This window comes from Streptomyces sp. NPDC004732, from assembly GCF_040609235.1.
GTDB lineage: Bacteria > Actinomycetota > Actinomycetes > Streptomycetales > Streptomycetaceae > Streptomyces.
Genome location: NZ_JBEXJR010000002.1, coordinates 328396 through 385548, shown reverse-complemented (window position 1 = coordinate 385548; position 57153 = coordinate 328396). Strand labels below are relative to the sequence as shown.

The window sequence follows — 57153 nt, the reverse complement described above, 5'->3', positions numbered from 1 at the left end:
TGCGGTCAGGATGGCATGCCGGGGGCGGTGACCACCCGGGGTTTTTCCGCCTGCCCCTACGCCTCGGACTACGCCTCGGACGGCCCCGCGAACCCGCTCGTCAGCATGTCCAGCGTCCGGTCGACCAGCGTGGGCAGGTCGTCCTTGTGGCCGCGCTCCGCCCAGTACGCCGTCGTCTCGGTGAGCGCGCCGATCAGGCCCATGGAGAAGGCCCGCACCTCAAGGTCGCCGGGGTCGCGGCCGGTGCGCTCCGCGATGCTCCGGCACAGGATGCCGCCGGTGACCGACATGCTCTCCAGCATCCGGGAGCGCACGGCGGGCACCTCGATCATCAGCTGCGTCCGCAACCTGGTGACCTCGGGCTCCTCCGCGAAGTCGAAGGAGAGGGCCCGGCGCAGCACGACCCGCAGCGACTCCACGACCGGCTCGTCGGCGGGCCGCTCCCGCAACTGCCGCTCCAGGAACGGGTCGAACTCATCCGTGAGGACGATGTCCTCCTTGGTCGGGAAGTAGCGGAAGACGGTGGACGGGGAGACCTCCGCCGCCTCCGCGATCTGCTCGACGGTCGTCGCCTCGTACCCCTGCTCCCGGATCAGCCGGTACGTCGCGTCCCGGATCGCGATGCGGGTCTTGAGCTTCTTGCGCTCGCGAAGGCCCGGCTGGGGGGCGCTCGCGGGGGCGGAGATACGTGCGGCCGTCATGACGTCATTGTCGGCCATCGTCCCGCCCCGGCAGGAGCGCCGCGACGCACAGCGCGGTCACCAGCGCGGCGACACCGCTGACCAGCAGGACCAGGCCCATGCCGTCGACGTACGCGGAGTTCGCGGACGCCGCGAGCTGCGGCGCGCCGAGCCGTTCGGCGACCCCGTGCGCGGCGACCACCGAGTCGCCCGCCGCGTCGGCCGCGGGGCCCGGCAGGCCCCCGGTGTCGAGGCGGTCGGTGTACACCCCGGCGAGGAGCGAGCCGAGGAGCGCGATCCCGATGGCGCTGCCCACCTGTCGTACCGTCATGAGCAGTCCCGAGCCGGAGCCCGCGCGGTCCACGGGCAGTGCGCCGAGCGCCGAGTCCATGGACGGCACGACCGCGAAGCCGAAGCCGAGACCGGCCACCGAGAGCCACAGCGCGGTGAAGCCGTAGCCGCTGTCGACGTCCGTGCGGCTGCCGAGGATCGCGGCGAAGGCGAGGACCACGAGCCCGCCGCTGATCACCGCTCGCGCCCCGAACCGGCGCACGACGGGTTCCGCCCCCTTCGCGGCGACCAGGAGACCGCCCATCATCGGGAGCATCCGCACGCCGGTGCCGAACGCGTCGTTGCCGAGGACCGCCTGGAGGTACTGCGGCAGCACGAACATCAGGCCCGAGAGCACGAACATCACCAGCGTCGCCGCCAGCGTGTTCAGGAAGAAGGCGCGGTTGCGCAGCAGCGACATGTCGAGCATCGGGCGCGTCATCCGGCGCTCGCGCAGGACGAGTGCGGTGAGCAGCAGGGCGGCGCCGGTGAACATGGAGAGGACCAGGGGGTCGCTCCAGCCGCGTCCGGGCGCCTCGATGATGCCGTAGATGAGCGCGCCGAGCCCGGCGGCGGTCAGGGCGGTGGAGACGGTGTCGACCTTGGGAGACGCGGGGTCGCGGGTCTCCGGCAGCAGGAGCAGGCAGGCGGTGAGGCCGATCGCGACCATCGGGATGTTGATCAGGAAGATCGAGCCCCACCAGAAGTGGTCGAGCAGCCAGCCGCCGATGATCGGTCCGAGCGGCATGCCGAGCGCGGAGGCGGCGGAGACGACACCGACGGCCTTGGTCCGCTCGCCGGGTCCGAACAGCGCGGGCAGCACGGCCATCGCGAGCGGCATCACGAGGGCGCCGCCGATGCCCATGACGGCGCGTGCCACGACGACGAGGGAGACGTCGTCGGCGAGCGTGCCGATGAGGGATCCCGCGAGGAAGATCCCCAGGCCGGTCATCAGCATCCGGCGCCGCCCGAACCGGTCGCCGAGCAGCCCGGCAGGGAGCATCAGCGCGGCGAAGACGACGACGTACGCGTCGGCCATCCACTGCTGCTCGCCCGTGCTCGCGCCGAGCTGCGCGGCCATCGTCGGCAGCGCGACATTGAGGATCGTCATGTCGAAACCGAGCACGAGCATGCTCGCGACCAGGGCGCCGAGCGCCCACCAGCGGCGGGGGTCCTGCCGCACAACAGTCGGGATAGTGACAGTGGCCATGAAATGAGAGTAGCTCTCAAAAGAAGGTTACTGTCAATACTGGGCGGGTGCGGGCATGAAAAAAGTGGCCACGGTCGGACCGCGGCCACTGGAGTGGAAAGGGGGGATCAGCCGTGCTGGTAGGCCACCAGGGAGATGCCGACGTAGTGGATGACGAAGGCGGCCAGCGTCAGCGAGTGGAAGACCTCGTGGAAGCCGAAGAACCGGGGGGAGGGGTTCGGGCGCTTGATTCCGTAGATCACGCCGCCCACGCTGTAGAGCACTCCGCCGACGATGACCAGGACGAGGACGGCGATGCCGCCCGTCCGCATGAAGTCCGGCAGGAAGAAGACGGCGGCCCAGCCCATCGCGATGTAGCACGGCGTGTAGAGCCAGCGCGGGGCGCCGACCCAGAAGACGCGGAAGGCGATCCCGGCCAGGGCCGCCCCCCAGATGCCCCACATCAGCCACTGCCCCTTGGCCTCGGGCAGGAGCAGCAGCGTCAGCGGGGTGTACGTGCCCGCGATGATCAGGAAGATGTTGGAGTGGTCGAGGCGGCGCAGGATGGCGTCGGCTCTGGGGCTCCAGTTGCCCCGGTGGTACAGCGCGCTGATGCCGAACAGCAGGCAGGCGCTCAGCGCGAAGATGCCGCAGGCCAGCCTGCCGCGGGGGGAGTCCGCGAGGGCGGTGAGCACCAGGCCCGCGACCACTACCGCGGGGAACATGCCCGCATGCAGCCAGCCGCGCATCTTCGGCTTCACGGGGAGCGGCACGGAGTCCGGAGAAGGGACGAGCGAGGGGGAGTCCGCGGAGTGCGGCATCGCTTCAGGGACATGGGCGGTCATGTCGGCATCGTACCTACGGCCCCGTAAGCCGAACGTCAAACGGACGGAACGTCGCCCAGGCACCCGTACCCGTACAAGTGGCGATGCTCACGCCGCTCAAGTGTGAGGCCCTCTGGACAGATGCGCGAACGCGTCGGATGATCAAATGAGTGCGGTCGGCACCGGATGAGCGCCAAAGTAAGTACACGTGAAGCGTCCGGGTCGCAGCCCCCACGGGGCATACATTCCAAAAACCCCTCGATTAGGAGCAATCGTGGCGCGCGACATCGCGGCTCCCCTTCTCGCAGAGCCCCTGGGCACTGCCCCGACCAACCACCAGGACCTCGTCTCCTGGGTCAACGAGATCGCCGAACTGACGCAGCCGGACCGTGTGGTCTGGTGCGACGGGTCCGAGGTCGAGTACGAGCGCCTGTGCGAGGAGCTCGTCTCCAAGGGCACCTTCAAGAAGCTCGACCCGATCAAGCGCCCGAACTCGTTCTACGCGGCCTCCGACCCGACCGACGTCGCGCGCGTCGAGGACCGCACCTTCATCTGCTCCGAGAAGGAAGAGGACGCGGGTCCGACGAACCACTGGAAGGCTCCCGCAGAGATGCGGGAGATCTTCGCGGGGGAGAAGGGCGTCTTCCGCGGCTCCATGCGCGGCCGCACCATGTACGTCGTGCCCTTCTGCATGGGCCCGGTCGGCTCGCCGCTCTCCGCCATCGGCGTCGAGATCACCGACTCCGCGTACGTCGCCGTCTCGATGCGCACCATGACCCGCATGGGCCAGGCCGTCCTGGACGAGCTCGGCGACGACGGCTTCTTCGTGAAGGCCGTCCACACGCTCGGCGCCCCGCTCGAAGAGGGCCAGGCGGACGTGCCGTGGCCCTGCAACTCCACGAAGTACATCTCGCACTTCCCCGAGGACCGCGAGATCTGGTCGTTCGGCTCGGGCTACGGCGGCAACGCCCTGCTCGGCAAGAAGTGCTACGCCCTGCGCATCGCCTCCGTCATGGCGCGCGACGAGGGCTGGCTCGCCGAGCACATGCTGATCCTCAAGCTCACGCCCCCGCAGGGCGAGTCGAAGTACGTCGCTGCCGCGTTCCCTAGCGCATGCGGCAAGACCAACCTCGCCATGCTGGAGCCCACGATCTCCGGCTGGACCGTCGAGACCATCGGTGACGACATCGCCTGGATGCGGTTCGGCGAGGACGGCCGCCTCTACGCGATCAACCCCGAGGCGGGCTTCTTCGGCGTCGCGCCCGGCACCGGCGAGCACACCAACGCCAACGCCATGAAGACGCTGTGGGGCAACTCCGTCTTCACGAACGTCGCGCTCACCGACGACGGCGACGTCTGGTGGGAGGGCATGACGGAGGAGACTCCGGCGCACCTCACCGACTGGAAGGGCAACGACTGGACCCCCGAGTCCGGCGTGCCCGCCGCGCACCCGAACGCCCGCTTCACCACGCCCGCCTCGCAGTGCCCGATCATCGCGCCCGAGTGGGAGGACCCCAAGGGCGTGCCGATCTCCGCGATCCTCTTCGGCGGCCGCCGCGCCAGCGCGGTGCCGCTGGTGACGGAGTCCTTCAACTGGCAGCACGGCGTCTTCCTCGGCGCCAACGTCGCCTCCGAGAAGACCGCCGCCGCCGAGGGCAAGGTCGGCGAGCTGCGCCGCGACCCGTTCGCCATGCTGCCGTTCTGCGGCTACAACATGGGCGACTACATGAACCACTGGGTCAAGGTCGGCGCGGACAAGCCGGACCAGTCCAAGCTGCCGAAGATCTACTACGTCAACTGGTTCCGGAAGAACGCGGACGGCAAGTTCGTGTGGCCCGGCTTCGGTGAGAACTCCCGCGTCCTGAAGTGGATCGTGGAGCGCCTCGACGGCAGGGCCGAGGGCGTCGAGACCCCCATCGGCATCCTGCCGACGGTCGACTCACTGGACACCGACGGCCTCGACCTGGCCAAGGACGACCTTGAGTTCCTGCTCACGGTCGACAAGGAGGTCTGGCGCGACGAGGCCTCGCTGGTCCCCGAGCACCTGAACACCTTCGGCGACCACACGCCCAAGGAGCTGTGGGACGAGTACCGCGCCTTGGTGCAGCGGCTCGGCTGACCCCAGTCGTTCCGCTTTCGGCCGGGCCCCCGCACAACGGCGTGCGGGGGCCCGGCCGTGTGACACACCCGCATCTTGAACACCTTGCCTTCACACTCCTCTCACATGTTTCATGGGTCCGCATGACGGCCCGCTGATCCACGGCGGACCGTCGATCGATCCTGTGGGGGGACGAGTTGAAGAGTTCGCGAGGCTTACGACGGGTCACGGGCGCCGCGGTCGCGGTGGTCCTCGGCTCCGCCGGTCTGGTCGCCCTGGGGGCGCCCGCCGCGTCCGCGGCGACACCTTCCGACGAGGCGGCGAAGCTGCCCGTCTCGTCGTTCGGGGCGATGGTGGTCGACGACGCGCACGAGCGGGTCTACGTCACCGACGGGCGCAAGAGCGGCTCGGGGGCGAGCGAGGTCCTGGTCTACAACTTCCAGGGCCAGCGGGTCGGTTCGCTCGCCACCGACCAGCCCGCGTCCGGCATGGCGCTCAGCGCGGACGGCGCGACCCTGCACGTCTCGCAGTCCAACCGCATCCTGGCGTTCGACACGGCGACGCAGACCAGGACCGGCGCCGCGAGCACGCCCTACGACGTGACCTGCGGCCGGGAGGTGGCGTTCGCGGGCGGCAAGACGTACTACACGGAGACGCCGTACTCCGGCTCCTCGTACTGCGACCGGCCCGACAACATGGCCCTGCTGTACGGCGTCGACGGCTCGTCCTGGGCCAACACCGGGTGGAACAGCCAGGGGAGGCTGCGCCTTGAGGCCGGGCCCGGGGCGCCCGACCGGCTGGTGATGGGGCAGTCGGGTGCGGGTCCCACGGCCGACCCGTTCCTCACTACGTTCGATGCGAGCGGCGACACCCTCGTGCGGGGCCCCTCGCGGCGGTTCGCCGACGCCGAGGGCAAGGGCGCGCTCGACCTGAAGGACATCGCGCAGAGCGCCGACGGCAAGCGCATCGCCGTGGCGGACGCCGCGTACGGCACGCGGCTGCTCGACGCCGGTGATCTGGCGGACGCCCCTGCGGGCTATCAGCCGCTGCCCGCGGGCGCGAAGGCGTCGGCGGTGGCGTTCAGCGGCGACGGGAAGTACGTGGCGCGGGGCGCGGCCGTCACCGGCAGCGCGGCGGACCTGCTGATCCAGCCCGCCGACCCGAAGGACGGCACCACGCCGCTGGAGTTCGCCTTCGAAGGGGACCTCGACGGGACGCGGGTCGTGCCGCAGGGGCTCGGCTGGGCCAAGGACGGTTCGCGGCTCTTCGCGGTGACCTCGGACGGCGGCAGCGGCCACTGGCTGCACGTCATCAAGCCGCCCGCCGCCCAGTACGACTCCCGCTTCACCGGCGCCCTCACCACCACGCCCTCGAAGCCCGTCGTCGGTGAACCCCTCGGCATCCGCGGCAAGTTGGAGCTCGACGGGCCCGCGCCCGCCGAACCCGTGAAGGTCGCCGCGGTCCGCAAGGACGCCGACGGCACGCAGGAAGTGGCGGCCGCCAAGGTCGCGGCCGACGGCAGCTTCACCGTCCTGGACGTGCCGGACCGGCTCGGCGAGGCGACGTACACGCTGCGGTTCCTCGGCGACGTCACGCACCGCCCGGCCGAGGACGTCACGGTCACGGTGGACGTGGCCAAGGCCCCGACGGCGATCGAACTGACCGCGCCCGCCGAGGCCACCCGCGCGGGTGGCGTCCAGATCACCGGCACGCTGACCGGGCAGGGGCGCGCGCTGCCGTCCGGGATCAGCCTCAAGGTGACGCGGACCGACCGGCTCGGCACGACGGGCGAGCTGACGTCGGCGCAGGTCGCGGCCGACGGCACGTTCAAGATCAAGGACCTGCCCAACAAGCGGGGCAGGACGCTCTACACGGTGAGCTACGAGGGGGACGCCCTGCACCAGGGCTCGTCCGCCGAGGCCACCGTCAAGATCACCGGCTAGGCGGCCGGCACCCCCAGCTGTCGCCGGGTTGGTGGCACCCGGTCCGTGGCCTCCCCGGCCGCGGACCGGGGCCGATCAGGGGGCGCCGACCAGGCGCGAGGCGTCCGCGTGGGCGTCCATGCGCCCGGCGGCCAGGATCGCCGCCGCGGTGTCGGCACGGGAGGCCGCCACCACCAGGGCGCGGCCCGCGAGGGCGTGGGCGCGCTGGTGCAGGGCGGCGAGGTGGGGCTCGTGGATCGCGGCCGCGACGGCGGACCGGGGCGGGCGGACGCCAGCGCGCAGGCGCGCCACCTGGTACGCCAGCTGCTCGGCGGCGTCGTCGAGCGCGGCGGCCGGGGACAGGGCGCGCAGCTCGTCGGTGAGGGCGAGCAGCGCCGCGAGGTGCCCGGCGAGCTGGATGTCCAGCTCCTCCTCGCGGGTGCGGTGCGGATAGCTCGTGTCGTCGGCCATCGTGTGGACCGACTTCGTGCGGATCGGCTCGTACATGGGATGGCCTCCAACCATTGCTTGAAAACCATCCTAGCTTAGATTCTGTCTAAAGTTGAGCCGGAGCCAATTTCGGGCGGTGGGGGCTGGTCAGGGCTGGCTGTAGCCGTCCAGGAACGTGCCGATCCGGGTGACCGCCTCGGCGAGGTCCGTCGCGGTCGGCAGCGTGACGACGCGGAAGTGATCGGGCTCGGGCCAGTTGAAGCCCGTGCCGTGCACGACCATGATCTTCTCGGCGCGCAGCAGGTCGAGGACCATCTGCCGGTCGTCCTTGATCCTGAAGACCTTCGGGTCGAGCCGCGGGAAGAGGTAGAGCGACCCCTTCGGCTTCACACAGGTCACGCCGGGGATCTGGGTCAGCAGGTCGTACGCCGTGTCGCGCTGCTCCAGGAGCCGGCCGCCCGGCAGTACGAGGTCGTTGATCGTCTGCCGTCCGCTCAGCGCGGCGACGACGCCGTGCTGGCCCGGCATGTTCGCGCACAGGCGCATGTTGGCGAGGATCGTGAGGCCCTCGATGTACGAGGACGCGTGCGCCTTCGGGCCCGAGATCGCCATCCAGCCGACGCGGTAGCCCGCCACGCGGTACGCCTTCGACATGCCGTTGAAGGTGAGGGTCAGCAGGTCGGGGGCGATGGCGGCGGTCGGCGTGTGCGTCGCGCCGTCGTAGAGGATCTTGTCGTAGATCTCGTCCGAGCAGACCAGCAGGTTGTGGCGGCGCGCGATGTCGGTGAGGCCGCGCACCATCGCTTCGTCGTAGACGGCGCCGGTCGGGTTGTTCGGGTTGATGATCACCAGCGCCTTGGTGCGGTCGGTGACCTTGCGCTCGATGTCGGCGAGGTCCGGCATCCAGTCCGACTGCTCGTCGCAGCGGTAGTGCACGGCGGTGCCGCCGGACAGGGAGACGGCCGCGGTCCACAGGGGATAGTCCGGCGCCGGTACGAGGACCTCGTCGCCGTCGTCCAGCAGGGCCTGCATGGCCATCACGATGAGCTCGGAGACGCCGTTGCCGATGAAGACGTGCTCGACGTCGGTCTCGATGCCCAGGGTCTGGTTGTGCATGACGACCGCGCGGCGGGCGGCCAGGAGGCCCTTCGCGTCGCCGTAGCCATGGGCGTCGCCGACGTTGCGGAGGACGTCCTCGAGGATCTCGGGCGGGCACTCGAAGCCGAAGGCCGCGGGGTTGCCGGTGTTGAGCTTGAGGATGCGGTGTCCGGCCGCCTCCAGCCGCATCGCCTCCTCGAGCACCGGGCCCCGGATCTCGTAACAGACGTTGGAGAGCTTCGTCGACTGGATGACCTGCATGTCCGCGAGCTTACGGGCGGGTATCGCGCGCCGCCTCGTGTTTTCGGACACAAGGGGTGTCCCGTTATGCCTGGCGGAGCGTCTCGTTCCGCTCTCTGGCGTCCTGTCAGCGGTCAGTTGTGTCCGTTTGTGGTCTTGTCCTGACGGCGCGGCACCCCAACAATGCGCATGACAACACCGAAGAAACTTCGGTCACTTAGTCATCAGAGGGGACCCCCACATGAACAAGCCTCTCGTCGGTGCGTGCTTCGCCGCCCTGCTCATCGGAGCAGCCGCGGCGCCCGCGACAGCCGTCGGCGACCAACCGCCCGCCAAGCCGAAGACCAAGGCCGTCGACCTCGCGGGGACGGTGGCGCTCAGCAACTGTTCCGGCTCCGTGGTCCGCGTGCCCGACTCGAAGCCCGGCGACCCGGCCCTGGTCCTGTCCAACGGCCACTGCCTGGAGGACGGCTTCCCCGCGCCGGGCGAAGTCATCGTCGACCAGCCCTCGTCCCGCAGCTTCAAGCTGCTCGACGGCGCGGGCGGCGAACTCGGGAGCATCAAGGCCAGCAAGATCGCGTACGGCACGATGACCGACACGGACATGTCGATCTATCAGACCACCAGCACCTACAGCGACATCGAGAGCAAGTACGGGATCAAGGCGCTGGAGCTGAACTCGGCGAAGCCCGAGCAGGGACGGGCGATCACCGTCGCGTCCGGCTACTGGAAGAAGACCTACAGCTGCAACATCGACGGGTTCGCGTACCGCCTGAAGGAGGGGAACTGGACCTGGAAGGACTCGGTCCGCTACACCCCCGACTGCAAGACGATCGGCGGCACCTCGGGCTCCCCGGTGATCGACGACGAGACCGGCAAGGTCGTCGCCGTCAACAACACCGGCAACGAGAGCGGTGAGGAGTGCACGGACAACAACCCGTGCGAGGTCGACGAGAACGGCAAGGTCACCGTGCGCGAGGGCATCAACTACGCGCAGCAGACCTACTGGATCGTGCCGTGCGTCGGCGAGGGCAACAAGATCGACCTGAGCCGCGAGGGCTGTGAGCTGCCCAAGCCTTCCGGCGTCCGGGCCCGGTAGCCGTCCACACGGTTCACGCAGTCCGTACGAGTGCCGCCCGGACCCGGTCCGGGCGGCACTCGCGTGTCCGGGTCGGTGTCAGTGGTCGGAGTAGCTGAGGTCCCCCACGGTCCAGGCGCTCACGTCCTGGAGGGCGATGCGGTACATCCCGCCGGTCTCCGGGAGCCCCAGGCTGCCCTGGAGGATCCGGGCCAGGTGGAAGTGGAGATGGGCGGGCGGCGCGGTGTCCCGGGGCGGGCCGGAGTCCGCCTCGGGCGCCGCGAACGCGGCGGCGAAGGGACCGAGGCGGGAGGAGTCCTTCAGGACTTCGGCGACGCGCCGCCGCCACAGGGCCTCGGGGGCCAGCCGTCCGGTGATGACGGCACCGCCGACGACCACGGTGAGAGACATCTGATTGCTGTGCTCGGACTCCACCAGGGCGGCGATGTCAACGAGCAGCTCGTCAGGCTTCGACATGACCGGTCAGCCTACCGAGGGACGGGTGGGCACAGGGTGTCGGATCCCCCTTCCCTCGCCATCGAAAATCTATCGCGGCTGAAGTAGACATGCGTGACTCCCGTTGTTAGAGTTCGTGGTATAGCCAACGGCGCCGGCATGCGAGGTCGGCGGATGGTGTGAAACCCCTCGGGGCCTGGTGCCGCACGCGCCAGGCCCTTCGACGCGTTCCGGAAAAGGTGCAGATGCCCCCAGAGAGCCCCTCGCGCGGCCAGGACAGGTTCGACGACGACGACTACCCCGCCTACACGATGGGCCGGGCCGCCGCGATGATCGGCGCGACGCCCGGCTTCCTCCGGGCGGTCGGCGAGGCCCGTCTGATCACGCCCCTGCGGTCGGAGGGCGGCCACCGCCGCTACTCCCGGTACCAGCTGCGTGTCGCGGCGCGGGCCCGTGAGCTCGTCGACCAGGGCACGCCGATCGACTCGGCCTGCCGCATCGTCATCCTCGAGGACCAGCTGGAGGACGCGCTGCGCATCAACGAAGAGCTGCGCCGCACCACCGCCGGGTCCGAGGGGGCGTCAGCGTCCTGACGTCCTGAGGCCGCCCGCGTCCCGGGGCTGCCGCCCGCGAAACGCTGTGCCTGGCGCCGTCGGATATCTGTGACGGCAAATGCAGAATTTCGCGTGATGCGCGCTGAGGGTTTATCTGTCGACTGGCGGAGTGATATCGAAACCCCTGCACCGAGGGCCGTCGCGTGCTACTGTCGTTATCAGTTGCAGTTGTGGTTTCCAAAGACTCCAAGTGCTCGGCCGACTTTATGTGTCGGCAGGGCACTTTGTTTTGCCGGTCATTTCCGGACAGGGTAATCATCGCGGCGACGTGGAGTCCGCACAGTGTGGGCTTCCGGGCAATGCCCCGAAGGAGATATGACATGGCTACTGGCACCGTGAAGTGGTTCAACGCGGAAAAGGGCTTCGGCTTCATCGAGCAGGAGGGTGGCGGCGCTGACGTCTTCGCCCACTACTCGAACATCGCCACCCAGGGCTTCCGTGAGCTGCAGGAGGGCCAGAAGGTGACCTTCGACGTCACGCAGGGCCAGAAGGGCCCGCAGGCCGAGAACATCGTTCCCGCCTGACGCTGACGCGTACTTCGTAGCTGGGGCCCGCACCTTGGGTGCGGGCCCCAGCTCGTTGTGTTTTCCGGGGAGGAAATCCCCTTTTGTATTACCGGCCGGAATCGGAATTCTTTCCCGGCGGCCGGAATTGTTTTTCATTTTTCCCCGGCCGTTCCTGCGGTTCTCGGCACCGGACGGTGCTCGGCGAGAATTCCTCGATACGCGCCGCATCGAGGAAGGTTCGAGGTTTACATGAACCGCTCAACTCGCACAAACGGCCGATACAGCAAGAGCCAGAGCCGCCGCCCCGCCGCGCCCCAGGGGGAGTTCACGCTGCCGGTGACGGTCACCCCGGCCCTGCCCCCCGTCGAGGACTTCGCCGCGCTCGGCCTGCCGGACGGCATGCTCAAGACCCTCACCGGACTCGGCGTCACCACGCCCTTCCCGATCCAGGCGGCCACGCTGCCCAACACCCTCGCGGGCCGGGACGTCCTGGGACGCGGGCGCACCGGATCCGGCAAGACCCTCGCCTTCGGGCTCGCGGCGCTCACCCGCACCGCCGGGCAGCGGGCCGAGCCGCGCCGCCCGCTCGCCCTGATCCTCGTCCCCACCCGCGAGCTCGCCCAGCAGGTGACGGACGCCCTCACCCCGTACGCCAGGTCGGTGCGGCTGCGCATGGCCACCGTGGTCGGCGGCATGTCCATCGGGCGGCAGGCCGGGGCCCTGCGCGCCGGTGCCGAGGTCGTCGTCGCGACGCCGGGTCGGCTCAAGGACCTCATCGAGCGGCGCGACTGCCGTCTCGACCAGGTCGCCGTCACCGTGCTCGACGAGGCCGACCAGATGACCGACATGGGCTTCCTGCCCCAGGTCACCGAGCTCCTCGACCAGGTGCGGCCCGACGGCCAGCGGATGCTGTTCTCGGCCACCCTGGACCGCAACGTCGACCTCTTGGTCCGCCGCTACCTCAACGACCCCGTCGTCCACTCGGTCGACCCGTCCGCGGGCGCGGTCACCACGATGGAACACCACGTGCTGCAGGTGCACGGCGCCGACAAGTACGCCACCACGACGGAGATCGCCGCCCGCGACGGCCGGGTGATCCTCTTCCTCGACACCAAGCACGCGGTCGACCGCCTCACCACGCACCTGCTGAACAGCGGGGTGCGCGCGGCCGCGCTGCACGGCGGCAAGTCCCAGCCGCAGCGCACCCGCACCCTCGCCCAGTTCAAGTCCGGCCAGGTCACCGCGCTCGTCGCCACGAACGTCGCGGCCCGCGGCATCCACGTGGACGACCTCGACCTCGTGGTCAACGTGGATCCGCCCGCCGACCACAAGGACTACCTGCACCGGGGCGGCCGTACCGCACGCGCGGGCGGCTCCGGCAGCGTCGTCACCCTGGTCACCTCGGCGCAGCGGCGCTCCATGTCGCGGCTGATGATGGCGGCGGGCATCAGCCCGAACACCGCGCAAGTACGCTCCGGCGAGGCCGAGTTGGCGCGCATCACCGGCGCGCAGGCCCCCTCGGGCGTCCCGGTGACCATCCCGGCACCGCCGAAGTCGGCCTCCCCGCGGGGCGAACGGGGCGGTGCCCGCGGCCGACGCCCCCGTGACGGCCGTGCGCGCTGCGCCTACGCCGTCCGCACCCGAACCGACGCGGCCGCCTGAACCAGGGTTCCAAGTCCCCCGCTCCCTTCCCCTCTGTGAGGCACCATGCGCTGTGTGATCGCCCGCTTCCCCTTCGACCTGTTCAAGGACGAGGTCGAGGAGGTCATGAAGGGCATCAAGCCCGAGACCGTCACGGGTGAGTCCGTGCTCATCGGCCGCCGCCACTACCCCGTCAAGCAGGTCGGGGAAGTGATCACGCGGCAGGACCGGCGTGACTTCTCGGCGCGCGAGGTGACCAGGGCGCTGACCGGCCTCGGCTTCACCTGCAAGGCGGCTCCCGCCCCCGCGGCCCCGGAGCCCGTCCAGGCGGATTGGCCCACCTCGCTCGTCTAGGGCCAGCAGGACCAGCAGGACCCTAGGGTCCGTCAGCAGAACCCTGCGGCAAGACCCGGGGCGGGCGCGCCGTCGTCAGCGCCGCCGCCCCGGGCAGCCAGCCGAGCAGCACACCCCACAGCGCGCCGAACAGCGCGCCGGTCAGGGGGAGCAGCAGCCACCCCCACAGGCCCGCCTCGACCATGCGGGCCGCGACCATGCCCCGCCAGACGCCCGCCACCGCCGCACCCGCGATCAGCGCGGTCCAGCCCGCGAGCAGGCGCCGGACCCTGCCCGCGGCAGGGCGTACGCGCAGATGTCGGCGGATCCGGGCGGCGGCCGCGGCGATCAGGAGCAGCGCCGCGAAGTTCTCGCACAGCTGCCAGGGCCAGTCCGTCGCGCCCAGCGGTGTCGCCCGCAGACCCGGCAGCGCGAAGGGCACGCCGAGCGCGCTCGGTACGACCGAAAGGCCCGCCCGCGCCGTGAACGCGGTCAGCAGGGTCGCGCTGCCGTGCGCCAGGACGAGCACGAGACAGACGCACGCCACCACGGCCGTGGCATCCGTCCGCGCCCGCAGCGCGTCCATCGTCGTCCGCATGGCGCGCCACTGTAGGCGGCACCGGCCGCGGGGGACAGGGGCCGGGCCGAAGAAAGTGAACAATGCTCAGGTCTGTTGCGGCACGGGTTCCGCGATCTACCATCCCGGCCATGAAGTCCGTTGCGGCATGGCGTACTTGGGTGGTGGGCGCGGTGGTGCTCGCCGTCGCGGCCGCGCTGCTGGTCGCCGTGGGGCCGCAGGGCGCGGGCGCCGCGCGCGCCGACACCGCGAGCGGCCACCGGTGGATCACCGACCGGCAGGGGCGCGCACTGGTCCTGCGCGGTCTTTCCACGGCGAGCAGCGCCAAGGCGGCGCCCGACGGCATGCCGTGGATCCGGGAGAAGGACGTCGCACGCGAACGACGTGACCTCGGCACCAACTTCGTCCGCTTCCTGCTCCAGTGGCGCAAGGTCGAGCCGTCGCCGGGGACGTACGACAGGACGTATCTGCGGCAGGTCGCCGAGCGGGTGCGCTGGTACGGCGAGCGGGGTTACCACGTCCTGCTCGACATGCATCAGGACCTGTACGGGCCGCGCGTCGGCGGCAACGGCGCCCCGGCGTGGGCCACCGAGACCGACGGGCTGACCTCGGCCCCCACCGACCCCTGGGAACTCGGCTACGTCGAGCCCGGGACCGTCCGCGCCTTCGACCGTTTCTGGGGGACGGTCGAAGGCGACGGGCGTGATCTGCGCGAGCACTACGTCGGTGCCCTGCGCGAGGTGGCCAGGCACTTCGCCGACGACGACACCGTCATCGGGTACGACCTGATGAACGAGCCCTGGGGCGGCAGCGTGCAGGGCCCCGCCTTCGAGTCAGGACCGCTCGCCCGGCTCTACCAGGACGGCATCGACGCCATCCGCACCGTCGACCGCGACCACTGGCTCTTCGTCGAACCGTCCGCGATCGGCTCCAACTGGGGCTTCGCCACCGGGCTTCCGCGCCTGGCCGATCCGCGCGGCGACGGCGACGCGGCACGCATCGCATATGCGCCACATCTCTACCCCCTCCCCATGGACCTCGGCGGCGGCTACACCGGCGGCACCAAGGGGCAGGTCGACCGGTCGCTGAAGGCCTGGCGCGCACAGACCGAGAAGACGGCGAGGCGGCTCGGGGCGCCCGTCGTCATCGGGGAGTTCGGGCTCGACACGGGGCTGCCCGGCGCCATGGAGTACGTCGAGAAGGTGCAGCGCATGGCCGACGACATGGGGGCGGGCTTCGCCTACTGGTCCAACGACCCGGGACCCTGGGCGCCCTGGGACGCGAAGCTGCGGCCGACGAGGCTGCTCCCGGTGCTCGACCGGCCCTCTCCCCTCGCTGTGGCGGGGGACCCGATCGCGTACCGCTGGGACGGCACGAAGAAGGCCCTGACGGTGAGCTGGCGGGGGCAGGCGGGGGTGCGCGGCGGCACGGAGGTCCGGCTGCCCGCCCGGCACTTCCCGGACGGCGGCCGGGTGGCGGGGGGATCCGAGCGCGCCTGGGACCCCAAGTCCCGCATCCTCACACTCGGTTCGGGACCCGGCACGCACTCTGTCCGCATCACGCCGCGTCGGTGAACCGGAAGAGTGCTCACCCCTTGTCCGGCTGCACAGGCACCCCAAGAATGCCCTCTGACAAACGCACGACACGTGTACGTCGTCATGAGGGGGGCTCCACAGATGAGCAAGAAGAGCTACGCGGTCGCGGGCGGACTGCTCGCCCTGGCACTGGCCGGCGGCGGGGCGGCGCCGGCCTTCGCGGGCAACACCCAGCAGGCGGAACAGAGAGGGCCCGCGGCGAAGACCAAAGCGGTCGACTTCGCGGGGACGGTGGCGCTCAGCAACTGTTCCGGCTCGGTCGTCCGCATGCCGGGGTCCAAGCCGGGCGACCCGGCGCTCGTCCTCACCAACGGCCACTGCATAGAGAGCGGCTTCCCCGCCGCCGGTGAGGTCATCGTCGACCAGCCGTCCACCCGCACCTTCAAGCTGCTCGACGCGAAGGCCAACGACGTCGCCACGCTCAAGGCGTCCAAGGTGTCCTACGCGACCATGACGGACACCGACATCACGATCTACCAACTGACCGAGAGCTACGGCGACATCACGAAGAAGTACGGCATCAAGCCGTTGGAGCTGGCGGACGGCCACCCGGTGAAGGGGCGCGCCATCACGGTCGTCTCCGGCTACTGGAAGAAGACCTACAGCTGCAACATCGACGGCTTCGTCTACCGGATGAAGGAGGGCGAGTGGACCTGGAAGGACTCCGTCCGCTACACCTCCGCCTGCCAGACCATCGGCGGCACGTCCGGGTCGCCCGTCATCGACCACACGACCGGCAAGGTCGCCGCGATCAACAACACGGGCAACGAGGACGGCGAGCGCTGCACCCTCAACAACCCCTGTGAGATCGACCGCAAGGGCAAGGTGACCGTCCGCAAGGGCATCAACTACGCCCAGGAGACGTACGGAATCGTGCCGTGCGTCGGCAAGGGCAGCAAGATCGACCTGACCCGGAAGGGGTGCAAGCTGCCCCGGCCGACGACGGCGTCCACGCGGTAGTACGCGGTAGCACGCGCCGGTGCGTCAGGGGGTCCGGCGTACGGAGCGTCCCGCAAGGACGTCCGTGCGCCGGCCGTCCCGCATCACGAACCGCCCGTCGATCAGGACGTGCGGGATGCCGACCGGCAGCGTGCGGGGAGCCTCGAAGGTGGAGCCCGCGGCGACCGTGTCCGGGTCGAAGAGGACCAGGTCGGCGCGGTAGCCCTCGCGGACGACGCCCCGGTCGGGCAGGCGGAGCCGGGCGGCCGGGCGCGAGGTGAGGTGCGCGACGGTCTCCTCCAGCGACATGACGCCCAGCTCCCGCGCGTACCGCCCGAGGTACTGCGGGAACGTGCCGTACGCGCGCGGGTGCGGCTTGAAGCCCTGCAGGATGCCGTCGCTGCCGCCCGTGTGCACCCGGTGCTGCATGATCGCCCGGACGTTGTCCTCGTGGCCGACGTGCTGGAGGATCGTCGAGCCGAGGTTGTCGTTGATCAGGAGCCTGCGGGCGGTGACCCACGGCTCCTCGCCGCGCTGGGCCGCGGACTGGGCGATGGTCTTGCCGACGCAGGAGGCGAGCCCGGGGTCGCTCACGCCGGAGACCTCGATGGTGTCCCACTCGATGGGCACGCCGTGGCAGCCGTCCGCGCCGACGACCTCCATGTGGTGGCGGATCTTCTCGGCGATCCCGTCGTCCTGCAGCCGGGCGAGGATCGCGTCGGGCCCGCCCTCGCTCGCCCAGCTGGGCAGCATCGCCACGAGCGTCGTACAGCCCGGTGTGTAGGGGTACGTGTCGAGGGTGATGTCCGCGCCGCCCGCGAGGGCGTCGTCGAGGAGGCTGAGCAGATCCGGCGCCTTCCCCTCATTCACACCGAAGTTCATGGTGGCGTGGGCCAGGTGGAGGGGGCAGTGCGCGGTCCGGGTGAGGTTCACCATCTCCTCGTACGCCTGGAGGGCCCCGGCCCCGTAGCTGCGGTGATGCGGGCAGTAGTACCCCTGGTGGGCGGCGACGACCTTGCACAGCTCGGTGAGCTCGGAGTCGTCGGCGTACATGCCCGGCGTGTAGGTGAGCCCCGACGACATGCCGACGGCGCCCTCCCGCATCCCTTCCGCCACGAGCTCCTTCATGCGGTCCAGCTCGGCGGGGGTCGCGGGGCGGTCGTCCCAGCCCAGCGCGTACATGCGGACGGTGCCCTGCGGGATCAGGTACGCGGCGTTCACCGCGATGCCGCGGCCGCCGTGGGCGGTGTCGAGGGCGTCCAGATAGCCGCCGACGGTGCGCCACGTGAAGTCGATGTCGCCGCCGTCGCCGTTCCAGCCGGTGATGGCCTGGCGGACCTGGGCGAGGGTGCGGTCGTCCACGGGGGCGTAGGAGAGGCCGTCCTGCCCGATGACCTCCAGGGTGACGCCCTGGGCGGCCTTCGCGGAGTGGTCGGGGTCTCTGAGGAGGGCGAGGTCGCTGTGGGCGTGCATGTCGATGAAGCCGGGCGCTAGCGCTAGGCCTTGGGCGTCGAGGTTGGTCTGCCCCGTGGGGCGGGGGCCTGTCGTTTCCCCCTCCCGGTGGATCGTGGTGATCCTGCCCTCGTGTACGCCGACGTCGGCGCGGTAGGAGGCACCTCCGGTGCCGTCTATGACGCGTGCGTCCCGGATCACCAGGTCCATGGGGGGTGCCTCTCTTGTTCGTTTCGTTGTCGCTTGGCTGCGTGCTGGTTGTGCTGCACCCGGCCTCCGGCCGGGTCTTTCGTTCCCACCCGCACCACCCGTGCGGCTTTCGTCGCCGGGTGCGGGTGGCCCTGGTGGGGCGCACCCGCCGTCGGCGGCGAGCGGTGGGGTGGGGGGCGGGGGGGGGCTCCCACGCCCACCGTGCGGTGCGGGGCAAACGGGCGGGTGGGTGGGTGCGATCCGCCGCGAAGCGGCGGGCCAGGGCCACCCACTCACGCCAGGTGTCCAGGAGCCGCCCGGGCCCCCGGAACCTACGTCCACCCTGCGGTGCGGGGTGAACGGGTGGGTGGGTGGGGATGATCCGCCGCGAAGCGGCGGGCCAGGGCTGCCCCCACGGACACCAGGCGTCCGGGAGCCGCCCGACTCCCGGGCCCCTACGCCCACCCTGCGTCGCGGGGTAAACGGGTGGGTGGGTGGGAGTGATCCGCCGCGGAGCGGCGGGACAGGGCTGCCCGGTCCCGCGGACGGGGAACCCGGCGCGCCCAGCGCGGAGTCCGCCGCGCAGCGGCGGGGCAGGGGACCGCCCAAGACCCCCAGGTCAGAAATACGTTCGGATGTAGTCCGTTACCGTTCCGTCCGCCTCCACCACCGGAATCAGCTGCCACTTGTCGAACGACGTGCACGGGTGCGAGAGCCCCATGCCGAGCCAGTCGCCGACCGCCAGGTCCGCCTCCGGAGAGGTCCGGAGCCACCCGTGCTGGTCGGAGAGACCGGTGACGGTGACCCCCGTCGCGGGCCGCGACACGCCGTCCCGGCGGACGACCTGCGCCTCGGGCAGGTCGAGGTCGTACGCCGCATCCCGCTTCCCCGCATTGGTGAACGCCTGCTCGGCGCAGGGCCGCGACACGACCTGCGCCCAGAGGCGGAAGGCGGGTTCGAGGGCGCCCTCCTCGGGGACCCGGTTGAACGGGGTCAGATGCTTGTAGTGGCCGTCGTCGTGCGAGACGTACGCGCCGGAGCGCAGCAGCTTCAGTACGGGCCGCGACAGCTCGGGGATCTCCGCGAAGACCGACGCGACCGCGTCGAACCACGCGCTGCCGCCCGCGCTGACCACGATCTCGGGGAGGTCGGCGAACCGCCCGGACCCGTCGAACTCGGAGAGCAGCGCAACGAGGCGGCGCAGCCACGCCGTCACCGTCTCGCTCGACGCCTCCGGCACCTCACCCTCGTACCCGGCGACGCCCACGAGCCGCAGCGTGTCCGCGGCCGCGACGGCGTTGGCGATGTCGAAGCACTCCGCCTCGGTCCGCGCGCCGGTCCGCGCGCCGTCGCCCGCGGCCAGCTCCACCACCACGTCCACGGGACGGCTCGCGCCCGCCTCGCCGAGGGCGGCGTGCATGAGCTCGACGCCGCGTACGGAATCGACGTAACAGATGAAGCGGAAGGACGGGTCCGAGTCGAGCTCGCCCGCGAGCCAGCGCAGCGCCGCCGCGTCGACGAGTTCGTTGGCGAGGAAGATGCGCTCCACCCCGAACTGCCGTGCCACGCGCACCTGGTGGGGGACGGCGAGCGTGATGCCCCACGCGCCCCGCGCCAGCTGGCGGGCGAAGAGCTGGGGGGCCATCGACGTCTTGCCGTGCGGCGCGAAGGCGAGGCCGTGGCGTTGTGCGTACGTCTCCATGAGTGCGAGGTTGTGTTCCAGGCGCTCGGCGGAGAGGGCGAGGACCGGGGTGGTGAAGCCGTCCGTGAAGAGGTTCCTGCGCTGGGCCGCGAGCTCGCCGACCGTGAGACCTTCCGCGTCCGGGGGCAGTCCCTTGAAGCGGTGATCGACCCGCTCGTCCGCGAGCGCGGCCAGCGGCTCTGCGGACCGGTCGAGGGCGGTGACGACGTCGTTGTCGGCGGCCATGGGCGCCTCCTCCAGGAGTACATTCAAGAGTGCGTTGCACGATATGCAACGGTCATTGCGTATGTCGCTTACTGCTGTCTAACATCCGAGCCAACGCCGGGTCAACGGATCCGGACAGTCGGTTGAGGGGTTGGCAGATCGTGACCGCACAGGCAGCAGTGGACGTCGTGGCGCTCGGCGAGTCCATGGTCACCTTCCTGCCCGCCCGGCCCGGCCGCCTCGCCGACGTGCCCTCCTTCGACCGCGGGATCGGCGGCGCCGAGTCGAACGTCGCCTGCGCGCTCGCCGCCGCGGGACACACCGTCCGCTGGGTCAGCCGCGTCGGCGCCGACGGCTTCGGCGACCACCTCGTCGAGACGATCGGCAGCTACGGAGTCGACACCTCCGCCGTCGGCCGCGACCCGCACCGCCCCACCGGCATCTACTTCCGCACCGCCGACGACCGCGACACCGACGCCCACGAGGTCGTCTACTACCGCGCGGGCTCCGCCGCCTCCGCCATGTCGCCGGGCTCCGTGGACGAGGACGCCCTCGCCGCGGGACGCATCCTGCACCTGTCGGGCATCACGCCCGCGCTCTCCGCCGACTGCCTCGCCCTCGTACGCCACCTCTGCGCCCGGCGCGACGACCGCCCGCTCGTCTCCTTCGACGTCAACCACCGCCCCGGCCTGTGGAAGGGCGCGGCGGCGGGCCCCGACGTCCTGCTCGACCTCGCGCGCGGCGCCGACCTCGTCTTCGTCGGCGAGGACGAGGCCGCCGCGGCCTGGGGCCTCACCGGCGGCCCCGACGCCATCCGCGCCGCCCTGCCCGAGCCGGCCACCCTCGTCGTCAAACAGGGCAGCCGCGGCGCCACCGTCCACGCCCACGGCGAGGACCCCGTCTTCCAGGCCGCCCTGCGCGTCGACGTCGTCGCGCCCGTCGGCGCCGGTGACGCCTTCGCCGCCGGTTTCCTCTCCGCCACCCTGCGCGGCCTGCCCGCCGCGCACCGGCTGCGCCACGGCCATCTGATGGCCGCCGCCGCACTCACCGTTCCCGGTGACCTCGCACCGCCACCTGCCCGCGCACACGCCGACCGCCTCGCCGCCCTGGACGACGCAGCCTGGGAGACACTTCGTCTCGGCCCCGGCTGGACGGAACGCGTCCCGGAGGAAACCGAGGCCGAGGAGGAGGTACGTACCCCATGAGCCAGACCGTCGACCGCGCGCTCTCGATCCTGCCGCTGCTCGCCGAGGGCCCAGCCGACCTGGGGCAGGTCGCCGACCGGCTCGGCGTCCACAAGTCCACCGCGCTCAGGCTGCTGCGCACCCTCCACGAGCACGGCCTGGTCTTCCGCCAGTCCGACCAGCGCTACCGCCTCGGCGCGCGCCTCTTCGCGCTCGCCCAGGAAGCCGTCGAGAACCTCGACGTGCGCGAGATCGCCCACCCCCATCTCCTCGCCCTCAACGAGAAGTGCGGCCACACGGTCCACCTCGCCGTGTACGAGGAGCAGGAGGTGCTCTACATCGACAAGGTCGAGAGCCGCTATCCGGTGCGGATGTACTCCCGCATCGGCAAGCCGGTGGCCATCACCGTGGCCGCCGTCGCGAAGCTGCTGCTCTCCGACTTCCCCGAGGCCGAGCGCCGCGCCTTCGCGGAGAAGCTCGACTACCCCACCTACACGTCCCGTTCGACGCCCAACGCCGCCGCGTTCCTGAAGGAGCTGGCGGCGGTGCGCGAACAGGGCTGGGCCACCGACCTCGGTGGCCACGAGGAGTCCATCAACTGCATCGGGGCCCCCATCCGCGGTGCGGACGGGCGCGTCGTCGCCGCCATGTCGGTCTCCGCACCGAATGTCGTCGTCACCGCCGAGGAACTCCTCACCCTGCTCCCGCTGGTCCGCCGCACGGCGGACGCCATCAGCCGCGAGTACTCCGGCAACGCCCCTCTGAAGGAAGCAAGTTCATGACCGAGAAGACCGCCCTCACCCCGGCCACCCACACCACCCCGCCCGCGAAGTTCTCCCACGGCGTGAAGAAGGGCAACATCCTTCAGGTCGCAGGACAGGTCGGCTTCCTCCCCGCCGAGGAGGGCAAGGCCCCCACCCCCGCGGGCCCGACCCTGCGCGAGCAGACCCTCCAGACCTTCGCCAACGTCAAGGCGATCCTCGAAGAGGGCGGCGCGACCTGGGACGACGTGATGATGATGCGCGTCTACCTCACGGACGTGGACCACTTCGCGGAGATGAACGAGATCTACAACGCCTACTTCGAGGAGCAGGGCCTGAAGGCCCCCGCCTCCGCCCGCACCACGGTCTACGTCGGTCTCCCGGCGGGCCTCCTCATCGAGATCGACGCGCTGGCCGTCCTCGGCTGACGCACATCCCTCTCCACCAGCAAGCCGTTCGTCGTCACGGCGCGGCGCCCACCCCCGGGGCGCCGTGCCGCGATCCCCCCTGCCCCGAAAGCCCCATGCACTTACGAGGTCAACGATGTCCCCGTCCCACAACGCCGTGCTCGCGGCCGCCCCCGCCGCCGAGACGCCACCGCACACCGGCGGCTTCCTCGCCCTGATCGACGGCACGGCAGGTCTCCTGACCGTCGCCGCGCTCGGCATCGTCCTTCTCCTCTTCCTGATCATCAAGATCAGGCTGCAGCCCTTCGTGGCGCTCCTGGCGGTCTCCATAGTCGTCGGCCTCTCGGCCGGGCTCTCCGTCACCGAACTCTTCGGCACCGTCCAGAAGTCCGACGCCGTCTCGGTCATCGAATCGGGCATGGGCGGGATCCTCGGCCATGTGGCGATCATCATCGGCCTCGGCACGATGCTCGGCGCGATCCTGGAGGTGTCCGGCGGCGCCGAGGTCCTCGCCTCCCGCCTGCTCGGCCTCTTCGGCGAGAAGCGCGCGCCGCTCGCGATGGGCCTGACGGGTCTGATCTTCGGTGTCCCCGTCTTCTTCGACGTCGGCATCTTCGTCCTCGCGCCGATCGTGTACGCCGCCGCCAAGCGCTCCGGCAAGTCGATCCTCCTCTACTGCCTCCCCCTGCTCGCGGGTCTCTCCATGACCCACGCGTTCCTGCCCCCGCACCCCGGCCCGGTGGCCGCCGCGGGACTCCTGAAGGTGGACCTCGGCTGGGTCATCCTGATGGGCATCGTCTGCGGCATCCCCGCGGTGCTTGCCGCCTGGGTGTACTCCGCGTGGATCGGCAAGCGCATCTTCGTGCCCGTGCCGCAGGACATGGTCGAGGCCGCCGACGAGGCGAAGGCGGCGGTCGTCGCCGAGCAGAGCGCGGCGGGTGTGGCGCCGCAGGAGAAGCCGGTGCCGCTGGGCATCGTCTTCACGATCATCGGCACGCCGCTGGTCCTGATCCTCCTCGCCACCTTCTCCTCGATCGCCTTCGACCCCTCGACGTTCCGCTCGGTCATCGAGTTCTTCGGCAGCCCCTTCGTCGCCCTGACGATCGCCCTGCTCATGGCGTACTACCTGCTGGGCATCCGGCGCGGCTGGTCCCGCAAGTCCCTTGAGACCGTGTCGACCTCGTCCCTCAAGCCGGTCGGCAACATCCTCCTGGTGGTCGGCGCGGGCGGGATCTTCGGCGCGGTCCTGAAGGCGAGCGGCGTGGCCGCCGCCATCTCGGACACCTTCCAGGACGTGGGCCTGCCGATCATCGTCCTGGCCTACCTGCTCTCCCTGATCCTGCGCGTCGCCCAGGGCTCGGCGACGGTCGCGATCGTCACGACGGCAGGCATCGTCGCCCCCCTCCTCTCCGAGGGCGACTACTCCCAGGCCTTCGTGGCCCTGGTCATCATGGCGATCTCGGCGGGCTCCATCTTCGCCTCGCACGTCAACGACGGCGGGTTCTGGATGGTGGCGAAGTACTTCGGCATCAGCGAGCGGGACACGTTGAAGACGTGGACGGTTCTGGAGTCGGTGCTGTCGGTGGCGGGGTTCGCGGTCGCCGCTGTGGTGAGCCTGTTCGTCTAGCAGTCCGCCCCGGGCCCTAGCCGGTCCGCTTGGAGCAGGTCAGGTCGCCTGCGGGCAGCTTGTCGGTGGCCAGGTAGCGGTTGACCTGGTCATCGACGCAGGCGTTCTCGTAGAGGCCGTAGACCGCGTGCCGGTTGGCGCCCTCGACGGTGATCAGCTTGGAGCTCGGCAGCAGGCCGTGCAGGGCGACGGCGCCCTTGTGCGGGGTGCGCGGGTCGCCGGTGGCGGACACGATCAGCGCCTTGGCGTCGTGCTTCACCTTGGTGGGCTTCTCGCGGGGCCGGTCCCAGAACGCGCACGGGCCGATGTTGTTGTTCATCGCGCCGAAGCGCGGGTACGCGGCGCGGCTGCGCCGGATGTCGCGCCAGTAGACCTCCGGGTTGCGCGGTGCGGCCACGTCTCCGCAGATGACCGCGGTCTGCGAGCTGCCCATGGTCGACTGGTCGCCGGTCGTCGCGAGCCGCAGGAGCCCGGTGAACTGCGGCGAGAGCTTGGTCGGCGACTCTCCGGCCGCGGCCTTCGCCAGTACGGACACCTGCTCGCCGAGGGACGCCCGGGAGGCGTCGGTGTCGCTGTCGAGCCCGGCGAGGAGGACGAACGGGATCTGGGTGTCGTCGAGCCGGAAGGTGTCCGGGGCGGTGCCGACGGTCAGCGGGCCGCGCGCGGACTTCTTGATGACCCGGTCGATGGCGGCGAGGACCTGGGCGCGGGTGCGGCCGAGGCCGTAGGTGTCGTTCCGGGCGGCGGCCCAGGCGGCCCAGTCGGCGAGCGCCCGCTCGTTCTCGCCGACGGCTTCCTTCAGCAGCCGGGGGCCGAACTTGCGCGGGTCGATGGCGCCGTCAAGGACCATGCGGTCGGTGCGTCCTGGGAACATCTGGGTGTATACGGTGCCGAGGTAAGTGCCGTACGAATAGCCGAAGTAGGAGATCTTCTTCTCGCCGAGCGCGCCGCGGATGACGTCCATGTCGCGGGCCGTGTTGCGGGTGCTCACATGCGGCAGCACGTCCGCGCTGGTGGCACGGCACTTGGCGGCCAGGTCCTTGTGGAGGTCGACCTGGCGCTCGAAGCTCGCCCGGCTCAGACCGGCCGAGAAGAGATTGGTGCCGACGTTCCAGCCGCAGTCCAGCGGGGTGCTGCGGCCGACGAAGCGCGGGTCGAAGCCGACGATGTCGTACCGCGGGCCCGTCTTCTTCATCCACGCGTGGAATTCCGGCGGGGACTGGACGGCGCCGTTGCCGGGGCCGCCGTTGTTCAGCAGGATCGAGCCGATGCGGTGGCGGGTGTCGGTGGCCTTGAGCCGGGAGATCGCGACGGTGATCGTACGGCCCCCGGGCCTGGAGTAGTCGAGCGGCACGGTGACGTCTGCGCACTGGGCGCCGGCCGTGTCCAGGTCGCGGCCCACGGTGTCGTCCGAGTTCTTGGCGCAGCCGCCCCAGTCCAGGCGCTGGTCGTAGTAACGGCCGAGTCCGGTGCCGGACTTCGGCGCGGTGGCGGTCGCTGTGCCGGTCGTGTCGGTCGCTGCGGTCGCGGCGGGGGCCGCGCCGAGGCAGGCGGCAAGGACGAGGCCGACGTTCCGTATATGTCTCATACCGTCAGACGCTAAGTGGAACAACTGCCCCCGCTCACTGGGGCTGTCCCCCTGCTTTTGGCGGGGGTTACCCCCGCCGACGGAGGAGCGCACGCGGGGCGCCCGCCTGGTGGTGGCCCGAGTTCATTCCCCTAGGGAGTCTCGTGACCCATAACTGACCTGTGGGCGACCGGAGTTCGACCGGGAGGGCTTGTTCAATGAGAGGTGGAGGAAGAGCCGAGCGGGCTTGTGATGAGTGTGACCCGGTGCGATCCTTGCCGCCATGTCAGCTCCTCCTCACCCGCCTGATTACGGATCGGTACTGGAGGAGGTGAGGAAGGTGCGGCGAGCCGGTGTCGTCAGGCTGCGCGAGATCGACACGCCAGAGCTGAGCCGCATCGCGGGCGAGCTCCCCGGTGGCAACGGTGGGTTGTCCGGTGGCGGGGTCGAGAAGCTGTTGCGCGCCGCCGTTGTCGAGATCGGTGGCGGCAGCCTCCAGACCGCCGCCGAATACACCCTCGGACTGGCCCAGGGCACCCGCGACTGGCCGCCCGCCGACCGACGCCGACGGGCCGCCCAGGTGTACGGGGTCAGTGTCGAACGCTTTCGCAAGCACCATGAGGTGATGGTGCTCGGGCAGGTCGCCGAACAGGTCGTCGGTCTCGCCGCCCGGGTGCCCGCGGACATCGGCGGCGCGGCCGTGGCCAGGTTGCCCGCCGCGCACCGTGAAATCCCGCTGTACCTGCACGGGCGTGCCGTCACCGTCACCGTGCATGTCCACTCGGTGGACCTGCTGCGGGACGTCGACGTCGTCGTATCGCCCTCCAACACGTACTTCGCGCTGCCCGCCGCCTACAAGTCCTCGGTCTCGGCGACCCTGCGGCGGGCCGGTGCGTCCAAGGACCCCACGGGGGGAGTCGTCGAGGACCACGTCCACGACGAGTTACGGGGGTGGGCCGCCCGGCACGGAGCACCGGGCCGGGCGGCCATGCCGGGCACGGTCGTCGCCACCTCGTCCGGCGCGCTCGCCGAACAAGGGGTCCGGCGGATCTACCACGTCGCGGTGGCAGTGCCCCGGCCCGAGACCAATGACTACGACGTGCAGCCCGTCGACGTGACCCGTGGCGTGGCCCGTGCCTTCGCGCTCCTCGCCGAGGAGTCCCGCGCGGGCGACCGGCCCCTCACCTCCATCTGCCTGCCGCTGCTCGGCGCGGGCCGCGGCGGACTCCCGCCACTGGAGAGCTTCGGCGCGCTCTGGACGGCCGTGGAGGCGGAGCTCGCCCGAGGGGCCGATTGGGACGTCCATTTCGTGGTGCGCCGTCACGCACGCGCCGACCTCATCGAACGGCTCCTGACCCAGCGCGACGGAAGGACGAACCCGTGAATCCGTACGCTGTGCTCGCCGCCGTGGCCGCGCGCTGGGACCGCGTCGAGGACCAGCTCGACGAGCCGCTGCGGCGCAGGCTCGGAGAGTTGCTGAGCGTCGTGCGCCACGAGAACGCGGACGCCCGGAACCGACGGGAGGCCGCCGAGCGGGCGGCCGCACTGCTGCGGGAGCGTCTGCCCCAGGAGTTCGGTGCCGAAGGGGGAGCGCGGCTCGCCCCGGACACCCTCGACGGTCCGGACACACCTGGCGGGGTTCCAGTGGCCGAAGGGGCTTTCACCTGGCAGGGGTTCGGGGCCGAGGACCTCGCGGTGCTGCTGATCGACGGGCACCGCATGGTCGGTCCGCTGCTCGGCCCCGTTCGGGAACGTCTCCTCGCCGAACCCGCGCTGGATGCCGAAACGGTGCTGCGGGGTGGCGGCAACCCCTTCGCCCCGGACCTGATCAGGCTGCGCGGCGCGGGCGGGCTGCCGCGGCTGCCACGCTTCCAGTTCTCCGAGGGCACTCTGCCCTGGATGGTCGTCCTGGAGGTCAACGCACTTCTGGCCGCCGACCGGGATCCGTGGGGTGCCGCCGACTGGTGGCTTGCCGACAACGCCTGGCTCGGCTCGCCGCCCGCCCGGCTGCTCGGGTCCGGCTGCGACCACCGGATCAGCCACACCGCGCGGCTCCTGATGGAAGAGGAGTAGCCGTGCCGAACTACCGGCCGCCCGAGGCCATGAGCGGAACACCTGGAAAGGTCACGCTGTCGCAGGGCACCGTCCTGCACCGCGTGCACGCAGGTCACCGGGACGCCGCCGCCTTCAACCCGCGCCCCGCGCACTGCCTCTACGGCGGCGGCCGCTTCGACGGCACCGGATGCGATCCGTACGGCTACCTCTACGCCGGGATCGGCGCGGCGGCCGCGGTCTGCGAGACGCTGCTGCGGTCGCTGCCCTTCGACCCGTCGGGTGGCCCGAGGCTCCTGCAGCGCGCGAGCGTCGAGCGGTTCAGGCTGAGTGCGCTGCGGCTCACCGCCGATGTCGCCGTCGTCCCGCTGGTGACCGGGCAGGACCTGGCGGCTGTGAGCCAGGACAGCTGGCTAGTGCACACCGAGGCGCACGAGTACGCGTACACCCGAGACTGGGCGCACTGGATCCGCCGCCACACCGACCCCTGGGCGCAGGGCCTGGTCTGGTCCTCCAAGCGGGAACCCGGCGACCGTGCCGTGGTCCTGTTCGGCGACCGCTGCCCGGCCGGGATCCTGCGCGCCGTCGAGGGCGACGTCGTCGACTTCAGCGCGGCGGAAGGCCGGGAGTGGCTCAACTCCCTGCTTCAGCCGTACCGCGCCCAGCTCGCGCCCTGACCTGCGAAGGCCCACACTGTGACGTCTGAACATCTCCGTGAACTGCGCGCCGAACGCGAGGCGCTGCTCGACGCCCTGGCCGCCCTGTCCGCGAGCGACCCGCGGGCGCCCGCGCTGTGTGCCACCGCCGGTGAACTCAGCCGCCTCCTCTATCTGGAGGAGCGGAGGCCGGAGGACCTGGAGCGTGGGGCGGAGGCCTTCGGCCTGGCCTTCGAGGCACCCGGGGACACGGGCGAGTGGGCGGTGTGGCGCATCCAGTACGGGCATGTCCGGTCCCTCCAGTACGAAGTCGATCCGGACCCTGAACATCTCGTAGCAACAAGCGAGTTGTTGCAGGAGGGGCTGGGTGCGCTGCCGGTCGACGGTACGGATGCGGAGGCGTACGACGGAGTGCGGAAGCTGGCCGTGCTGCTGCTGGCGATCTGCGCCAAGCTGCGCTGTCTGGAGGCTCGTGAGGACGTCCAGGGCCCGGAGCGCGTCGAGTTGATCGACGAAGCACTGCTCCGCCACGAGCAGGCCGCAGCTCTTCTGGACCCTGGCACGCAGGACGCCGTCGACCTGCGCGAGGCCCAGGGGTATCTCTTCCTCGAACGGGGCGCGCTGCACGGCGGGCCCGCGGACTCCGAGGCCGCGGTCGGCCACTACCGGGCGGTTCTCGACGCAGGGCTCTCCACCAGCGACCTGCCGTTCGTGCGCCACAGCATGGCCACCGCCCTGATGCGGCATGCCCTGGCGACCGCGGACTGGGCCGAACTGGAGGAGGCCAGGGACGAGTTGGGCATCGCGCTGCGCGAGGCCCGGCAGCGTACCGGTGAGAAGGTGCGCTGGGTGCGGGAGGCGGAAGTCGCCATCACCTTCATCCGCGTCGTCATCTGGGGCGACCGGAAGGACAAGGCGCAGGCGGCAGTGGCCGAGGTGGAGTTGCGCGCGCTGCTTGACGACCCGGAGACCGTCCGGCTCCTGACCCCGCACCACCTCTCCGGCTTCGGTCGTCTGCTGTACGAGCGGGCGAGCGTCCGGGGCGATCCGGCGGGCCGCGACCGGGGCATCGCCCTGCTGCGGCGAGCGGTCACCGAGTGGCGGCCGGAGCGGGACGGCAAGGTCACCGCGGCCGCGTGCGGCCTCGCGATCTTCCAGTGGGCGCGTCATCTGGACGACCCGGACCCGCAGCGGTTCCGGGACATGGCCGAGGCGGCGGAGCTGATCCTCGCCGACGACCGACTCGACGACCAGACGCGCAGAATGGGGCTCACCCTGGCAGCGATGGCCTGGCTCGGCCAGGAGGAGCAGGAGCCGGGATCCGGCGGCGAGATGCCGGGCACGCGGCTCGATGAGCTGCTCGCCATGCGGGACGCTCTGCTTGACGATCTGGAGGAGGGGCGCGCCTTCCTCGACTTCAGCGAGGTCGACGACGACTTCCCGGGCCTCAGTCTGGACATCACGGGAGCCAGACAGCGGGCGGCGCTCTTCGAGCGGGAGTACGCGCGCTGGCAGGAGCGCGAGGACGGCGACGGCCGTGCGGGGGTGGCCCTCGAACTGCTGGGGCGCGTGGTCATGATGGACCCGCACGGCGACCTCGTCACCCAGGAGCAGAAGGAGGCCCTCATCGCATGTGTCCTGGGCGCACGTGATCAGGACGCCGACTGGCAGCGCCGAGCCCACGCCGTCGTGGGGCACGTACGGCTGCGGGATGCGATGGCCGGGACCGGAAACCGCCTCGACGAGGTGCTCGACCACTTCGAGCTGGCCGGAGGGGGACCGGCGAGGGGAGCCGACGGCGCGCTCGCCGGGGGTGCGGACCAGGGGCACGTCGTCGACCTCGCGCGCGTCATGGCGACCCGGCAGCGGGGGCAGACCGGAGGCGCCCGTGACGACGTGGAGGCGGCCGGAGGGGCGTGGCGGCAGCTGCGCGAGGATCCCCGTGTCACGCCGCACCAACGGGGCCTCATGGACGCCGTCCAGGCGGCCCACGACGCCCACGCGGCCCTGCTGCGCGGCGACTTGGCGGCCGGTGACCGGTGCATCGCCGTGGTCCTCGACACCCACGCCGGGCTCCACCCGGACGATCCCTCCCGCCTTGAACTGTGGACGCATCTGGAGAACGTCCGCATGGTGCGCGACGAGCTCGCCCGCACCCTGGGCGCCCCGGCCGCGCCGCCGCTGACCGGCAGGCCCTCGGTGTCCCAACTGCGCAGCGCGGCAGCCAGGTTGCCTCGTGATCACCGGGTCTGGGTCCTGGGTGACGGTGGCCTCAGTCGCTTCGTGCGCGCCGGGCACACCAGGGACATGCCCGCGCTCGCCGAGGCCATGGAGCTGGTGCAAGAGGCCCACGACCTGGCCGACGAGGGCAGTGAGAATCGGCTGCGGTACGCCGGATGTCTCGGCGTGGGCCACACCGCGCTCGCCGAAGTGCAGCGGGACCCCGCAGCCCGTGCCCGCCATCTCGACCGGGCCGTCGGCCTGCTGGAGACGGCCTTCCGGGCCGTCGCGGGCCCTGAGCACCGGCTGTACGCGTCCACCGGACTCGCACTGGCACGCGCCTACCGCAGCCGTGGCGACCGGCGGCACGACGACCGTACGGCAGCCCGGCGCACCGGGCTCGATGCCCTGCGCGGCCACGCCTGGGCCGCGCTGCTCCAGTCCGGCACCGACCAGGCCGCGCAGGCCGCGATCGAGGCCACCGCGGGCGCACGGGAGGTCGCCGCCTGGTGTCTGCGCGACAACGCGCCGGACGAGGCCGTGCGGGCCCTCGACGCCTGCCGTGGCCTCGTCCTGCACGCGGCGACGACCTCGCGCACCGTGCCGGAGCGGCTGGCTGCCGCAGGGCGCGGGGACCTGGCCGACGAGTGGCGGGCGGCGGGGGCCCGACCCGAACCGGCCACCGACCCCTTCACCGCCGCACAGGCCCCGTTGACCGTGCCCAGTGCGCTGCGCCGCCGGGTCCTCGCCGCCCTGGCCGGCGTGGAGGAAGCACAGGACCGGCTGCTCGATCCGCCGACGGTCGAAGAGGTCGCGGGGGCGCTGCGCACGTTGCGCAAGGACGCACTGGTCTATCTGGTGCCCGCGTCCGACGGAGTGGGCGGCACCGCCGTCGTCATCACGTCGGGCGGTGAGGTGCACGCCGTGCCGATGCCCCGGCTCACCGAGGACGCGGCGCCCCTGCGCGACTACCGGTCGGAGCCGGGTGCGGCGCGCGACCGGGTCCCCGTGCCGGGCGACGACCGCGACCTCGGCCCCGTGCCGCCCGCCGACGGGCACGGCGGGAGCCGGACGAGCTCCCCGCGCGAGCAGGTGGACCGGCTGTGCGGCTGGGCCTGGTACGCGGGCGTCAAGCCGCTCTTCGACGCCTTCGCCGCGCCTGCGGGACCCGGGCGGATCCCGCGCCTGGTCCTGGTGCCCATGGGCACGCTCGGCCTGGTTCCCTGGCACGCGGCCTGGTGCCCCGGCGCGGACGGGCGACGCCGGTACGCGCTGCGGGAGGCGGAGATCTCGTACGCCGCTTCCGCGCGACTGCTCTGCGACGTGGCGGCCAGGCCGCCCGTCACCCTCGGCGGCGCGGCCCTCGTCGTGGGCGATCCCACCGGCGACCTGCACTACGCGGGCGAGGAGGCCGATGCCGTGCAGCGCGTCTTCTACCCCCACGGGCGGTTCCTCGGGCGTCGCGCCGGGGGCGCGGACGGCCCCGGCACGCCGCAGGAGGTGGTGGACTGGCTGGCCGCGGGCGCGCGCGAGGACGCGGGCGGTGACGGTGGCGTCCTGCATCTGGCCTGCCATGCCGCCGTCGCGAAGGGCGGCCGCAGCAGCGCGTACCTGTCGCTGCACGGCGGCGAGCTGTCCGCCGAGGACCTCACGGAGGCGGTCGGCGGCGGGCGGGGCGGCAGGCTCGGTCTCGTGCTCCTGGCCGCCTGCCGCAGCCATGTATCGGGGCGCGGCTACAACGAGGCGTACAGCCTCGCGACCGCGTTCCTGGTGGCCGGTGCGAGGTCCGTGATCGGCTCGCTCTGGCCGGTGCCGGACGACGCGACCTCGGTACTGATGTTCCTGACCCACTACTTCCTGCGCGCCGAGGGGCTGCCGCCCGCCAAGGCGCTGCGCCGCGCCCAGTTGTGCATGCTGGACCCGGCGCGCGACCTGCCCGCCGATCTGCCCGCTCCACTGGCCGGGCGCGCCCGGCGCATCGACCCGGACGACCTGGTCGCCTGGGCGGGCTTCACCCACCTCGGCCAGTAGCGGTCGGCGGAGGTCAGTGCGGCACGACCGTGCGCAGGGCGACGGTCCGGGTGGCCCAGCGGCCGGGCCCGGTGTCGCGCGGCCGTCCCAACTCCCTTGCGCCGGACTGCCGTCGGGGTCCGGTCAGTCGCAGAGTGCCGTCCGTGTGCGGTTGCTCCGCGGCGCTGCCCGCGCGGCCGGACTCCGCGGCGGGGTCCCAGGGCGGCAGGTGGAACGGCACCGGGTTGAGCTCGCCCTCCGCGACGATCAGCTTCAGCCAGTCCCGCACCTGGGCCCCCGGCACGGCGGGACGGGCGGCGGGCAGCGACAGCTGCACCGGGCCGCCGTCGAGTGCGTGCCCGAAGTGGCCCGGTGCGATGAAGTGGCCGGGATAGAGCAGGGAGTGGCTGGCGTAGCCGTCGGTGAGGTCGAGCAGCAGACACCACAGTTGCCGGTCGGGGGAACGGTTGTGGAGCCTGATGGACACCCACGGCTCCCGGGGCCCGGCGCCCTCGGACGCGTACGAGCAGACGATCTCTCCACTGCCGTCCGGTACCAGCAGCTGGTCGGGCGGCGCATCCCACGGCGTGATCTCCACTCGCACCAGGTTGTCGAGCTCCGAAGGGCGAGGCGGCCTCAGTTCCCGGAGCCGGTGCCAGCGGGTGAGGTGCGTCAGACAGCCGACGATCCGCCGTGCGTCGGCGGGGCCCGCGAGGGGCAGCGGAGCAGTGAACGCCGTGCCGTCGCGGCGCAGCACGTGCGCGGATCCGCTCCGTACGGCCACCCGGAAGTGCAGGTCGGCGCTCTCCTGCGGGCCGTCCACCAGCCGGAGCAGCGCGGCAGGGCCGCCACCGGGCCCGGCGGACCCCAGCGCGTCCGCCAGGAGCCGTGCGGAGTCGGCCTGCGGGGGGAGATCCAGGGCCACCGTGGCCATCGGCAGAGCCAGTGCGGACAGTGCCACCGGGTAGGCCCTCCGGGCCTCGGGTGTCCAGCCGACCGGATCCACGAGGGTCCGGTCGACCCGTATCTCCCGGGCCCGTACGACGGCCGGGTCCGCGTCGCCCACCACGGTGAACTCCGTGCCCGTGGCCGCCGTTCCGTCCCGCAGCCCGTGTCCGGTCCCGCAGTCCACCTCCCAGCCGTCCCTGCCGTTCCGCAGCAGGCAGGTGCTCGGTGTGCGGGCGAGCGCTCCGCTGAGGAAGGGCAGGTCCGCAGGGCCGCCGGGTGTCGCGGGATACAGCACCGGCTGCTGGTGGCCGCCGGTGCGCTGCACGAGGGCGTCGGCCGCGGAGAGGAGTTCCCGGTAGGTGGCGGCCGGGTCCGGCTCCCGCGCCGCCGCCAGCAGTGCGTAGGAGAAGGCGCCGTGCCTGCGGCCGTCGAAGTAGCCCTCGTACGAGAGCTGATCGAGTCGGCTCGCGGCCAGCAGTACGTGCCGGTCCTGTCCGGCCGGCACCGGCATGTCCCGGACCGTCGGCGCCGACCACCCCGCGGGAGGAGGTGTGAAGCGGGCGGTCAGATCCCCGCCGTCGCGGGTGGCGCCGCCGGAGAAGCAGCAGTCCAGGACGGCCGCGACGTGCGCACCGCGCGCGGCGACCCCGTCAAGCAGCGCTCCGAGCCGCTTGTCGGGCAGCGGCTCGTCCACGCACATCAGGGCCTGATTGCGCCCGGTCGACTCGATCAGCAGATCGGTTCCGTACGCCGCCTGCTGCGTACCGTGCCCGGAGAACCAGAACAGCGCCGTGTCGCCGGGCCCGGCTGCGCCCAGGAACTGGGCAATGCCGTCCTCCACCGCCGCGGCCGTCACCGCTTCGTTCACCACGATGCGCGTTTCGGCCGTGCCGCCGGTGCGCGCGGCGAGGAGCGCCGCGGCCTGCGTGACGTCGTTGACGCAGCCGGTCAGTGGTGCGGCGGTCTGCGGCGGGTAGGCGTCGATGCCCGCCAAGAACGCATGGATCGTCCCCATGCCGGAGAGTCTGGCAGCGCGGAATGCGAAAGACACGGCTGAACTGGTTGTCAACAGGTCGCATTCTGGGTGCAGTTGGGCCAACCGCGTGCCAAGTTCCTTCTGTGGTCGCACTATTGATGAAACATCAGCCAAAGGTCGGGGGACTCATGGGGCGTTTCGAGCAGCCGCGGCGCATTGTGCAGACCGGCAGCGACCTGTCTGTCGGGGGCGCCCCGCAGCGGCAGGCGGCAACGTCCGGTGCGCTGTCCCGCGAACGGGTCAAGGCGCGTTCCCAGGGGCTGAGGGACGCGGTGGCCCGGCTCGACGCCGGGCTCGGTGAACAGGCCTGCCGGGAGCTCGCGGAGTGGATTCGTGAGGAGTACACGACCGCCCACGGAACGGTGCCCGTCGGTTTCCTGGCCCGCTGTTTCCTCGGTCCGCCCTACGTCGATCACCAGCTCAACCTCTTCGCCGTGATCGTCCGGCACTTCGCCCCGTCCGACGCCGTGCCGAAGCCCTACTCGGACGCCCGGATGCTGGTGCGCACGGGCGGCTACGCGTACGTCGAGGTCTACTCCGACGGCCTGCTGATCCCGGTGCTCGACGACGGGACGGCCGTGCGGTCCGGAGACGTACTCCTCTGAACTGGTTCGAAGCGATCGGAGAAACCACCGTATGTCCGACGTAGACCACGCGCTGCACCGGAAACTGCAGCAGGTCACCCAACTCGTGGTCGGACTCAGCGAGCAGGTGAGCTCCGTGTCCGGCCAGGTCTCGTCCGTCGACGCCAAGCAGCAGCGGACCAGCAGCGAACTGCAGGAGCTGCGCGACGAGTTCCGGGCCTTCGCCCTGGCCTCGATGCTCAACGCCCATGTACAGCGCGCCGAGACCAGGATCGGCGTGATCCAGGACCAGGTGGACCACGAGTTCGGCCACCACAAGGTCGTGCGGCGCACCGCGGTCGGCATGCTCCAGGCCTTCGATCTCGGCCTGGTGTCCGAGGAGGCCGTCCGGTCCGTCGGCGACCAGCTGATGATCCAGACGCCGCGCTACTGGCTGGCGCCCGCCCTGGTCGCGCTCGCCTCCTGGTCGGCCGACGACCGCACGCTGTGCGAACGGGCGGTGGAAGAGGCGTTCCGGCGTTCGCCGGACCGCACCTCGCTCCTCTTCGCGCTGGTCCTGCGTCGGCAGGGTCGCATGGACGGGGCGGTGCGCTGGTTGCGCCACTACCTGCTCGCACAGGACCCCAGTGCGCTCGGCCGGGAGTTCGCCGTCATCCTCGAATCCATCGCGCAGGGCGCCTTCGGCCTTGCGGGCCGGGAACTGCTCAACCGCACCCTCACGAACTGGCGCGAGCGGCTGATGGACAGCGCCGAGGTCCAGCAGAAGCAGATCAGGCGCTGGCGGGACGAGGTCGACAGTCTGCGTACGACGACCTCGGTGGCCGAGTTCCCCCGCCTTTCCGTGTTGACACCGCAGTGGCCGCAGCTCAACAGCGCCCTCTGCGCGGCCCGCGCTCACGAAGGGGTCCTCGCCAAATACCGCGCCATCATGGACCGGGAGTTCGAGCTGTCGCCGAGCATCGAGGACGCCGTCGACGACATCCTCGACCGGCTGGTCTCCGAGTACGACGACGAAGAGCTGCCGCTCCGCCGCGATCTCGCCTTCCACCACGCCGTCATCGCGCACGGCGGCGACCTGGACGCCGCCCGCAGGACCGCCGAGGCGGACTCCGCCTCGTACGACGAGACGCTCGACTATCTGACGGTGCAGACCACCGCGGCGCTCAATCCGCCCGCCATCGGCACCTCGCCCGCCACCCAGCGCCTCGCGGTGGCCGGCTGCCACGAGTGGTTCCTGCAGGGGCACGCAGGATTCACGCGCGACTACCGGGCGGCGGTGCCGCAGGACGTGCAGGCCCAGTTCCAGACGACACAGAAGGTGGGCGGCGCCGTTCTCCAGCTTCCGGTCTGGAACGCCTCGTTCGGCCGGCCGCTCGGGGAGCTCGAACGGTCCTTGGGCGGTCACTGGGACCAGCACATCGGCCCCTTCGTCGCCTCCCTCGCGTACCCGACCGTGCGGAAGGCGGTACCGCTCGTGCTCGTGCTGCTCGGGATCCTGACCATCGTGGGCTCCATCCACCTCGGCTTCGCCCTGATCGCCGCCCTGATCACCGGCGGCATCTGGGGGATGGTCCTGCACAACCGCGCGCAGGCGGTCCGGCGCAACCAGGAGGCGACCCGCGTCTTCCTGGAGCGCGCCAGGGACGAATCCCTGCGGCAGCTGAGGGCGGCATCGGCCGAACTCGTCGACTGGCATGAGAAGTTCCGCTCCGATGATGCCGTGGAGGCACGCTGCCGGGAGCTGATCAAATCGCTGGAGACCGCGGTCCACCACGGTGGCTCGCCCTTCGAGGGCCGCACCGTGGCGAGGGAGGAAGCCGCCTCATGAGCCCGACCCCGTCCGACGCCCCCTACCCGTCCGGCGAGTCCTCGGAGGGCTCGGGCCGTGGCCAGGGCGACGCATCGCCGTGGGCCGCCACCCGCAGGCCACGAGGCGAGCGCGTCACGACCCGTTCGCGTCGAATGGCCGAAGGACTGCCCGACTGGGAGCCGCTGCCGCCCGGAGAGACGGTGGTACGACGGCCCGGCAGCCTGTCATGAGGTTCCTCCGCAGGTTCCGGTCGACGCCCCGTGCGAAGCCTCCCGAGAACCCCGCACCCGACTCCTACTGGGGTCACGGTGGCGACTACCACGTCTGGGTCGACTTCCTGCGGCGCTGGGCAGCGGCCGAGGACGTACACCCCGAAGCCCTGCCGGCCCTCACCGAGGAGGACTTCGAGGGCGAGACCTGGGAGCGGCTCACGCACCACCTCGGCGCGGCCCTCGACACGAGGCTGCAGGCCTGGGCCGACCGGTTCACCGGGGCCCTTTCCGAGGCGACCGACGAATTCTCGGCCGGGCGCGAGCTGACCCAGGCGCGTGTCGGGCTCCGCAGGATCCGTGACGTGGCGGGTCATCCGGGCCTGCCGCCCGAGCTGCGCAAGCGCCTTGCCGAACTGGTCGGTCACCAAGTGGAACAGCTGCAGCAACAGTTGGAGGAGGATCTGGAGCGGATGGTCCGGAACGGCACCGACCCGCGCCTGGTCGAGCTGCGCCGCCGCACACTCCGCGACAATCCGCTCACCACGGTCACCGGAGGGGCGACGGAGGCCGCGTCGGCGGGGAAGGACACCCCGGATCCCTGGTCGCACGATCCGGCCGCGCCGCCCAGGCGCCGCGTCGTCACCGACTGACCTGCCGCCAGGCACCACACCCGAGAACCGAAGGTCCGCATGTCGAACTACGCCGAGAGCCTGCATCACCTCGACAGCTACATCTCAGCCCGTGTGCCGGTGATCGGCATGCACACCATCGAGCAGCAGCGAGCGCTGAACCTGCTGCGCGAGGCGGCCGCCCAGCCGCGTCGTAGCAGCATGCCGTTCTGGATCTACTCCCGGGCGACGGGCCTGCGCGACCTGCGCACCAACTCGCCGGTGCAGGACGACCGTTCCCTGACCGGCGCCATGGACTTCGCCGCCTCCCAGTTCAACGGCCGTGCCAACGCCACCGTGGTCCTGGTCGACCCGGACCACCTCGAGGGCGACTCACCCGTCACCCGGCACATCGCCGAGCTCGCCAGGCTCGCCGACAGGAACATGGGCAGCATCGTCCTGATCACCGACTCGCCCATCTGGAGCGGGCTGCAGCGGCTCGGCATGAGCCTGCACCTCGACCTGCCGGACGCCGACGAGATGTACCAGATACTCAGCCGTTTCCTCGCCGACCACCGCGGTCACATCCCCATCGAGTGGGACGAGGACGACGCACGTCGTGCCGCCGAGTTCCTGCGCGGGGTGACCGAGGCCGAGTGCATCAACCTGATGGCCACCATCGCGGCGAAGAAGGCCATCAAGAAGGCCGACGTGGTGGGCCTCGCACAGGCCAAGGACCGGATCTTCAGCGACCTGACGGGACTCGAACGGGTCCAGCTCAGGGAGAGCGACTACACGGTCGGTGGTCTCACCAGCCTGCGGGCCTGGCTGCGCCGCAAGCACCAGCTGATGCACGCCGACCTGCGCGGCCTGGAGCTGCGGCCACCGCGCGGCGTCCTTCTGGTGGGCGTGCCCGGCTGTGGCAAGTCCCTCTCGGCCAAGGCCATCGCGCACGAGTGGCAACTCCCGCTCTACCGGCTCGACATGGGCAGCATCCACGGCAAGTACCTCGGCGAGTCCGAGGGGAGGTTCCGCGAGGCCCTCGCGATGGCCGACCGGGTGGCGCCGTGCGTCCTGTGGATCGACGAGATCGAGAAGGGCCTGGCGGGCCGCGACGACGGCACCGGCGTGCCGCAGCGCATCATCGGCCAGTTCCTGTTCTGGCTGCAGGAGTCGCAGTCGCGTGCCTTCGTCGTCGCGACGGCCAATGACGTCCGAAGCCTGCCGCCCGAGCTGCTGCGCAAGGGCCGCTTCGACGAACTGTTCTTCGTCGACCTGCCCGACGGACAGGACCGCAAGGAGATCATTGACCTCTATTACCGCCGCTATCTGCGCTCCTCGCCCGACGAGACACAGCTCGACCAACTCGTCGACCTCTCGGAGGGGTTCGCGGGTTCCGACATCGAGTCCGCCCTGCACGAGGTCGGCGCGGAGGCCTTCCTGAACGGCGGCGCGGACAACCTGAAGCCCTCGTTCCTGCCGGACACCTTCGCCAACACGGTGCCGATGAGCAGGGTCAACCCGGAGCAGATCGAGGAGATCAGGGCCTGGGGCCGGGAGCGCGCCGTCCCGGCGGGACGCTCGTCCGCCGGTGCGGCTCCCGGTGCGGCACAGCCCGTGCGCCGGATTCTGTTCATGGACGACTGACCGGCGCCTCACGAACACGTCCTGCGGTAAGGCGCGTCCGGGATGTGCTTCTCCCAGTCCGCGGGGGAGAAGCCGCCCCCGGTCCGCGCGCAGACCCGCTCGACGAGGTAGTCGTGTTCGATGCGGTAGGCGAGGGACGGGGTGTGTTCGCCCGCGGTCAGGACCGTGCTGCCGTCCCGGGTGAAGGCGAGGGCGCGGACCAGGTCGCCGCCGGTGGGCAGGGAGGCGACGAGGAGGCGGCTGGACGGGACGTCGTAGAGGGCGACCCGGCCGCCGTCGTCGCCGACCGCGAGCTTCGTGCCGTCGGGGCTGAAGGCCAGTGCCGTCACGGGGGACCCGGAGCCGTCCCCCGTCACCGTGAACGTGCCGGGCAGGTCGGCGATCAGCCGGGTTCCTTCGCCGTTCCACAGGGCGACCCTGCCGGTGTGCGCGCCCGCGGCGAGCAGGTTCCCGTCCGCGCTGAAGGCGATGCGGTGGGCGCCCTGGGGCTGCAGCGGGGGGCGTGCGGGGCGGCGCCCGGAGGGCAGGCGGTAGAGGCCTCCGGCGTCCGCGGCGAAGGCGCCGTCGGGGCGCACCACGAGGTGGCTGTTGCCCGGGGCCTGGCTGTTGAACGTGACGTGCGGCGCCGCAGCGTCGGCGCCCGCGCGCAGGTCGAGGGAGTCCAGCCGCCGTGCCGTGTCCCTGCGCAGGAGCAGGGTGCCGCCGTCCTGTGTCAGGGCGAGATCTACCACGTCCTGCTCCCTGCGGCCGGAGCGGGCCAGGACGTGCCTGCTCCGCTCGCGCATGCGTCGTACGTCGAAGACGTGGACGGTCTGCGCATGGCGGCGGCTGGTGTAGTCGTGCCGCGCCCGGATGCCGTGGGCCAGCAGGTTCCCGTCGGCGCTGAACGACATCAGCACGTCGCAGCTCCGCTCCGCCGGGCCCACGTCGCCCGCGCCGGACAGGTCGCAGTCCGCGGAGCCGATGCGGCGGCGCGGGCCGCCCGGACCGGTGGGCCACAGCTCGAAGTCCATCCGGTCGCCGCTCCTGCGCGCGACGGCGAGGCGCTCGCCGTCCGGGGCGTACTGCGCCTCGGCGACGGTGCCACGCCGCCAGGCCGAGGTCAGCGCGTTGCCGAGGGCGAGGGTGCGGACGGTCGTGCCGTCCTCCCAGTAGCGGATGGCCCGGTCCTCGGTGTCGATGCGCGGCTGGGACGCAGTGCCGCCGTTGAGGGAGTGCCGGTAGACCGGGCGGCGCGGGTCGGCGGTGCGCCACAGGATGACTTCCTCGTCGGTGGTCACCACGAGGAACCCGCCGTCCGCGCTGAACGCGGGACTTGACCCGACCGGCGAGGCGAGCCACGACTTCCCGGTCGCCAGGTCCCAGGCGCGGACGTCGTCGCCCACGGAGGCGAGGAAGCGCCCGCTGGGGTCGAGGACGATCCGGTGCCCGAGGTGCTCGGTCCCGCACACGGCCCGCCGGTCCCCGGCCGAGAGCCGCACCGGCGCGCCGGAGGACGGGCCGCCCGCGGCGGCGCGGAGCTCCAGGGCGCGCGGCCCGTCGCGCGCGCCGGAACGGCAGAACGCCATGATCCGGTCGTCCCGGCCGACGACCGCCTCGGCCACGTCCGCGTACGGAGTGAGGGCGATCCGGCGCGTGACGCGGCCGCTGTCCGCGCGCAGCACCCGCAGCGAGGTGAGGGTGTTGACGACGACGTGGCGCCCGGTGGGGGAGAAGGACGCCGGTTCGTGGGGGGAACGGAAGGCGGGGCCCATGGGCCGCCCGGACCGCGCGTCGTACACCCGCGAACGTCCGCCCTTGCCGAGGAGGAGCCGCCCGCCGCCCGCCGACAGGTCCTGGATCTGCCGCCCGTGGTGTCTGATCCGGGCCGTCCGCCGGTGCTGCACGACGTCCCACACGTGGACGTGGGCGGCGTCCCGGGTGAGCACGACGCGGCCGTCGGCGCTGAGGTGCGCCCCGTGGTACTCGTCGTTCCCTTCGCCCGACGGCGGCCGGAACGCGTCCTGTTCCGCCTGGGCCGCCGCGGCCATCAGGCCCGCCTCCGCCTCCGGCGTTGGATGGAGGTGCCAGGCCGCCACGCTCATCCGCATCGCCTCCGCCGGGTGCGTGTAGCGCAGGCTCTCGGCGCGCGAGGCGAGTCGCCGCGACGCCGCCTCCACGTCCCGCTGTACCCGGCCCCGGTGCTGCTGCCAGGCGGTGACACCGGCGAGGAGCGCGAGGACGGTGAGCACGACCAGGGCCGCACGGGCGCCGCGGCGCCTGCGCGTGTGCCGTCCCTCGGCGGCCCGGGCGGCGGCGAGGAAGCGCCGCTCCGGTGTCGCGCGGTCGGTGTGCGTGCCTGCCAGCGCCTCGGTGGCCAGGGCGAGTTGCGTACCGCGGTAGAGGGCCGCCGGATCGTGTCCGCAGGACGCCCAGGCCTCGGCGGCCTCGGTGAGCCGCTGCCGGTCGCGCAGTCGCGCGCCGTCGGCGTCGATCCAGCCCCGCAGCCGGGGCCAGGCCGAAAGGAGCGCCTCGTGGGCGAGTTGGGCGCCCTCCTCGTCCAGGGTGAGGAGCCGGGCGTCGGCGAAGGCGTCGACGACGCGGCGCGTGGTGTCCGCGCCGGGCAGCAGGGCGGCCAGGTGCTCGCGGGAGACCCGCCGCCGTGTGCTCTGCCGCCCCGGGCCGATCCGCACCATGGACAGGAGGAGGTGCCGGGCCGCGGTCCGCTCGGCGGGGGCCAGACGGCAGTACACGCGCTCGGCGGTCGCCTCGACGGCGCCCCGGATGCCGCCGGTGAGCCGGTAGCCGTCCACGCTCATCCGGTCGTCCCGCCCGTCCCGCTGCTGCCAGGTGGCCAGGAGCGCGTGGGCCAGCAGGGGCAGCGCCCCGGCGTCGGGCGGCGGCCGGTCGTCCTCGTGGACGCCGAGCTCGGCCAGGAGGAGGTCCGCGAGGCCGGGGTCGAGCGCGAGGCCGGTCCGCCGGGCGGGCCCCTCGATCGCCTCGCGCAGCTCGCCGCGGGACATGGGCCCCAGCGGAAGCTGCCCGTCCCGCAGGGCGGCCACCAGCTCGGGGTGCTCCAGACAGGTGGCGTAGAAGTCGGCGCGTACGCCGATGACGACCAGGACCGGCGGCCGCGCGGGGCCTTCGGCGGGCACGGCCAGGGAGCACAGGGTCTCGATGAACCGCCGCCGCTCCCGCTCGGCGCCGCACAGCGTGAAGACCTCCTCGAACTGGTCGGCGATCATCACGAGTCCGCCGGTGCGGAGGGCGGCGGCGCGCACGGAGGCGGCGTACGGACCGGGGGAGCCGTGGGAGTCCGTGGGATCGGGCCGCACCACTCCCGCGAGGGCGGCGGTGAGGCTGTCGAGCGGGTGCGCGCCCGGCGAGAAACAGACCACGGGCCACGACCGCGAGCCCGGCACCGGCAGCGCGCCACGCGCCACGGCCGGTACGAGACCGGCGCGCAGGAGCGAGGACTTGCCCGCCCCGGAGGGGCCGACGACCACGACCGGGCCCGGCACGCGCAGCCGCTCGGCGAGGCGGGCGGTGAGGGCGGCCGTGGCCCGTTCGCGGCCGAAGAACCACGCCACGTCCCCGGGGCCGAAGGCGGCGAGGCCCGGATACGGGCACGCCTCCCGGCCCTGCCCGCCCACCGGTGGCGGCGCCAGCGCGACCAGCGCGCCGCCCGCGCCCAGCGCTTCGTCGCAGCCGCGGGCCACGTCGGCGGTGGGCGGCTTCTGCCCGTTCTCCACCTTGCTCAGATAGCCGCGGCTGTAGTGCGCGACCCGTGACAGGTCCGCCAGCGACATCCCGCGCTCGGCGCGCAGCCGCCGCAGGCACTCCCCGAACGTTTCGGGCGACGGGTTGAGCCGCAGGTCAGAAGCTGTTTCCCGATTCCCGTCGGACAAGGCGACAGGCACCTCCTAGGCCGTCGGCCCCGGGTGCCCCACGCTGGGACCCGGCAACGCTGCGTGAGCGCAAAGCTACGCAGGGCTGCCGTCCGGGCGTGGCCGTTCCGCGCTCGGCACCTCTATGGAGTGATCGACTCCGCCCGAAGGGAACCTCCGTCATGCGAGTACGAAGCGCCCTGCGCAAAACCCTCCTGGCCGCCACCGCCTGCGTGGCGCTGGCCACCGGAACCGCCCCGCAAGCCGCCGCGGCCGACGTCCGCGCCGAGGCCGACCGCATCATGGGCCTCAGTCGGTTGGACTTCATCAACCACCCGCACGACGCGCCGTTCGACTGGGAGACCGACGGCTGCACGTGGTGGCCGGACGGCGTCTTCTTCGAGGCCTGTGCCCAGCACGACTTCGGGTACCGCAACTACGGCAATCACGGCGCCACCCAGCTCAGGCTGAGCCCGGTCCCGGAGACGAAGGCGTGGCTCGACGAGCGCCTCTGGCATCAGCTGCGGGCCGCCTGCATCGACAACTATCCAGAGGGCAGCGCCGCGCGGGACCTGTGCCTCGCCGAGGCGAAGATCATGTACGACGGGCTCTCGGCGGGCATCGGCAAGGACGCCTTCTACTAGGCCCGGCCGACGGCGTGCCGCGGCCCCGGACCCCTGTGTGGGTCCGGGGCCGCACTGCCGCGAGCGTCAACTCGTGCAGTACTGCTGCTCCTTGCCGATGGACCGGTACATGCAGTCCGAGTTCTCCAGGAGCTGCAGCACCGCGTCGCGGTTGCGCGACGTCTCCCGCTCGATCACCTCGTCGGGCGGGTAGAAGCCGCCGCCGCCGGAGCGCGGGTACATCTCGAAGGTGTAGCTGAAGATCTTCTGGTTGCCCCACAGCCAGTCGTCGATCGTGCCGTCCGTGATGTAGAGGTCACTGGACTGCTCGGGCGTGTAGCCGTTGCTCGCGGCCATCTTCTTTCCGACGGCGGCGTGCGCGTCACGGTCGTCCTGGGTCAGGCCGGGGGCCGTGTCGTTGTACGTGTAGCCGTACGGCCACAGGACCAGCTCGCTGTACGTGTGGAAGTCGATCGCGGCCTTGATCTGCTGCTTGCCGCCGACGACGCGGCTGCGCACGAAGTTGGAGACGACCTTCACCTCGGGCGCCGACTCGGCGGCCGAACCCCGGTAGGTCTCGGACCCGGGCGTGCCCGAGGAGCCGCCGCAGCAGCCCCACTTGTAGTCCCAGTTGCGGTTCAGGTCGGTGCCGGTGCGGCCGTTGGAGTTGGGCTGCCGGTTCAGCCGCCAGCTGCGGTAGGAGCCGGTCGCGATGTCGTACTCGCCGCCGTCCGGGTTCATGTCGGGGACGATCCAGATCTCGCGCGAGTCCACCATCTTCTTGATGCGTGCGTCGGAGCCGTAGCCCGCGCCGAGCTCGCGGAGCAGGTACAGCGCCATCTCGACCGTCAGGTGCTCACGGGCGTGCTGGTGGTGGGTGAAGAGGACTTCCGGCTCGGCCTCGTCGGTGCCGACGTTGTCGCTGATCTTGATGGCGACGATGTCCCTGCCGGAGTACGACTTGCCGATGACCTTCTTCGTCATCAGGCCCGGGTACGCCGCGATGCGCTGGTCGATCTCCGCGTTCATCTCGGCGTAGTTGTGGTACTTCGCGTCGGCGGGCGGGAAGTCCTTGACCTTCACCTCCTGGCCGTTCGCCCGCTTCGGGGGCCCGGCCAGGGGCTTGAGCTCGTAGCCCGCCTTCCGGAGCGCAGCCGCCTCGGCCGCGTCCGCCGAGACGACCACCGCGCGGGCGTCGACCTCGTCGATCGCGACGCCGGTGCGGGCGAGGGCGGTGCGCGCGGCGCGGTCGTCGCGCAGGGGGATCTCGTACTGGCGTGGGTCTTCGTCGGCGGCGGTCGCCGCGCTGCGGGGGGCCGGGTCGGCCTGTCCTGTCGAGGCGTTGGCGGTCAGGGGGGCCGCCACGGCCAGGGCGAGAAGCGCCGCGAGGGCCGCGGATCTCCTGCCGCGTATGCGGAGTCGCATGAAGTCTCCTCAGGGGTGGGGGGTTGTTCAGTGCGACGTGCGGGGCTGTCGTCACGTGCGGGTGCGACGTGCGGAGGTGCGAGTTGCGCGCGCCCATCGTCGACGCGTGGCATGCACCGGTCAACGCAGTCTTTGGCCAACCTCTTGTGTCCGGGACCGCGATGCGCTTTCTTGATCGGCATGGCTGAAAGCACAGGCAGTGGCATCACCGCCGGCGAAGCGGAACCTCGGCTCCGCAAGGCGAGCTGGAAGTACGTCGGCCCGGGCATCGTCGTCGCGGCCACCGGAGTGGGCGCGGGCGACCTCGTCGCGACCCTGATCGCGGGCAGCAAATTCGGCTACACACTGCTGTGGGCCGCGATCATCGGCTGTCTGGTGAAGATCTCCCTGGCCGAGGCGACCGGCCGCTGGCACCTGGCCACCGGGCGCACCCTCTTCGAGGGCTGGCGCAGCCTCGGCCAGTGGACCACGTACTACTTCGCGGTCTATGTCGTCATCTGGGGCTTCGTGTACGGGGCCACCGCCATGTCGTCCAGCGCCCTGCCGCTGGTCGCGCTCTTCCCGGACGGGCCGAGCCTGAAGACCTGGGCGGTCCTCTGCGGCCTGCTCGGCCTCGCCTTTGTCTGGTTCAACCGGTACGCGGTCTTCGAGAAGGCCATGACGGTCGTCATCGGCATGAAGTTCCTGATCGTCGTGTACGTCGCGATCCGCGTCGCCCCCGACCTCGGCAACGCCTTCGCGGGCCTCGTCCCCGCCCTGCCCGACGGCTCGCTGCTGTACACGCTCGGCCTGATCGGCGGCGTCGGCGGCACCATCACCATGGCCGCGTACGGCTACTGGGTGAACTCCAAGGGCTGGACCGACATCACCTGGCTCAAGGTGATGCGGCTCGACAACCGCGTCGCGTACATCACGACCGGCATCTTCGTCGTCGCCATGATGATCATCGGCGCCGAGCTCCTGCACTCCACGAACATCGCCCTCAACTCCGGCGACAAGGGCCTCGTCGACCTCGGCAAGGTCCTGGAGGACAAGTTCGGCGCGGTCACCGCCGACCTCTTCCTCATCGGCTTCTTCGCCACCTCCTTCGGCGCCCTGATGGGCGTGTGGCACGGCGTGAGCCTGATGTTCGCGGACTTCGTGGAGCGGCTGCGGCGCGAGCGCGGCGCCTCCGCGGACGGCGGGGACATGGTCGAGGAGGTCGCGGCGGGCAAGCGCGAGAAGTCGGTGCCGTTCCGTGCGTACCTGCTCTGGCTGACGTTCCCGCCGATGGGACTGCTCTTCCTCGACGAGCCGTTCGGCCTGGTCATCGCCTACGGCGTGCTCGGCGCGTTCTTCATGCCGTTCCTCGCCCTCACCCTGCTCTGGCTGCTCAACACCTCGCGCACGCCGGGACAGTGGCGCAACGGCTGGCTCAGCAACGTCATGCTGGCCGCCGCGGGCCTGCTGTTCCTGGTCCTCTGCGTCAAGCAGATCATCGACCTGGACTGGGGCGGCATCTTCTGAGCCGCTGAACGCCCGGCCGAGGCGTCGCTCCTCGGTACCGGGGGGACGCGGACGTTCCGGGGGACGGGTTCGGCCAACCTCGGTTTCGGGGCTGTCTCCGACGAGCCGCCTCAGTACTGTCATGGCCCACTCAAGCCCGGCTGCCGTTCAGCCGGGCGAACGGGGGAGACCATGACCACGAGAGCCACCAGAAGGACGTTCCGCCCGGCACGTACGCTCGTCTCGCTCGCCGCGCTCCTCGGCAGCACACTGCTGTGGGCCGGACCGACCGCCTCCGCGGCCCCGGCCGATCCCGGCACCGCCCCGGCCGCCGCGGCGTCGTACACCATCGGGCAGTTCAACATGGCGGGCGGCAACGCCCAGCACGGCGACGACGGCGACGAGGCGCCGGACGCCCTGGTGCGCAGCGTCCAGGACCGCAAGCCCGCCTTCATGACGCTGAACGAGGCCTGCGCGGACTGGTCGAACCGGCTGCAGTCGCAGCTGGGCAGCGAGTACACGGTGCTGTTCGACCCGGTGACGAGGAGCGCAGGCGGGCCGAACACCAAGTGCTACCACCCGGTGGGCGTGCCGGACGACCAGCGCACGGACTTCGGCAACGGACTCCTCGTCCGCAGCGACCTGGGCTTCGACGCCTCGACGCTCGTCGGCCACAGCCTCGGCACCTCGGCGGACCGGGAGCAGCGCGAGATGCTCTGCATGACCTCTCCCGCCCGGCAGCTCGCCCTGTGCAGCGTGCACCTCACCCACAACAGCAAGTCCGAACGCCGCAAGGAGTCCGCCAGGGCCAGGGAGATCCTGGACACCACGTACGCCGGATACACGAAGTTCCTGGGCGGCGACCTCAACGCCGAGCCGCTGCACCAGGCGCCGGACAACTTCTACCACTCCGATTACGGGCGGGGCGCGCTCGGCCAGTTCAAGGAGGCCGACAGCCACTGCGGCAACAACCCGCACTGGGGCGACGTGATCGGGGGCTCGCCCTTCCCGGTGTTCCTGTGGTGCCGGGACGGCGAGGCCACGATGGCGGGCGACAACAAGAAGATCGACTACCTCTTCGTGCCGATGTCGACGCACGTCGACTGGGCCGACGCCACGGACGCGATCCACTCCGACCACAAGCTGCTGTGGGCGGGGGTCACCTTCTGACCCGGTCCGACGGTGATCGACGGTGATCGACAGCGGCGCCTCCGGGGGAGCGGAGGCGCCGCTGTCCGTATCCGTCGTGCTACGGCTACGGCAGGCCGTGCACGTGCGCGCCCACCGACTTGGACCAGGCGCTGCCCGAAGAGGCGTCCCAGTTGGTGGACCAGGTCATCGCGCCCCGGATGTCGGGGTAGGTCTTGGACGGCTTGAAGGAGCCGCAGCCCGTGCCCTTCGCCAGACAGTCCAGGGCGTTGTTCACGACGTCCGGCGCCACGTACCCGCCACCGGCCGCGCTCGACGACGCGGGGACCCCGATGCCGACCTGCGACGGCGCGAGGCCGCCCTCCAGCTGGATGCAGGCGAGCCCGGTCAGGAAGTCGACCGAGCCCTGGCTGTAGACCTTGCCGTCGCAGCCGAGCATCGAACCGCTGTTGTAGTACTGCATGTTGACGACCGTGAGGATGTCCTTCACGGCGAGCGCGGTCTTGAAGTACTCGGTCGACGTGGACTGCATGTCGATGGTCTGCGGCGCCATCGTCAGGACGAGACCCGAACCGGCCTTGCCCGAGAGCGACTTGAGCGCCTGCGACATGTAGGTGGAGTTGACGCCGTTCTCCAGGTCGATGTCGACGCCGTCGAAGCCGTACTCCTGCATGAGCTTGTGCACGGAGTCGGCGAAGGCGTTGGCGGACGCCGCGTCGTTGACCGACACCGCGCCCTTCTCGCCGCCGACCGAGATGATCACGGACTTGCCCGCCGCCTGCTTGGCCTTGATGTCGGCCTTGAACTGGTCGACGGTGTAGCCGCCGAGACCCGCGGAGTCGAGGTTGAAGGTGACCTCGCCGGGCGTCCCGGTGGCGTCCGCGAAGGACACCGCGATGATGTCGTACTCGTCCTGCACGTCGGCCAGCTTCTGCACCTGGGCGCCGTTGTTGAAGTTCTGCCAGTAGCCGGTCACCGCGTGCTTGGGCACGGCACGCGTCCCGGCGTCGGCGGCGCTCGCGGCGCTGGCGGTCGACAGGCCGGACAGGCCGGTCAGGGTGAGGGTGAGGGCGGCGACGGCGCCGGTGAGAGCACCGGTCCTTCTCCTGCGTGTGCGGTCCACTTACTGCCTCCGGTGGGGGGAGAAGTACTTCGGAACGGTGGCCACCGCTGCCTTGCTTGGTCGTACAAGCTGGTCCAGACCAATTGAGTTGTCAAGGGCTCAAGCACCACTTGGTTCCCGCCGACCCGTTCCCACCTCCACATGAACAGTGCGAAGTTGGGTGTTGAGGCGACCATGACGTGGATATGGTGCTGAGGCAGGAGTGCACGACCACCGGGGGTGTACGCGTTGCCGACCGCCATAGCCGTCACCGGCCCCGATCTCGTGCTGCCGTCACCCGACCGGCACACGCCGTCGGCCGCCGTCCTCCAGTCCGCCGTGCAGTCCCCGCGGGCGTACTCCCTGGACCAGGCGCTCACGGAAATGCACACCCTCATCGAGCACCACGGCTACGTGATCGCGCTGTGCCCGTCCTCCGCGCCCGCCTCCGTCGCCCAGCGGCTGCACGCGGTCCGCTCCGTCCTGGAGAGCGACCGCATCGCCATCGTCCGCTCCGACCTGCCGCCGCTCGGCCTGGCCGTACTCGCCCTCCAGCTGCGGCAGTTGTCCGTCTGCGACTTCAGCCCCGGCGTCCTGGCCTCCGCCGCCCGCCTCCTGTCCCACTACATCTACGCGGGCGCCCTGCTCGGCTCCGTCGCCAGGCTCGACCGCGACCGGATCGACGTCAGCCTCCAGTCGCACGCCAAGTCCTGGATGCCCGGCACCCAGTTCGCGGTCCTCGCCACGCCCCGGCCCGAGCTCGTGAAGGTGTCGGGCGGCGAAGAGGCCCACCTGGAGGGCCCCGGATTCGGCACGCGACTGCTCTACGCCACGGGCCGCCTCACCCCCGACTGGGTGACCGGCACCCTCGCCCCCGCGTGGAAGTCCCAGGAGGTCACCGAGGCCCGGCTGCCCACCGAGTCCGAACGCTGGTGGGCCACCGGCAAGCTCGTCGAGTTCGCCGCGGCCATCCCGGACATCTCCGTCCTCTACCAGCTGGTGTCCTCCGTCCGCCGCGACGACTGCCACTGGTGCGGCCTCGAACTCATCGGTGACCGCTGCGCGTTCTGCGCCGCGCCGCTGCCACCGCCCGGCGAGCGCCCCGCACAGCCGGTGCGCGCCCTCGTCCCCCCGAGCCACCGGCTCCGCCCGGCCGGTACGGGCTCCGCGCGCGGGACGACCGCCGCCCTGCCCCGCGGCGCGACCTAGGCCGGGCCGCCCGCCTCAGCTTCCGCTTCTCGTACGCGACCGACGACCGCACGTGCGCCACCCCGCTCACTGTCCGTAGCCATTCGCACTCGATCGAGGTAGTCCGGCCCATGAACTCACGCCAGCGCCGCGGCATCATCCTGCTGGTCCTTTCGGTCCTGTGCGCGTTGGGCGCGTTCGCGGGCGTCCTCTCGGTGATCCGCGACGCGAACTCGAAGGTGGGCCCCGAGGTCCCCGCGTACAAGCTCAAGGGCGACATCGCGCCCTACAAGGAGCTGACCGCCGAACAGTTCGAGAAGGTCGAGATGCCCGAGCGGTGGCTGTCCGACAACGCCGTCACCGACCTCCGCGAGATCCGCGGCAAGATCGCCGTCACCCAGCTGCGCAAGGGCTCGCTGCTGCAGTCCGACATGATCGTCGGACGGCCCGAACTCGGCCCGGGACAGCAGGAGATCGCCATCATGATCGACGCGGCGACCGGCGTCGCGGGCAAGATCACACCCGGCTCGAAGGTCAACATCTACGCCACCTTCAAGGGGGAGACCGACAAGGCGGAGGACCAGTCCAAAGTCATCGTGGAGGGCGCCAAGGTGCTCGACGTCGGCAAGCTGACCCCGCTCGAACCCGACCAGGACGACCGCACACGCCGCAGGGCCATGGAAGCGGTCCCGATCACCTTCGCCCTCGGCACCGCCGACGCCCAGCGCGTCGCGTACGCCGAGTCGTTCGCCACCCACGTCCGGCTCGCCCTGGTCGGCGCCGGCGGCGACGCGACCGTGCCGCCCAGGGACCGGACGTACACCCTCGACGAGGACAAGTAGGAGGGCACCGTATGACCACTCGGATCCTCCCCGCCGTCGGCGACATCGACGCGGCCCGCGCACTGTCCACCCTCACCGGCCAGCTGCCCGACACCGAACCCGCGCTGCCCGTCGGCGACTCCACGGCGCTCCTCGACACCCTCGCGCGGCTCGCCGCCGAGTCCGTCGACGAACTGCCCGAGGTCGTCCTCGTCCACGAGCGCATCGGGCCCGTCCCCGCCCTCGACCTCATCCGCGATCTCGTCCTCCGCTTCCCGGCGGTCGGCGTCGTCCTGATCACCGCCGACACCAGCCCCGGGCTCCTCACCGCCGCCATGGACTCCGGCGCCCGCGGCATCGTCGGCCTCCCGCTCGCCTACGACGCGCTCGCCGAACGCGTCCAGGCCGCCGCCGCCTGGTCCACCGGGATGCGGCGGCACCTGGGCAGCGGGAGCGGCGGCCTCGAGCTGTACGGGGGCGGCGGCGCCGGGCCCACCGGTACGGGCACCGTCGTCACGGTCAGCGGCGCCAAGGGCGGCGTCGGCACGACCCTCACCGCCGTCCACCTCGCCCTCGCCGCCCGCGCGTCGGGCCGCACCGTCGCCCTCCTCGACCTCGACCTGCAGTCCGGGGACGTCGCCTCCTACCTCGACGTGCAGTTCCGCCGCTCCATCGCCGACCTGGCCGCCATCACCGACATCACGCCCCGCATCCTCCAGGACGCCGTCTACACCCACGAGACCGGCATCGGCCTGCTCCTCGCCCCCGCCGACGGGGAGCGCGGCGAAGAGATCACCGACCGCGTCGCCCGCCAGACCATCGGCGCCCTGCGCGCCCGCTACGACATCGTGATCGTCGACTGCGGCGCCTACGTCACCGCGGCGGGCGCCACCGCGGTCGAACTCGCCGACCAGGCCCTGCTCCTCGTCACCCCCGACGTCGTCGCCGTCCGCGCCGCCAAGCGCATGGTGCGCCTCTGGGACCGGCTGCAGATCCGCAAGGCCGAGGAGACCGTCACCGTCGTCAACCGGCACGGCAAGGGCGCCGAGATCCAGCCCGCCCTCGTCGAACGCGTCACCGGCACCAGGACGGCCCGCGGCACCGTGCCCGCCTGCTTCAAGGAGCTGCAGGCCGCGGTCGACGCGGGCCGCATGCAGGACCTCGACAGCCGCTCCTCCGTGAAGCAGGCCCTGTGGGGCCTGGCGGGCGAACTGGGCCTGGTCGACCCGGACGCGGCGGCCGCCAACGGGAAGCGGGGCGGGCTCGCCCTGCGGAGGAAGGCGGCGAGCGGCGACCGGGGCGCGGTCACGCTCGAATTCGCCGGGATGTTCCCGCTGCTGCTCGTGGTCATGGCGATCCTCTGGCAGTGCGCGCTGTACGGCTACACGTACTCCCTCGCAGGAAACGCGGCGGACGAGGCGGCCAGGGCGGCCACCGCGGCCTACGCGGCGGGCGAGGGAGCGGCAGGGGCCTGCTCCGACGCCGCCCGGAAGCACCTGCCCGGCGCGTGGCAGGACGCGGCGGTGGCCTGCACGGACGAGGGCGCGGTGTGGAAGGCCCACGTGTCGGTGGACGTACCGGTGTTCTTCCCGGGCTTCGACGCGGGATGGCACGTGGACGGGGAGGCGGGGGCGGCCAAGGAGGGGGAGGACGGATGAGCCGGTCACGGACCCGAGGCGGTCCTCGTAGCTGCCGCTGCCGCTGCCGTCGTCGTCGCCGTCGCAGCTGGGGCGACCAGGGCGTCTCCATGCTGGAGTTCGCCGGGTTCCTGCCGATCCTGCTGCTCATCGGCCTCGCCACGATCCAGCTCGGCCTGGTCGGCTACGCGGCCAACCAGGCGGGCTCAGGCGCCCGTGCGGCGGCCCGCGCGGCCTCGCAGGGCGACTCCGGCGAGGCCGCGGGCAGCGCCGCCATGGACAGCGGCCTCACCGCGTTCGTCGGCGTCAGCAAGGGCGGCGCCACGACGACCGCGACCGTGGAGGTGCAGGTCCCGACGCTGCTCCCCTTCGTGGACACGGACTGGAGCGTGACCAAGGAGGCGACGATGCCGAACGACGACGCGGCGGACACCGACTGACCCCGGCCGCGGACCCGCTCACCGGGCTTGCACCTCGTACACCGAAGGAGGTTGAAGGACGACATGAGTCTGCGCGACCGCGTGGCCCCGACCCACCAGACCGAGCCGAGCCGCGACGACGGCCTCGTCGCCGTCTACCGCTCCAAGCTCCTGGAGGAGATCGACCTCGCCGAGATGTCGTCGCTCACGGCCGCGGACCGCCGCGTCCGCCTGGAGCGCGTCCTCGGCCACATCATCAGCCGCGAAGGCCCCGTCCTCTCCACCTCCGAGCGCGCCCAGCTGATCCGCCGCGTCGTCGACGAGGCCCTCGGACTCGGCGTACTGGAACCGCTCCTCGCCGACACCTCCATCACGGAGATCATGGTCAACGGCCCCGACTCGATCTTCGTGGAGCGCGCGGGCCGCGTCGAACAGCTCCCCCTCCGGTTCGCCTCGAACGACCAGCTGATGCAGACGATCGAACGCATCGTCTCCACCGTCAACCGCCGCGTCGACGAGTCGAACCCCATGGTCGACGCCCGCCTGCCCACCGGCGAGCGCGTCAACGTGATCATCCCGCCGCTCGCCCTGACCGGCGCCACCCTCACGATCCGCCGCTTCCCGCGCGCCTACACGCTCCCCGAACTCATCGGCCTCGGCTCCCTCGACGAGCACATGCTGATGCTGCTCTCCGCGTTCGTGCGCGCCCGCTTCAACCTCATCGTCAGCGGCGGTACGGGCACCGGCAAGACGACCCTGCTCAACGCGCTCTCCGGCCTGATCCCGGCCCACGAACGCATCATCACCATCGAGGACTCGGCGGAGCTCCAGCTCCAGCAGGACCACGTGATCCGCCTCGAATCCCGGCCGCCCAACGTCGAGGGCAAGGGCCAGATCACCATCCGCGACCTGGTCCGCAACAGCCTCCGCATGCGCCCCGACCGCATCATCGTCGGCGAGGTCCGCGGCGGCGAGACCCTCGACATGCTCCAGGCCATGTCCACGGGCCACGACGGCTCGCTCGCCACCGTCCACGCGAACACCGCGGAGGACGCCCTGATGCGGATGCAGACCCTCGGCTCCATGTCGGAGGTCCAGATCCCCTTCGAGGCCCTGAAGGACCAGATCAACTCGGCCGTCGACGTCGTCATCCAGCTCGCCAGGCACGGCGACGGCTCCCGCAAGGTCGCCGAGATCGTGCTGCTCGTCTCCCACGGCCGCCAGCACTTCCGCATCGTGCCGGTCTCCCGCTTCGTGCCGCGCCCGCTCGGCGCCGACCGCGTCGTACACGGCTACTTCGAGCATCTGCCGCTGCCGCGCGAGATCGCCGACAAGCTGTACGTCGCGAACGAACCGGTGCCACCCGCGTTCGGCGTGGCGGAGGCCATCGACGTCATGAACACGAGGGAAGCGATCGGATGAACAACCCCACCCTCCTCGCCCTGGGCGCCACCATCCTGACGGGCACGCTCGCGGTCGCGGGCGTCCACACGTACGCGTCCGGCCGCGCCCAGCGCCAGGCCCTGGTGGACCGCCTCGCGCTCGGCCCCGGCACGGGGGACGGCGGCCCGCCCGCCCGCTCCCGCCGCTTCGCCGCCGTCGACCGCCGCCTGCGCCGCACCCGCCTGGGCCGGGCGATCCACCTGCGCCTTTCCGCGACGGGACTCGACCTCACGGCGGGGGAGTTCTTCACCTACGTCGTCGCGGTCGTCGCGGGCCTCTGGCTGATCGCGGCCGCGACCCTCGCCCCCTTCTTCGGCCCGATCGCGGGTGGCGTCGCCGTGTGGGGCGCGGCGGCCTTCCTCAACTGGCAGCGCCAGAAGCGCATCGAGGCGTTCATCAACCAACTCCCCGACGTGGCGCGCATCCTGGCCAACGCGACGGCGGCGGGCCTGGCCCTGCGTACGTCGCTCGCGATGGCGGCGGAGGAACTGGAAGCGCCCGCAGGCGAGGAACTCTCCCACGTGGCGGACCAGTTGACCCTGGGCCGCTCCATCGACGACACCCTCGGAGAACTGGCCGAACGCCTCCCGTCCCGCGAACTGATAGTCCTCGTCACGACCCTCGTCCTGTCCAACAAGGCGGGCGGCACGGTGGTCAACTCCCTGCGCAACCTCACCCAGACCCTGGAGGACAGGAAGGAGACCCGGCGCGAGGTCCGCACGATGCTGTCGGAGGTCCACGCCACGGCCTTCACGGTCCCGCTGCTCGGCCTCGGCTCCCTGCTCCTCATCAACTCCTCGAACGAGGGGGCGCTGGAGCGGGTGACGGGTTCACCGCTGGGCCAGACGCTGATCCTGATCTCGCTGGGCCTGTACGGCGTCGGATTCTTCGTGATCCGCCGCCTAGGCAAGATCGAAGTCTAGGAAAGCCTAGTAATCCCAGTAACTCCAGGAGGGAGTCACCGTGTTGAGCCTGCTCCTCGCGGCCGCGATGGGCCTCGCCGTGGCCGGAGTCTGTCAGGGCATCCGCATGTACCGCGCGGACGCGAAGCTGCCCTCCGACCTGGCCGTGGCCCTGGAGGTCGGCGCGACCCGCGTCTCGGTGGCGGGCTCCGCGGTGGACCGCCTCGGCATGCGCTTCGCGCCCATGGTCCTGCGCCTGATGGGCCCGAAGCGCGTCGACGCCAAGCGCCGCAGGATCGACATGGCGGGCAACCCGGGCGGCCTGACGATAGACCGCTACGCGGCACGGCGGGCGGTCTACGGCGCCTTCGGCCTCGTCCTCGGCCTCGTCTTCCTCACCAACGGCTCCCCGCTCTTCGGCCTGCTCACCCTCGCCTTCGGCGCGGTCGCCGCGGATGCCCTCATCTGGCAGGCGATCCGCGAACGCCGTGAGGTCATCGACCGCACGCTGCCCGACTTCCTCGACGTCCTCGCGGTCGTCGTCTCCGCGGGCCTCGGCTTCCGCCAGGCACTGGACCGGGTCGCGGAACGGTACGCGGGCCCGTGGGCGGACGAACTCCGCATCACCCTGCGCCAGATGGACATGGGAGTCAGCCGCCGCCAGGCCTTCGACGACCTGCGCCGCCGCAACGCGTCCGAGCAGGTGGCCCAGTTCGTCTCCGCGCTCCAGCAGGGCGAGGAGCTGGGCTCCCCGATCGCGGACACGCTGATCCAGCTCGCCACGGACATGCGCCGCACGGACGCGCAGAACTCCCGCCGCAGGGCGGCGAAGACGATCCCCAAGGCCACGATGGTGACCCTGGTCTTCATGCTCCCGGCCACGATGATCCTCATCGCCGCCGGTATGTTCCTGGGCTCCGGCTCCGACTTCGGTTCGATCCTGGGGCGTTGACGTGATCCCGGGCGTGAAGAAGAACGACTTCGCGAAAGCTCTTCGCGGATGCAACTCGATGTGGGACAGTCAGGGCTGAGTTCACGGTTTGCGTGAGGGGACTTCGTGCATGGTGATCTCAACGAGGGGGAAGAGAACCCGCCAACTTGCGGTTCGGGCACCCCTGATACCGCTTGCGTTGCGCAGAGTTGCTGCCGATGCACGCCGTGTGGCGTACGTTGCCTCTGACCACAAAGGGCGCGGTATCGGGTGGGAGAGAAGGGGCCGTCGTGCTGAAGGAACGCGTGCTCAGAGTCTGGGTCGACTGGACGGTGTCCGTGACGTCCCGGGTCCGGGGGAAGGACCGGGATGCGGGGGCGGGGTTTGTGGAGTATGCGGGGCTGATGATTCTTATTGCGGGGATCTTCGTCCTGATCGACGGCCTGGGTCTCGACGGCCAGATCTCCGGAGCCATTCAGGACGCCGTCTCAGATGTGATCGGCGGCTGACACGCCGACTTCTCCGCGATGACAGAGGGCAGACACTCCCCATCTACATCTGGCTGACGGGGATTCTTCTCTTTGTCGCGCTGGCCTTCTTCGCTTTCGCCCAGGCGGCGTCGGCACGCAATGGAGCCCAGTCGGCTGCTGATGCCGCAGCGCTGGCCGCCGCTCAGGAGTCCAGGGACGAACTGGCGGAAGGGCTCGGACTGTCCA

48 protein-coding genes and 1 pseudogene (1 of these 49 only partly in view) are annotated in these 57153 nt (G+C 71.4%); 34 read left to right on the top strand and 15 right to left on the bottom strand.

The genetic code is table 11. From position 1 onward, the window contains the following. The 4 genes from ABZV77_RS06320 to ABZV77_RS06305 all read right to left on the bottom strand — a co-directional run. Nucleotide 1, bottom strand: partial view of a Mut7-C RNAse domain-containing protein gene (locus tag ABZV77_RS06320; RefSeq protein ID WP_356250939.1) — a 1-nt sliver only. Its footprint begins 764 nt before the window's first position; only 1 of the gene's 765 nt is visible here; the start codon is cut by the window's left edge — 1 of its three bases falls inside, at nt 1; its stop codon lies beyond the left edge, outside the window. Nucleotides 2–68: 67 nt separating this feature from the next. Beyond that, complete coding sequence (locus tag ABZV77_RS06315; protein WP_356250936.1) at nt 69–701, bottom strand: TetR family transcriptional regulator; 633 nt, start codon at nt 699–701, stop codon at nt 69–71. A 4-nt stretch (nt 702–705) separates the two neighbouring features. After that, nucleotides 706–2220: an MFS transporter gene (locus ABZV77_RS06310; protein WP_356250933.1), complete on the bottom strand. Its 1515-nt coding sequence runs from the start codon at nt 2218–2220 to the stop codon at nt 706–708. A gap of 107 nt (nt 2221–2327) precedes the next feature. Next, on the bottom strand, nt 2328–3044 hold the full coding sequence (locus tag ABZV77_RS06305) for a hemolysin III family protein (RefSeq protein WP_356250930.1): 717 nt from the start codon (nt 3042–3044) through the stop codon (nt 2328–2330). Nucleotides 3045–3297: 253 nt separating this feature from the next. Here ABZV77_RS06305 and ABZV77_RS06300 point away from each other — a divergent pair, with 253 nt between their 5' ends. Further along, the gene (locus ABZV77_RS06300) at nt 3298–5142 is read left to right on the top strand and encodes a phosphoenolpyruvate carboxykinase (GTP) (RefSeq protein ID WP_356250927.1); all 1845 of its coding nucleotides are present in this window, start codon (nt 3298–3300) and stop codon (nt 5140–5142) included. Between the two features lie 176 nt (nt 5143–5318). Continuing rightward, nucleotides 5319–7064, top strand: coding sequence for an Ig-like domain repeat protein (locus ABZV77_RS06295; protein WP_356250924.1), 1746 nt, complete (start codon nt 5319–5321; stop codon nt 7062–7064). Between the two features lie 75 nt (nt 7065–7139). Here the strand turns inward: ABZV77_RS06295 and ABZV77_RS06290 are convergent, their stop codons facing one another. Both ABZV77_RS06290 and ABZV77_RS06285 read right to left on the bottom strand, forming a co-directional pair. Next, a complete protein-coding gene (locus ABZV77_RS06290) occupies nt 7140–7550 on the bottom strand; it encodes a hypothetical protein (protein WP_356250921.1) in 411 nt (136 codons plus the stop codon). Between the two features lie 90 nt (nt 7551–7640). Beyond that, nucleotides 7641–8852, bottom strand: coding sequence for a pyridoxal phosphate-dependent aminotransferase (locus tag ABZV77_RS06285; protein ID WP_356250918.1), 1212 nt, complete (start codon nt 8850–8852; stop codon nt 7641–7643). Between the two features lie 220 nt (nt 8853–9072). Here ABZV77_RS06285 and ABZV77_RS06280 point away from each other — a divergent pair, with 220 nt between their 5' ends. Further along, nucleotides 9073–9930 carry a serine protease gene (locus ABZV77_RS06280; RefSeq protein ID WP_356250915.1) on the top strand — a complete coding sequence of 286 codons (858 nt, stop codon included), beginning with the start codon at nt 9073–9075 and terminating at the stop codon, nt 9928–9930. Nucleotides 9931–10008: 78 nt separating this feature from the next. On the opposite strand, the gene ABZV77_RS06275 is transcribed toward ABZV77_RS06280, so the two are convergent. Continuing rightward, the gene (locus ABZV77_RS06275; RefSeq protein WP_356250912.1) at nt 10009–10386 is read right to left on the bottom strand and encodes a hypothetical protein; all 378 of its coding nucleotides are present in this window, start codon (nt 10384–10386) and stop codon (nt 10009–10011) included. Between the two features lie 224 nt (nt 10387–10610). Here ABZV77_RS06275 and ABZV77_RS06270 point away from each other — a divergent pair, with 224 nt between their 5' ends. The 4 genes from ABZV77_RS06270 to ABZV77_RS06255 all read left to right on the top strand — a co-directional run bounded on the left by ABZV77_RS06270 (nt 10611) and on the right by ABZV77_RS06255 (nt 13480). Further along, nucleotides 10611–10958 (top strand): MerR family transcriptional regulator, encoded by a 348-nt coding sequence (locus ABZV77_RS06270; protein WP_356250909.1) that lies wholly within the window; start codon nt 10611–10613, stop codon nt 10956–10958. A 341-nt stretch (nt 10959–11299) separates the two neighbouring features. Beyond that, a complete protein-coding gene (locus tag ABZV77_RS06265; protein ID WP_030788646.1) occupies nt 11300–11503 on the top strand; it encodes a cold-shock protein in 204 nt (67 codons plus the stop codon). Between the two features lie 231 nt (nt 11504–11734). After that, nucleotides 11735–13147, top strand: a complete 1413-nt coding sequence (locus ABZV77_RS06260) for a DEAD/DEAH box helicase (protein WP_356250906.1) — start codon at nt 11735–11737, stop codon at nt 13145–13147. Between the two features lie 45 nt (nt 13148–13192). Then, nucleotides 13193–13480, top strand: a complete 288-nt coding sequence (locus ABZV77_RS06255) for an SCO5918 family protein (RefSeq protein WP_356250903.1) — start codon at nt 13193–13195, stop codon at nt 13478–13480. Between the two features lie 22 nt (nt 13481–13502). On the opposite strand, the gene ABZV77_RS06250 is transcribed toward ABZV77_RS06255, so the two are convergent. Continuing rightward, nucleotides 13503–14057, bottom strand: a complete 555-nt coding sequence (locus tag ABZV77_RS06250; RefSeq protein WP_356250900.1) for a hypothetical protein — start codon at nt 14055–14057, stop codon at nt 13503–13505. A gap of 110 nt (nt 14058–14167) precedes the next feature. Between ABZV77_RS06250 and ABZV77_RS06245 the strand changes: the two genes are divergently transcribed. Beyond that, complete coding sequence (locus tag ABZV77_RS06245) at nt 14168–15610, top strand: cellulase family glycosylhydrolase (RefSeq protein WP_356250897.1); 1443 nt, start codon at nt 14168–14170, stop codon at nt 15608–15610. 102 nt (nt 15611–15712) lie between these two features. Beyond that, nucleotides 15713–16591, top strand: a complete 879-nt coding sequence (locus ABZV77_RS06240; RefSeq protein ID WP_356250894.1) for a serine protease — start codon at nt 15713–15715, stop codon at nt 16589–16591. A 24-nt stretch (nt 16592–16615) separates the two neighbouring features. Here the strand turns inward: ABZV77_RS06240 and ABZV77_RS06235 are convergent, their stop codons facing one another. Beyond that, nucleotides 16616–18232 (bottom strand): D-aminoacylase, encoded by a 1617-nt coding sequence (locus ABZV77_RS06235; RefSeq protein ID WP_356250891.1) that lies wholly within the window; start codon nt 18230–18232, stop codon nt 16616–16618. A 598-nt stretch (nt 18233–18830) separates the two neighbouring features. Next, nucleotides 18831–20138 (bottom strand): amino acid deaminase, encoded by a 1308-nt coding sequence (locus ABZV77_RS06230; RefSeq protein WP_356250889.1) that lies wholly within the window; start codon nt 20136–20138, stop codon nt 18831–18833. A 140-nt stretch (nt 20139–20278) separates the two neighbouring features. On the opposite strand from ABZV77_RS06230, the gene ABZV77_RS06225 reads away from it, so the two are divergent. From ABZV77_RS06225 to ABZV77_RS06210, 4 genes are all read left to right on the top strand, one after another. Continuing rightward, entirely contained in the window at nt 20279–21322 is a 1044-nt protein-coding gene (locus ABZV77_RS06225; RefSeq protein WP_356250886.1) for a sugar kinase, read from the top strand. Then, nucleotides 21319–22083, top strand: coding sequence for an IclR family transcriptional regulator (locus ABZV77_RS06220; RefSeq protein WP_356250883.1), 765 nt, complete (start codon nt 21319–21321; stop codon nt 22081–22083). The genes ABZV77_RS06225 and ABZV77_RS06220 overlap by 4 nt, the downstream gene beginning before the upstream one ends. Next, entirely contained in the window at nt 22080–22490 is a 411-nt protein-coding gene (locus tag ABZV77_RS06215) for a RidA family protein (RefSeq protein WP_055570127.1), read from the top strand. Before ABZV77_RS06220 ends, ABZV77_RS06215 begins: the two co-directional genes overlap by 4 nt. A gap of 115 nt (nt 22491–22605) precedes the next feature. Then, on the top strand, nt 22606–24096 hold the full coding sequence (locus ABZV77_RS06210) for a gluconate:H+ symporter (protein ID WP_356250880.1): 1491 nt from the start codon (nt 22606–22608) through the stop codon (nt 24094–24096). Nucleotides 24097–24112: 16 nt separating this feature from the next. On the opposite strand, the gene ABZV77_RS06205 is transcribed toward ABZV77_RS06210, so the two are convergent. Continuing rightward, nucleotides 24113–25684, bottom strand: coding sequence for an alpha/beta hydrolase (locus tag ABZV77_RS06205; RefSeq protein ID WP_356250877.1), 1572 nt, complete (start codon nt 25682–25684; stop codon nt 24113–24115). A 319-nt stretch (nt 25685–26003) separates the two neighbouring features. On the opposite strand from ABZV77_RS06205, the gene ABZV77_RS06200 reads away from it, so the two are divergent. The 4 genes from ABZV77_RS06200 to ABZV77_RS06185 are packed head-to-tail and all read left to right on the top strand — an operon-like array spanning nt 26004 to nt 32622. Next, on the top strand, nt 26004–27047 hold the full coding sequence (locus ABZV77_RS06200; protein WP_356250874.1) for a hypothetical protein: 1044 nt from the start codon (nt 26004–26006) through the stop codon (nt 27045–27047). Then, nucleotides 27044–27736, top strand: coding sequence for a hypothetical protein (locus ABZV77_RS06195; RefSeq protein ID WP_356250871.1), 693 nt, complete (start codon nt 27044–27046; stop codon nt 27734–27736). Before ABZV77_RS06200 ends, ABZV77_RS06195 begins: the two co-directional genes overlap by 4 nt. Nucleotides 27737–27738: 2 nt before the next feature. After that, nucleotides 27739–28392 (top strand): RES family NAD+ phosphorylase, encoded by a 654-nt coding sequence (locus ABZV77_RS06190; protein ID WP_356250868.1) that lies wholly within the window; start codon nt 27739–27741, stop codon nt 28390–28392. A gap of 18 nt (nt 28393–28410) precedes the next feature. After that, a complete protein-coding gene (locus ABZV77_RS06185; RefSeq protein WP_356250865.1) occupies nt 28411–32622 on the top strand; it encodes a CHAT domain-containing protein in 4212 nt (1403 codons plus the stop codon). 13 nt (nt 32623–32635) lie between these two features. Here ABZV77_RS06185 and ABZV77_RS06180 read toward each other — a convergent pair whose 3' ends face one another. Next, on the bottom strand, nt 32636–34564 hold the full coding sequence (locus ABZV77_RS06180) for a caspase family protein (RefSeq protein WP_356250862.1): 1929 nt from the start codon (nt 34562–34564) through the stop codon (nt 32636–32638). A gap of 149 nt (nt 34565–34713) precedes the next feature. Between ABZV77_RS06180 and ABZV77_RS06175 the strand changes: the two genes are divergently transcribed. Genes ABZV77_RS06175 through ABZV77_RS06155 form a run of 5 tightly spaced genes read left to right on the top strand, consistent with a single transcriptional unit; the run spans nt 34714 to nt 39446 of the window. Beyond that, nucleotides 34714–35190, top strand: coding sequence for a hypothetical protein (locus ABZV77_RS06175; protein WP_356250859.1), 477 nt, complete (start codon nt 34714–34716; stop codon nt 35188–35190). A 31-nt stretch (nt 35191–35221) separates the two neighbouring features. Further along, the gene (locus ABZV77_RS06170; RefSeq protein ID WP_356250856.1) at nt 35222–36997 is read left to right on the top strand and encodes a hypothetical protein; all 1776 of its coding nucleotides are present in this window, start codon (nt 35222–35224) and stop codon (nt 36995–36997) included. After that, nucleotides 36994–37209, top strand: a complete 216-nt coding sequence (locus ABZV77_RS06165; RefSeq protein ID WP_356250854.1) for a hypothetical protein — start codon at nt 36994–36996, stop codon at nt 37207–37209. Before ABZV77_RS06170 ends, ABZV77_RS06165 begins: the two co-directional genes overlap by 4 nt. Further along, nucleotides 37206–37841, top strand: a complete 636-nt coding sequence (locus ABZV77_RS06160; protein ID WP_356250851.1) for a hypothetical protein — start codon at nt 37206–37208, stop codon at nt 37839–37841. Before ABZV77_RS06165 ends, ABZV77_RS06160 begins: the two co-directional genes overlap by 4 nt. A 39-nt stretch (nt 37842–37880) precedes the next feature. Further along, nucleotides 37881–39446 carry an AAA family ATPase gene (locus ABZV77_RS06155; protein WP_356250848.1) on the top strand — a complete coding sequence of 522 codons (1566 nt, stop codon included), beginning with the start codon at nt 37881–37883 and terminating at the stop codon, nt 39444–39446. Between the two features lie 8 nt (nt 39447–39454). Here ABZV77_RS06155 and ABZV77_RS06150 read toward each other — a convergent pair whose 3' ends face one another. Beyond that, nucleotides 39455–43333, bottom strand: a complete 3879-nt coding sequence (locus ABZV77_RS06150) for a helix-turn-helix domain-containing protein (RefSeq protein WP_356250845.1) — start codon at nt 43331–43333, stop codon at nt 39455–39457. A 161-nt stretch (nt 43334–43494) separates the two neighbouring features. On the opposite strand from ABZV77_RS06150, the gene ABZV77_RS06145 reads away from it, so the two are divergent. Next, nucleotides 43495–43956: a phospholipase A2 gene (locus ABZV77_RS06145; protein ID WP_356250842.1), complete on the top strand. Its 462-nt coding sequence runs from the start codon at nt 43495–43497 to the stop codon at nt 43954–43956. A 66-nt stretch (nt 43957–44022) separates the two neighbouring features. On the opposite strand, the gene ABZV77_RS06140 is transcribed toward ABZV77_RS06145, so the two are convergent. Next, nucleotides 44023–45360: a M14 family metallopeptidase gene (locus tag ABZV77_RS06140; RefSeq protein WP_356250839.1), complete on the bottom strand. Its 1338-nt coding sequence runs from the start codon at nt 45358–45360 to the stop codon at nt 44023–44025. Nucleotides 45361–45540: 180 nt separating this feature from the next. Between ABZV77_RS06140 and ABZV77_RS06135 the strand changes: the two genes are divergently transcribed. Next, on the top strand, nt 45541–46866 hold the full coding sequence (locus ABZV77_RS06135; protein ID WP_356250836.1) for an Nramp family divalent metal transporter: 1326 nt from the start codon (nt 45541–45543) through the stop codon (nt 46864–46866). Between the two features lie 171 nt (nt 46867–47037). Next, nucleotides 47038–48015: an endonuclease/exonuclease/phosphatase family protein gene (locus ABZV77_RS06130; RefSeq protein ID WP_356250835.1), complete on the top strand. Its 978-nt coding sequence runs from the start codon at nt 47038–47040 to the stop codon at nt 48013–48015. An 85-nt stretch (nt 48016–48100) separates the two neighbouring features. On the opposite strand, the gene ABZV77_RS06125 is transcribed toward ABZV77_RS06130, so the two are convergent. Further along, nucleotides 48101–49117, bottom strand: a complete 1017-nt coding sequence (locus ABZV77_RS06125) for a chitinase (RefSeq protein WP_356250832.1) — start codon at nt 49115–49117, stop codon at nt 48101–48103. A 228-nt stretch (nt 49118–49345) separates the two neighbouring features. On the opposite strand from ABZV77_RS06125, the gene ABZV77_RS06120 reads away from it, so the two are divergent. The 9 genes and pseudogenes from ABZV77_RS06120 to ABZV77_RS06080 form a co-directional block, all read left to right on the top strand. Beyond that, nucleotides 49346–50305: a hypothetical protein gene (locus ABZV77_RS06120; RefSeq protein ID WP_356250829.1), complete on the top strand. Its 960-nt coding sequence runs from the start codon at nt 49346–49348 to the stop codon at nt 50303–50305. A gap of 110 nt (nt 50306–50415) precedes the next feature. Beyond that, a complete protein-coding gene (cpaB, locus tag ABZV77_RS06115) occupies nt 50416–51126 on the top strand; it encodes a Flp pilus assembly protein CpaB (RefSeq protein ID WP_356250827.1) in 711 nt (236 codons plus the stop codon). Between the two features lie 11 nt (nt 51127–51137). Beyond that, on the top strand, nt 51138–52763 hold the full coding sequence (locus ABZV77_RS06110; RefSeq protein ID WP_356250824.1) for an AAA family ATPase: 1626 nt from the start codon (nt 51138–51140) through the stop codon (nt 52761–52763). Nucleotides 52764–52852: 89 nt separating this feature from the next. Beyond that, complete coding sequence (locus ABZV77_RS06105; RefSeq protein ID WP_356250821.1) at nt 52853–53182, top strand: TadE/TadG family type IV pilus assembly protein; 330 nt, start codon at nt 52853–52855, stop codon at nt 53180–53182. 63 nt (nt 53183–53245) lie between these two features. Beyond that, nucleotides 53246–54583: a CpaF family protein gene (locus ABZV77_RS06100; protein ID WP_356250818.1), complete on the top strand. Its 1338-nt coding sequence runs from the start codon at nt 53246–53248 to the stop codon at nt 54581–54583. Further along, nucleotides 54580–55527 carry a type II secretion system F family protein gene (locus ABZV77_RS06095; protein ID WP_356250815.1) on the top strand — a complete coding sequence of 316 codons (948 nt, stop codon included), beginning with the start codon at nt 54580–54582 and terminating at the stop codon, nt 55525–55527. The genes ABZV77_RS06100 and ABZV77_RS06095 overlap by 4 nt, the downstream gene beginning before the upstream one ends. A gap of 40 nt (nt 55528–55567) precedes the next feature. Further along, nucleotides 55568–56458, top strand: coding sequence for a DUF5936 domain-containing protein (locus ABZV77_RS06090; protein WP_356250813.1), 891 nt, complete (start codon nt 55568–55570; stop codon nt 56456–56458). Nucleotides 56459–56727: 269 nt separating this feature from the next. Further along, entirely contained in the window at nt 56728–56946 is a 219-nt protein-coding gene (locus tag ABZV77_RS06085; RefSeq protein ID WP_356252321.1) for a hypothetical protein, read from the top strand. Next, a pseudogene (locus tag ABZV77_RS06080) lies at nt 56943–57104 on the top strand (pilus assembly protein TadG-related protein); the annotation flags it as partial. The gene ABZV77_RS06085 and the pseudogene ABZV77_RS06080, both read left to right, overlap by 4 nt. Nucleotides 57105–57153 lie beyond the last annotated feature (49 nt).

Excerpts from the sequence above, each read along its gene's own strand:
- ABZV77_RS06315 (WP_356250936.1), bottom strand. The coding sequence starts at position 701 with ATGACGGCCGCACGTATCTCCGCCCCCGCGAGCGCCCCCCAGCCGGGC.
- ABZV77_RS06310 (WP_356250933.1), bottom strand. The coding sequence starts at position 2,220 with ATGGCCACTGTCACTATCCCGACTGTTGTGCGGCAGGACCCCCGCCGC.
- ABZV77_RS06305 (WP_356250930.1), bottom strand. The coding sequence starts at position 3,044 with ATGACCGCCCATGTCCCTGAAGCGATGCCGCACTCCGCGGACTCCCCC.
- ABZV77_RS06290 (WP_356250921.1), bottom strand. The coding sequence starts at position 7,550 with ATGTACGAGCCGATCCGCACGAAGTCGGTCCACACGATGGCCGACGAC.
- ABZV77_RS06285 (WP_356250918.1), bottom strand. The coding sequence starts at position 8,852 with ATGCAGGTCATCCAGTCGACGAAGCTCTCCAACGTCTGTTACGAGATC.
- ABZV77_RS06280 (WP_356250915.1), top strand. The coding sequence starts at position 9,073 with ATGAACAAGCCTCTCGTCGGTGCGTGCTTCGCCGCCCTGCTCATCGGA.
- ABZV77_RS06275 (WP_356250912.1), bottom strand. The coding sequence starts at position 10,386 with ATGTCGAAGCCTGACGAGCTGCTCGTTGACATCGCCGCCCTGGTGGAG.
- ABZV77_RS06270 (WP_356250909.1), top strand. The coding sequence starts at position 10,611 with ATGCCCCCAGAGAGCCCCTCGCGCGGCCAGGACAGGTTCGACGACGAC.
- ABZV77_RS06265 (WP_030788646.1), top strand. The coding sequence starts at position 11,300 with ATGGCTACTGGCACCGTGAAGTGGTTCAACGCGGAAAAGGGCTTCGGC.
- ABZV77_RS06260 (WP_356250906.1), top strand. The coding sequence starts at position 11,735 with ATGAACCGCTCAACTCGCACAAACGGCCGATACAGCAAGAGCCAGAGC.
- ABZV77_RS06255 (WP_356250903.1), top strand. The coding sequence starts at position 13,193 with ATGCGCTGTGTGATCGCCCGCTTCCCCTTCGACCTGTTCAAGGACGAG.
- ABZV77_RS06250 (WP_356250900.1), bottom strand. The coding sequence starts at position 14,057 with ATGCGGACGACGATGGACGCGCTGCGGGCGCGGACGGATGCCACGGCC.
- ABZV77_RS06245 (WP_356250897.1), top strand. The coding sequence starts at position 14,168 with ATGAAGTCCGTTGCGGCATGGCGTACTTGGGTGGTGGGCGCGGTGGTG.
- ABZV77_RS06240 (WP_356250894.1), top strand. The coding sequence starts at position 15,713 with ATGAGCAAGAAGAGCTACGCGGTCGCGGGCGGACTGCTCGCCCTGGCA.
- ABZV77_RS06235 (WP_356250891.1), bottom strand. The coding sequence starts at position 18,232 with ATGGACCTGGTGATCCGGGACGCACGCGTCATAGACGGCACCGGAGGT.
- ABZV77_RS06230 (WP_356250889.1), bottom strand. The coding sequence starts at position 20,138 with ATGGCCGCCGACAACGACGTCGTCACCGCCCTCGACCGGTCCGCAGAG.
- ABZV77_RS06220 (WP_356250883.1), top strand. The coding sequence starts at position 21,319 with ATGAGCCAGACCGTCGACCGCGCGCTCTCGATCCTGCCGCTGCTCGCC.
- ABZV77_RS06215 (WP_055570127.1), top strand. The coding sequence starts at position 22,080 with ATGACCGAGAAGACCGCCCTCACCCCGGCCACCCACACCACCCCGCCC.
- ABZV77_RS06210 (WP_356250880.1), top strand. The coding sequence starts at position 22,606 with ATGTCCCCGTCCCACAACGCCGTGCTCGCGGCCGCCCCCGCCGCCGAG.
- ABZV77_RS06205 (WP_356250877.1), bottom strand. The coding sequence starts at position 25,684 with ATGAGACATATACGGAACGTCGGCCTCGTCCTTGCCGCCTGCCTCGGC.
- ABZV77_RS06180 (WP_356250862.1), bottom strand. The coding sequence starts at position 34,564 with ATGGGGACGATCCATGCGTTCTTGGCGGGCATCGACGCCTACCCGCCG.
- ABZV77_RS06175 (WP_356250859.1), top strand. The coding sequence starts at position 34,714 with ATGGGGCGTTTCGAGCAGCCGCGGCGCATTGTGCAGACCGGCAGCGAC.
- ABZV77_RS06170 (WP_356250856.1), top strand. The coding sequence starts at position 35,222 with ATGTCCGACGTAGACCACGCGCTGCACCGGAAACTGCAGCAGGTCACC.
- ABZV77_RS06165 (WP_356250854.1), top strand. The coding sequence starts at position 36,994 with ATGAGCCCGACCCCGTCCGACGCCCCCTACCCGTCCGGCGAGTCCTCG.
- ABZV77_RS06160 (WP_356250851.1), top strand. The coding sequence starts at position 37,206 with ATGAGGTTCCTCCGCAGGTTCCGGTCGACGCCCCGTGCGAAGCCTCCC.
- ABZV77_RS06155 (WP_356250848.1), top strand. The coding sequence starts at position 37,881 with ATGTCGAACTACGCCGAGAGCCTGCATCACCTCGACAGCTACATCTCA.
- ABZV77_RS06145 (WP_356250842.1), top strand. The coding sequence starts at position 43,495 with ATGCGAGTACGAAGCGCCCTGCGCAAAACCCTCCTGGCCGCCACCGCC.
- ABZV77_RS06140 (WP_356250839.1), bottom strand. The coding sequence starts at position 45,360 with ATGCGACTCCGCATACGCGGCAGGAGATCCGCGGCCCTCGCGGCGCTT.
- ABZV77_RS06135 (WP_356250836.1), top strand. The coding sequence starts at position 45,541 with ATGGCTGAAAGCACAGGCAGTGGCATCACCGCCGGCGAAGCGGAACCT.
- ABZV77_RS06130 (WP_356250835.1), top strand. The coding sequence starts at position 47,038 with ATGACCACGAGAGCCACCAGAAGGACGTTCCGCCCGGCACGTACGCTC.
- cpaB (WP_356250827.1), top strand. The coding sequence starts at position 50,416 with ATGAACTCACGCCAGCGCCGCGGCATCATCCTGCTGGTCCTTTCGGTC.
- ABZV77_RS06110 (WP_356250824.1), top strand. The coding sequence starts at position 51,138 with ATGACCACTCGGATCCTCCCCGCCGTCGGCGACATCGACGCGGCCCGC.
- ABZV77_RS06105 (WP_356250821.1), top strand. The coding sequence starts at position 52,853 with ATGCTGGAGTTCGCCGGGTTCCTGCCGATCCTGCTGCTCATCGGCCTC.
- ABZV77_RS06100 (WP_356250818.1), top strand. The coding sequence starts at position 53,246 with ATGAGTCTGCGCGACCGCGTGGCCCCGACCCACCAGACCGAGCCGAGC.
- ABZV77_RS06095 (WP_356250815.1), top strand. The coding sequence starts at position 54,580 with ATGAACAACCCCACCCTCCTCGCCCTGGGCGCCACCATCCTGACGGGC.